This is a genomic window from Paenibacillus sp. J22P90 (assembly GCF_059692195.1).
This window is the reverse complement of the sequence record NZ_JCAUAY010000002.1, coordinates 749,731-807,401: the sequence shown is the minus strand read 5'-3', so window position 1 is coordinate 807,401 and position 57,671 is coordinate 749,731. Positions and strand designations below refer to the sequence as shown.

At 45.7% G+C, this 57,671-nt stretch carries 41 protein-coding genes (2 of these 41 only partly in view); 30 read left to right on the top strand and 11 right to left on the bottom strand.

Going from position 1 to position 57,671, the window contains the following annotated elements:
- On the bottom strand, positions 1-609 hold the start of the coding sequence (locus AC58UX_RS08330; RefSeq protein ID WP_497251343.1) for a Ppx/GppA phosphatase family protein. Its footprint begins 930 nt before the window's first position; the window shows 609 of its 1,539 coding nt (coding positions 1-609); its start codon is at positions 607-609; the stop codon falls past the left edge of the window.
- Between the two features lie 300 nt (positions 610-909).
- Between AC58UX_RS08330 and citZ the strand changes: the two genes are divergently transcribed.
- The 5 genes from citZ to AC58UX_RS08305 all read left to right on the top strand — a co-directional run bounded on the left by citZ (position 910) and on the right by AC58UX_RS08305 (position 6,854).
- Positions 910-2,022 carry a citrate synthase gene (gene citZ, locus AC58UX_RS08325; protein ID WP_497251341.1) on the top strand — a complete coding sequence of 371 codons (1,113 nt, stop codon included), beginning with the start codon at positions 910-912 and terminating at the stop codon, positions 2,020-2,022.
- A 154-nt stretch (positions 2,023-2,176) separates the two neighbouring features.
- Positions 2,177-3,475, top strand: a complete 1,299-nt coding sequence (icd, locus tag AC58UX_RS08320) for an NADP-dependent isocitrate dehydrogenase (protein WP_497251339.1) — start codon at positions 2,177-2,179, stop codon at positions 3,473-3,475.
- A gap of 51 nt (positions 3,476-3,526) precedes the next feature.
- Entirely contained in the window at positions 3,527-4,468 is a 942-nt protein-coding gene (gene mdh / locus AC58UX_RS08315; RefSeq protein ID WP_497251337.1) for a malate dehydrogenase, read from the top strand.
- A gap of 183 nt (positions 4,469-4,651) precedes the next feature.
- A complete protein-coding gene (locus AC58UX_RS08310) occupies positions 4,652-6,223 on the top strand; it encodes a DNA-binding protein (RefSeq protein ID WP_497251335.1) in 1,572 nt (523 codons plus the stop codon).
- A 196-nt stretch (positions 6,224-6,419) separates the two neighbouring features.
- Entirely contained in the window at positions 6,420-6,854 is a 435-nt protein-coding gene (locus AC58UX_RS08305) for a hypothetical protein (RefSeq protein WP_497251333.1), read from the top strand.
- Positions 6,855-6,923: 69 nt separating this feature from the next.
- Here the strand turns inward: AC58UX_RS08305 and yfbR are convergent, their stop codons facing one another.
- Positions 6,924-7,520 (bottom strand): 5'-deoxynucleotidase, encoded by a 597-nt coding sequence (gene yfbR, locus AC58UX_RS08300; protein WP_171637869.1) that lies wholly within the window; start codon positions 7,518-7,520, stop codon positions 6,924-6,926.
- Positions 7,521-7,897: 377 nt separating this feature from the next.
- Positions 7,898-9,034, bottom strand: coding sequence for a polysaccharide deacetylase family protein (locus AC58UX_RS08295; protein ID WP_497251331.1), 1,137 nt, complete (start codon positions 9,032-9,034; stop codon positions 7,898-7,900).
- 117 nt (positions 9,035-9,151) lie between these two features.
- Between AC58UX_RS08295 and AC58UX_RS08290 the strand changes: the two genes are divergently transcribed.
- The 4 genes from AC58UX_RS08290 to AC58UX_RS08275 all read left to right on the top strand — a co-directional run bounded on the left by AC58UX_RS08290 (position 9,152) and on the right by AC58UX_RS08275 (position 14,739).
- Positions 9,152-10,702, top strand: a complete 1,551-nt coding sequence (locus AC58UX_RS08290) for a fumarate hydratase (RefSeq protein ID WP_497251329.1) — start codon at positions 9,152-9,154, stop codon at positions 10,700-10,702.
- A 134-nt stretch (positions 10,703-10,836) separates the two neighbouring features.
- Positions 10,837-12,636, top strand: coding sequence for a two-component system histidine kinase PnpS (gene pnpS / locus AC58UX_RS08285; RefSeq protein ID WP_497251327.1), 1,800 nt, complete (start codon positions 10,837-10,839; stop codon positions 12,634-12,636).
- A 125-nt stretch (positions 12,637-12,761) separates the two neighbouring features.
- A complete protein-coding gene (locus AC58UX_RS08280) occupies positions 12,762-13,478 on the top strand; it encodes a response regulator transcription factor (RefSeq protein WP_056624013.1) in 717 nt (238 codons plus the stop codon).
- A 178-nt stretch (positions 13,479-13,656) separates the two neighbouring features.
- Entirely contained in the window at positions 13,657-14,739 is a 1,083-nt protein-coding gene (locus tag AC58UX_RS08275; protein ID WP_497251325.1) for a Gfo/Idh/MocA family protein, read from the top strand.
- Between the two features lie 63 nt (positions 14,740-14,802).
- On the opposite strand, the gene AC58UX_RS08270 is transcribed toward AC58UX_RS08275, so the two are convergent.
- Positions 14,803-15,693, bottom strand: coding sequence for a helix-turn-helix domain-containing protein (locus AC58UX_RS08270; protein WP_497251323.1), 891 nt, complete (start codon positions 15,691-15,693; stop codon positions 14,803-14,805).
- Between the two features lie 157 nt (positions 15,694-15,850).
- On the opposite strand from AC58UX_RS08270, the gene AC58UX_RS08265 reads away from it, so the two are divergent.
- From AC58UX_RS08265 to AC58UX_RS08240, 6 genes are all read left to right on the top strand, one after another.
- The gene (locus AC58UX_RS08265) at positions 15,851-16,690 is read left to right on the top strand and encodes a phytanoyl-CoA dioxygenase family protein (protein WP_497251321.1); all 840 of its coding nucleotides are present in this window, start codon (positions 15,851-15,853) and stop codon (positions 16,688-16,690) included.
- A gap of 314 nt (positions 16,691-17,004) precedes the next feature.
- Positions 17,005-18,801: a sensor histidine kinase gene (locus AC58UX_RS08260; protein ID WP_497251319.1), complete on the top strand. Its 1,797-nt coding sequence runs from the start codon at positions 17,005-17,007 to the stop codon at positions 18,799-18,801.
- On the top strand, positions 18,798-20,051 hold the full coding sequence (locus tag AC58UX_RS08255) for a response regulator transcription factor (protein ID WP_497251317.1): 1,254 nt from the start codon (positions 18,798-18,800) through the stop codon (positions 20,049-20,051). Before AC58UX_RS08260 ends, AC58UX_RS08255 begins: the two co-directional genes overlap by 4 nt.
- A 110-nt stretch (positions 20,052-20,161) precedes the next feature.
- On the top strand, positions 20,162-21,526 hold the full coding sequence (locus tag AC58UX_RS08250) for an ABC transporter substrate-binding protein (protein ID WP_497251315.1): 1,365 nt from the start codon (positions 20,162-20,164) through the stop codon (positions 21,524-21,526).
- Between the two features lie 113 nt (positions 21,527-21,639).
- Positions 21,640-25,128 (top strand): polysaccharide lyase family 8 super-sandwich domain-containing protein, encoded by a 3,489-nt coding sequence (locus AC58UX_RS08245; RefSeq protein ID WP_497251313.1) that lies wholly within the window; start codon positions 21,640-21,642, stop codon positions 25,126-25,128.
- A gap of 116 nt (positions 25,129-25,244) precedes the next feature.
- Positions 25,245-26,078 carry a phytanoyl-CoA dioxygenase family protein gene (locus tag AC58UX_RS08240; RefSeq protein WP_497251311.1) on the top strand — a complete coding sequence of 278 codons (834 nt, stop codon included), beginning with the start codon at positions 25,245-25,247 and terminating at the stop codon, positions 26,076-26,078.
- Between the two features lie 22 nt (positions 26,079-26,100).
- Here the strand turns inward: AC58UX_RS08240 and AC58UX_RS08235 are convergent, their stop codons facing one another.
- Complete coding sequence (locus tag AC58UX_RS08235) at positions 26,101-27,072, bottom strand: helix-turn-helix domain-containing protein (RefSeq protein ID WP_497251309.1); 972 nt, start codon at positions 27,070-27,072, stop codon at positions 26,101-26,103.
- Between the two features lie 219 nt (positions 27,073-27,291).
- On the opposite strand from AC58UX_RS08235, the gene AC58UX_RS08230 reads away from it, so the two are divergent.
- The 5 genes from AC58UX_RS08230 to AC58UX_RS08210 all read left to right on the top strand — a co-directional run bounded on the left by AC58UX_RS08230 (position 27,292) and on the right by AC58UX_RS08210 (position 34,807).
- Positions 27,292-28,185 (top strand): carbohydrate ABC transporter permease, encoded by an 894-nt coding sequence (locus tag AC58UX_RS08230; RefSeq protein WP_497251307.1) that lies wholly within the window; start codon positions 27,292-27,294, stop codon positions 28,183-28,185.
- Between the two features lie 13 nt (positions 28,186-28,198).
- Entirely contained in the window at positions 28,199-29,041 is an 843-nt protein-coding gene (locus AC58UX_RS08225; RefSeq protein ID WP_497251305.1) for a carbohydrate ABC transporter permease, read from the top strand.
- A gap of 28 nt (positions 29,042-29,069) precedes the next feature.
- The gene (locus AC58UX_RS08220; RefSeq protein ID WP_497251303.1) at positions 29,070-30,512 is read left to right on the top strand and encodes a hypothetical protein; all 1,443 of its coding nucleotides are present in this window, start codon (positions 29,070-29,072) and stop codon (positions 30,510-30,512) included.
- Positions 30,513-30,623: 111 nt separating this feature from the next.
- Positions 30,624-32,453 carry an FAD-dependent oxidoreductase gene (locus tag AC58UX_RS08215; protein ID WP_497251301.1) on the top strand — a complete coding sequence of 610 codons (1,830 nt, stop codon included), beginning with the start codon at positions 30,624-30,626 and terminating at the stop codon, positions 32,451-32,453.
- A gap of 41 nt (positions 32,454-32,494) precedes the next feature.
- Entirely contained in the window at positions 32,495-34,807 is a 2,313-nt protein-coding gene (locus AC58UX_RS08210) for an FAD-dependent oxidoreductase (RefSeq protein ID WP_497251299.1), read from the top strand.
- A gap of 81 nt (positions 34,808-34,888) precedes the next feature.
- Here AC58UX_RS08210 and AC58UX_RS08205 read toward each other — a convergent pair whose 3' ends face one another.
- From AC58UX_RS08205 to AC58UX_RS08190, 4 genes are all read right to left on the bottom strand, one after another.
- Entirely contained in the window at positions 34,889-35,176 is a 288-nt protein-coding gene (locus AC58UX_RS08205; RefSeq protein ID WP_497251297.1) for a DUF6171 family protein, read from the bottom strand.
- Between the two features lie 12 nt (positions 35,177-35,188).
- Complete coding sequence (locus tag AC58UX_RS08200; RefSeq protein ID WP_497251295.1) at positions 35,189-36,667, bottom strand: alpha-N-arabinofuranosidase; 1,479 nt, start codon at positions 36,665-36,667, stop codon at positions 35,189-35,191.
- Positions 36,668-36,703: 36 nt separating this feature from the next.
- Positions 36,704-38,518 (bottom strand): glycoside hydrolase family 43 protein, encoded by a 1,815-nt coding sequence (locus tag AC58UX_RS08195; protein ID WP_497251293.1) that lies wholly within the window; start codon positions 38,516-38,518, stop codon positions 36,704-36,706.
- A gap of 141 nt (positions 38,519-38,659) precedes the next feature.
- Positions 38,660-39,436 (bottom strand): helix-turn-helix domain-containing protein, encoded by a 777-nt coding sequence (locus AC58UX_RS08190; protein ID WP_497251291.1) that lies wholly within the window; start codon positions 39,434-39,436, stop codon positions 38,660-38,662.
- Positions 39,437-39,630: 194 nt separating this feature from the next.
- Between AC58UX_RS08190 and AC58UX_RS08185 the strand changes: the two genes are divergently transcribed.
- The 8 genes from AC58UX_RS08185 (at position 39,631) to lacZ (ending at position 53,358) form a co-directional block, all read left to right on the top strand.
- Positions 39,631-42,015, top strand: a complete 2,385-nt coding sequence (locus AC58UX_RS08185; RefSeq protein WP_497251289.1) for an alpha-L-arabinofuranosidase family protein — start codon at positions 39,631-39,633, stop codon at positions 42,013-42,015.
- A gap of 1 nt (position 42,016) precedes the next feature.
- A complete protein-coding gene (locus AC58UX_RS08180; protein WP_497251287.1) occupies positions 42,017-42,985 on the top strand; it encodes a glycoside hydrolase family 43 protein in 969 nt (322 codons plus the stop codon).
- 167 nt (positions 42,986-43,152) lie between these two features.
- Complete coding sequence (locus tag AC58UX_RS08175) at positions 43,153-44,925, top strand: sensor histidine kinase (RefSeq protein WP_497251285.1); 1,773 nt, start codon at positions 43,153-43,155, stop codon at positions 44,923-44,925.
- Complete coding sequence (locus tag AC58UX_RS08170) at positions 44,915-46,486, top strand: response regulator (RefSeq protein ID WP_497251283.1); 1,572 nt, start codon at positions 44,915-44,917, stop codon at positions 46,484-46,486. The genes AC58UX_RS08175 and AC58UX_RS08170 overlap by 11 nt, the downstream gene beginning before the upstream one ends.
- A 169-nt stretch (positions 46,487-46,655) precedes the next feature.
- Entirely contained in the window at positions 46,656-47,582 is a 927-nt protein-coding gene (locus tag AC58UX_RS08165) for an ABC transporter permease (protein ID WP_497251281.1), read from the top strand.
- A gap of 19 nt (positions 47,583-47,601) precedes the next feature.
- Positions 47,602-48,507: a carbohydrate ABC transporter permease gene (locus tag AC58UX_RS08160; RefSeq protein WP_497251279.1), complete on the top strand. Its 906-nt coding sequence runs from the start codon at positions 47,602-47,604 to the stop codon at positions 48,505-48,507.
- Positions 48,508-48,572: 65 nt separating this feature from the next.
- Positions 48,573-50,126: an ABC transporter substrate-binding protein gene (locus tag AC58UX_RS08155; protein ID WP_497251277.1), complete on the top strand. Its 1,554-nt coding sequence runs from the start codon at positions 48,573-48,575 to the stop codon at positions 50,124-50,126.
- Between the two features lie 109 nt (positions 50,127-50,235).
- On the top strand, positions 50,236-53,358 hold the full coding sequence (lacZ, locus tag AC58UX_RS08150; RefSeq protein ID WP_497251275.1) for a beta-galactosidase, LacZ type: 3,123 nt from the start codon (positions 50,236-50,238) through the stop codon (positions 53,356-53,358).
- Positions 53,359-53,399: 41 nt separating this feature from the next.
- On the opposite strand, the gene AC58UX_RS08145 is transcribed toward lacZ, so the two are convergent.
- The gene (locus AC58UX_RS08145) at positions 53,400-55,706 is read right to left on the bottom strand and encodes an FAD-dependent oxidoreductase (protein WP_497251273.1); all 2,307 of its coding nucleotides are present in this window, start codon (positions 55,704-55,706) and stop codon (positions 53,400-53,402) included.
- Between the two features lie 131 nt (positions 55,707-55,837).
- Here AC58UX_RS08145 and AC58UX_RS08140 point away from each other — a divergent pair, with 131 nt between their 5' ends.
- Positions 55,838-56,827: a LacI family DNA-binding transcriptional regulator gene (locus tag AC58UX_RS08140; protein WP_497251271.1), complete on the top strand. Its 990-nt coding sequence runs from the start codon at positions 55,838-55,840 to the stop codon at positions 56,825-56,827.
- Positions 56,828-56,931: 104 nt separating this feature from the next.
- Here the strand turns inward: AC58UX_RS08140 and AC58UX_RS08135 are convergent, their stop codons facing one another.
- Positions 56,932-57,081, bottom strand: coding sequence for a hypothetical protein (locus tag AC58UX_RS08135; RefSeq protein ID WP_497251269.1), 150 nt, complete (start codon positions 57,079-57,081; stop codon positions 56,932-56,934).
- Positions 57,082-57,165: 84 nt separating this feature from the next.
- Here AC58UX_RS08135 and AC58UX_RS08130 point away from each other — a divergent pair, with 84 nt between their 5' ends.
- Positions 57,166-57,671, top strand: the 5' end (the start) of a protein-coding gene (locus tag AC58UX_RS08130; protein WP_497251267.1) for a GerAB/ArcD/ProY family transporter. 613 nt of this gene lie beyond the right edge of the window; the window shows 506 of its 1,119 coding nt (coding positions 1-506); its start codon is at positions 57,166-57,168; its stop codon lies beyond the right edge, outside the window.

Sequence of the window (57,671 nt, the reverse complement as noted above, 5' to 3'; positions counted from 1 at the left end):
AGGGGAATTTGAAATCCAAGGCTGAGCGGCTAGCGCTTCTTGTACCATTTTTCGAATATTGCTCATTTCTTGCTCGGTTAAGTTAGCGCCCTTCATATATTGGCGAGTCGTATTCACTGCACCGAAAGGAAAAGAGACCGTATGTACCAATTCTCGGTCCTTGACTAAGGAGACCTCGGTACTCCCACCACCGATATCGATGATCATACCATCGCGTATATCCATGGAGTTGATAACGCCGAGATATCCGAATCGAGCTTCCTCATATCCGCTCAAAACCTCAATGCAAAGCCCGGTTTTCTCCTCGAGGACGCGTACGATTTCCAAGGTGTTGGCCGCATTCCTAACAGCTGCTGTGGCAACAGCTCGGACGGTTGTGACAAATTGCGACTGGCATAATAATGCATAGTGGGTTAAGATGGGAACGATGGAATGAATATCGGTGCTATGTAAAATGTTATCGGGCCCCATGCGCTCACTAAGTCTTGCGGAATCTTTATGCTCGCTGACCACGCGATAAGCTCCTTGGGCATTTATCTCATAAATGACAAGTCGAATCGAGTTGGATCCGATATCAATGATGCCGATCCTCGTTGTATGGTTGCTCATAATGTCGCTCCTCTTTAACTCATTTCACGGATTCATTGGTTTCATTGTAACAATCTCCAACTATGTCTACAAATTTTTCCTCACATGCTGAATAATTCGAGGAATTTAACAAAAACTTGTATCGTATGTTTGGAAGCATCGAAAGAAAACAATGGTGTAAAATGGCTGCCAAAAAGAATTTCTATGGTAGTGATAATGAACTTCTATGACCCCGTTTGTTCACTTACCGAGTAAAATACTTTATTATTAAGAGTAGAAACAGCAATAATTTGCTAATAGAGTAGCTAAGGAGAGATTCCCATGTCTGCAACCAAAGGTTTAGAAGGAATTGTAGCCACAACCTCGTCGATCAGCTCCATTGTAGATGGTGTGCTTACGTATCGCGGGATTGATATTGATGACCTCGCAGAAAATGCGACATTTGAAGAAGTTATTTATTTACTTTGGTTCGGAAAATTGCCTACACAAGCTGAGCTTGAGAAATTGCAAAGCGACCTGAACGCATATAGCAAAGTACCTGATGCGGTAATTGACCTTATTCGTGCATTCCCGAAAGATGTTAACTCCATGGCCGCGCTTCGTACAGCGGTTTCCGCACTTGCCCTGTATGATGAAGAGGCGAATGATGCTAGCATGGAATCCAATGTGCGTAAAGCGATCAAGCTGCAAGCACAAATTCCTGGTATTATCGCAGCTTTCGCACGTATTCGTGAAGGCAAAGAGCCAGTTGCTTCCCCTGGATATTCATCCGTAGCTGCTAACTTCTTGTTCCAGCTTACAGGCAAAGAGCCAGACAAAGTAGCTATCGAGGCTTTGGATAAAGCGTTAGTTCTACATGCTGACCACGAGTTGAATGCATCGACATTTGCAGCGCGTGTAACAGTAGCAACATTGACAGATATCTACTCCGGTATCACTTCTGCGATCGGTACGCTTAAAGGACCTCTTCACGGTGGTGCGAACGAAGCGGTTATGGTAATGCTAGAGGAGATCGGTACTGTTGAAAATGTTGTGCCTTACATCAACGGTAAATTAGAGCGCAAAGACAAAATCATGGGCTTTGGTCACCGCGTATACAAAAACGGCGATCCTCGCGCGAAGCACTTGCAAAAAATGTCTTATGAGCTTGGCAAATTGACGGGCAACTTGAAATGGTACGAAATGTCCATTAAAGCAGACGAGTTGGTAACAGGTCTTAAAGGCTTGAAACCAAACGTAGACTTCTACTCGGCATCCGTATACACAACGTTGGAAATTCCTCGCGACTTGTTCACGCCGATCTTCGCGATCAGCCGTACATCCGGTTGGGCCGCTCATATTCTTGAGCAGTACGAGAACAACCGCTTGATCCGTCCTCGCGCAGAGTATACAGGTCCAGTAAACCAAAAATATGTTCCAATTAGCCAACGCTAATTGTTATAGATGTGAACTCAAGGTGCGGGCAGTTGGGTACTGAGCTCCAGAACATCTGGAGGAGTACTGCTACTCCCGTCACTTTTTGTGTGCCTAGCTTTGCACAGCATATAGAAGAAACCATTTTAGACAAATTTGAGGAGGAGCAATTATCATGCCACAATTCGAAGCTTACGAACTTCCAACAGAAGGTCAAAAAATCACGATCGAGAACGGTGTTCTGCAAGTCCCTAACAACCCAATTATCCCTTTCATCGAGGGTGACGGTACAGGTCCTGACATCTGGGCAGCATCCGTACGCGTGCTAGATGCAGCAGTTGAGAAAGCATACAAAGGCGAGAAAAAAATCGCTTGGTACGAAGTATTTGCTGGTGAGAAAGCATTTAACAAATTCAACAACTGGTTGCCAAACGATACGTTAACAGCTATGCGCGAATACATCGTGTCCATCAAAGGACCTCTTACTACACCTATCGGTGGCGGTATCCGTTCCCTAAACGTGGCACTTCGTCAAGAGCTTGATCTTTACGTATGTTCCCGTCCAGTTCGTTACTTCAATGGCGTTCCATCCCCAGTTAAACGTCCTGAGTTGGTTGACATGGTTATTTTCCGTGAAAATACAGAAGATATCTACGCAGGTATCGAGTGGGAAGCTGGTTCCGAAGCTGTTAAGAAAGTAATCTCTTTCTTGCAAAATGAAATGGGCGTTAATAAAATCCGTTTCCCAGAAACTTCAGGTATCGGTGTTAAGCCAGTATCTTCCGAAGGTACAGAGCGTTTGGTTCGCGCTGCGATCGAGTACGCAATCAAACACGGCCGCAAAACGTTGACGTTGGTACACAAAGGTAACATCATGAAGTTCACAGAAGGCGCGTTCAAAAACTGGGGTTATGAGTTGGCTGAGCGTGAATATGCTGATAAAACATTCACATGGGCACAATACGACCGTATCAAAGAAGCAGAAGGCGCTGAAGCAGCGAACAAAGCTCAAAAAGACGCTGAAGCTGCTGGCAAAATCATCGTAAAAGATGCGATTGCTGACATCGCTCTTCAACAAGTATTGACACGTCCAACTGATTTTGACGTAATCGCTACATTGAACCTGAACGGTGACTACCTGTCTGATGCACTAGCTGCACAAGTTGGCGGTATCGGTATCGCTCCAGGAGCTAACATCAACTACTTGACTGGTCACGCGATCTTCGAAGCAACTCACGGTACAGCTCCTAAATATGCTGGTCTTGATGTTGTTAACCCAGGTTCCGTTATCCTTTCCGGCGTAATGTTGCTTGAGCACCTTGGCTGGTTGGAAGCTGCTCAATTGATCTACAAAGGCTTGGAAACATCCATCAACAACAAAACCGTTACTTATGACTTCGCACGTTTGATGGAAGGCGCTACTGAAATCAAGTGCTCCGAGTTCGCAAACGAAATCATCAAAAACATGGCTTAATTTGCTTAAAAGGATTTGTTTGACTACAAAAAAGTAGGAGGTAAATCTCAAATGGCAATTCGTCGTAATAAGATTACCGTTGTTGGCGCGGGTTTCACTGGTGCTACAACTGCTCTGATGTTAGCTCAAAAAGAACTTGGTGACGTCGTTCTTCTCGACATTCCGCAATTGGAGAACCCTACAAAGGGTAAGGCGCTTGACATGCTTGAAGCAGGTCCTGTTCAAGGCTTTGATGCACAAATCACAGGTACATCCAACTACGCTGATGCAGTTGGCTCCGACATCGTAATTATCACTGCTGGTATCGCTCGTAAGCCGGGTATGAGCCGCGATGATCTCGTGAATACGAATGCAGGTATCGTGAAATCCGTTTGTGAGAATGTGAAGGAAGTTGCACCTGATTCCATTGTTATCATCTTAAGTAATCCCGTCGATGCCATGACGTACGTCGCTTATCAAGCGCTCGGTTTTCCCAAAAACCGCGTAATCGGTCAATCCGGTGTCCTTGATACAGCGCGTTACCTGACATTTATCTCCCAAGAGTTGAACGTATCCGTTGAGGATGTAAAAGGTGTTGTGATCGGCGGACACGGCGATGACATGGTTCCACTCGTACGCTACACCTACGCTGGCGGAGTGCCAATCGAGAAGCTGATTTCAGCTGATCGCATTGAAGCTATCGTACAACGTACGCGTACTGGCGGCGGTGAAATCGTCAACTTGCTTGGTAACGGTAGTGCATACTACGCACCCGCAGCTTCTCTTGTGCAAATGACGGAAGCCATCCTTAAAGATAAAAAACGAATCATCCCAACCATCGCACTTCTTGAAGGCGAGTATGGCTACGATAATTTGTTCATGGGTGTACTTACAGTACTCGGCGCTAACGGTATCGAGAAAATCATGGATATCGAACTGACCGATGCTGAAAAAGCAGCTTTGGACAAAACAGCGGAGTCCGTACGCAATGTCATTAAAGTTGTAGCTGGTTAAGAGATATGAAAAGAAGGACCAATCTCCTAGTTTTAGGGGGTTGTTTTTTTTTGTATGGATGCACAAAAAGTTGTTGATTTTGTAAATTAATTTCCAAACGCTATCCCATGAACATGGCCTATGATACGATATGTATAGCCACAAATTGGCTAAATATTCCATGGGATGGTGGGAGAATTGATATTGAAAAGAAGTTGGTTTGGCAAGAAAAGCTTGCGAAGATTATGTGTGACCGCGGCGATATCCAGCACTTTGTTAAGCGTCGTACCGCAAGCATGGGCGGAAGGTCCGAGTGACCCAGCACCATCGCTTACTCCTGCATCCCCGAATGGAAAAAAGGTGTTGTTTGATAATACCCATGGTCAAACGGCAGGAGCCGCTGACTGGGTAATTGATGGGGCTTTCTCTGATTTTGCGAACGCGCTTAAGAATACCGGTTATTATGTGAAAGAGTTACGCAAAAGTACAGCAATTACGTTGTCGGACTTATCTGCTTATGATGTATTCGTTATTGGGGAAGCGAATATCCCTTATAAAACGTCAGAACAAAGCGCTATGCTGCAATATGTGCAAGCTGGCGGGAGTATTTTTTTCATTGGAGATCATTACAATGCCGATCGGAATAAGAACCGTTGGGATTCATCTGAGGTATTCAATGGGTATCGTCGAGGGGCGTGGACAAATCCGGCATTGGGGATGAGCACGGCAGAAGCATCATCGGCGGCGATGTCAGGCGTAGCGAGCTCAGATTGGCTTTCCACAAACTTTGGCGTACGTTTCAGATACAATGCGCTGGGTGATATTACAGCTAACAACATTGTGACGGGAGCGCAAGGCTTTGGGATTACGAGCGGCGTATCCACGGTGGCCATGCATGCGGGTTCGACATTAGCAATTACAAATCCGAATAAAGCGAAAGGTATTGTGTATTTGCCAGCGACAACGACGAAATGGTCGAGTGCGGTGGATCAAGGGGTATACAATGGAGGCGGCGTTGCGGAAGGACCGTACGTGGCTGTGGCGAAAGTAAGCGCAGGTAAAGCGGGCTTCATTGGCGATTCCTCGCCAGTGGAGGATGCGACACCGAAATATTTAAAGGAAGAGACCGGTGGTGCGAAAACTACATATGCTGGTTTCCAAGAGCAGAATGACGCAACGTTACTAGTCAATATGGTCAATTGGCTAGCTACGAAAGAGAGCTATACAAGCTTGACGCAGGTGTCAGGTTTAACCCTAGACACAGCGACCACTCTCTACACGTGGGAACAGCCAGCGAATACGACAGAGCCGCAAACGGAGCCATGGGCGGTACCAGCGACTGGTTACAAGTGGTATGACCCGACTACATTTAAACCAGGATCGTATGGGGCTCCGTCTTCTACCAACACGACAGATCCTTTTGCCTTCGTTCATCAAGCTCAGTTGCCAAATCAATATGTGTTCCAAGTCAAAGTGATTATGAATGGGTTAGCTGCAAATTCGACAACGACTGGCTATAATTTGGGCATCTATAATAGTTCGGGTACGCAAGTCGCCAAGGTACAGAACAGTGATAGCACATGGCCTTCTGCGTACGGGTACAGTGCGAACTTCTCAATGACGGCTAATGCGAGTGGTCATGCGGAAAAAATAGTGAATGTACAAATCAATCCAACAGCATCAGGCGCTGCCAGCATGCGGATTAGGCAAAATACAACAAACAAGTTCACGGAAGCTGTGACGATTGCAAATGTTGCTGTAGTGCCTCTGCCATAGGATATTAAATGCAACCCCAGCCCAAGCTTGGTTTCAAAAACTTGGGGGACTGGGGTTGTTTTCTGCTTATTTGGTCACATTTTTATGGAGATATGGTGAAATTGATACTAAGTTGGCATCGCTTTCTTGTTACGTTCCATCTGAATCTGTATACTAAAAGAGAACGATTCTAAATAAAATTGCGGAGGTCGACTCAATGTATCAAGTTATGATTTTTTTACATGTCATTAGCGCGTTAATGCTTGGCTCTTATGTTGTTTTCCCTTTCATTGTGGGACGAGCTGCAAGCCTATCCGGCGCAGGACAAGAAAGCTTCATGGGATTGTTATCGACGATTAATCGTGTTGGTCAATTTTCTTTGATTGTAACGTTCCTTTCTGGTGGAGCTATGGTAAGCCAAATTGACCCTATGCCTTCTGCTTTGTGGATGGCGCTGGCTGTAATCTTGCTAGTCATTGTTGGAGCAGTTACAGGCATGATCGGTGGTCGCATCAAAAAATTAAAAGCGAACAGCGCTGCAGGAAAAAGTACGGCTGCTGATGCTGCGAAAATTAAAACTTTTAGCTGGATCGCTTCCATTGCGGTTATCCTTGCTATTTTGATTATGACAAATCCTCAAATCTTGGCTTAATAGATAGTAAGTAAAAAGAACCTCTTATCTCGCATGAATCATGCGGTGTAAGGGGTTCTTTTGTTGGAGCTAGCTCGGGTCGGCGATGTCCAAGGTGATCTCATCTAACGTTTTCTCGAAGGAAGCACTCATATGCTCAAGGAAATAATCAACTTCCGGCATGTTCATCTTCTTCAAGCTATCTAGGACTTGCTGTTTGGCGACGACGAACTCGCGATTGCCCGTAGAGAGCTCAGTTAGACATTTGATATAAGCTTCGATCAGATCAGCTGCCTTGACCCAGCGATAAAGCTCAGGGTCAGGATCTTGGATGAGACCACGGTAGATGCTGCTAAGTGCTGGTGGAATTGTGCCAATCAGCCGTTCAACCGCAACATCCTCAATTTCACGGAAATTGCGCAGAATTTGCTCATTATTGTGTTTAACTGGCTGAGGAATGTCACCTGTCAGCACCTCGGAAGCATCGTGAAACAAAGCGATGGATACGACCCGGTCGGTGGGCACATTCCCGCCGTAGACCTCATTGGAGATGGTGCAGAGCATATGCGCAATCGAAGCTACGTAGAAGGAGTGCTCGGCTACGTTTTCGCGGCGCATGTTCCACATCAGGCTCCAGCGGTCGATATATTTGAGACGATATAAGTAGGCAAAAAAGTGATGATTCATTATATGTTCCTCCTGAAAACGGAGCGCATGCATTCCGTAATTTATTGTCCCCTAACAGGTATATCACTTCGGTTATTTGAAGTCAATAAACATGAGGGAAGATATAGACAAGCTTGTTGGAATCTGTTTTAGTTCGGTATTGCCGAACTAAATCGAGGATATCAGTTGGAAAAGAGCGATTAGTTCGATTCTGCCGAATTATTTGCTCACTTTTCGAAGGTGGAGGTTGTTAAGGCCGATTTAGTTCGGCAAATTAGGACTATTGATGAAAAGATGGCACGGGCAGTGGGATTAGTTTGGTAAATTCCAACTAATGGCGGAGTAAGAGTGGTGTAGGTAGCAAAAAAAGGCAACACGAATGACCGTGTTGCCTTTTTTTATTTCACGCTCGGCGCCACCCGCACCGCCACCTTACCGGTGGCTGGGGTGTAGACGAGCGGCTGCCCGATCAGCGCTTGCAGATCATCAAGCGCGATCGTGACCTGCCCGTGCTCTCGCAGCACGGGCTGCCGCAGCCGGACGCGCGCGTCGCCGCGCGTCGCGGTCTTGGCATTCACCTGCAGGGTGAATGCCGCTTGCCCGAGGCGGAGGCGAAGCTCTCCGCCTTCCACTACAGCGCTGCCGCCGAGCTGCGCGGTGGCAGCGGCCGCGTCCACGCGCAGCGGTGCGCTGCCCGGCTGCGCCACAACCCGGCGCTGGATCGAGCGCTGCAGCAGCTCCGGCGTGATGCCGGGGCTGCCCGCGTTGATCCGCGGGATTAACATGTGATCGGCGCTGCGCGTCGCCATCTCGGGTGAGATCGTGAATGCGTAGCGGATGCCCGCCTTCTTCACCTGCTCCGTCGCCACTGGCGACGTGATGCCGAACGGGTACGCCATCGCGTCTAGCGGCTTGTCCGTTAGCGGAGCAAGCTTGCCGACGCAGGCTTGCGTGTCCTGGAACACACGCTGCTGATAAGCAGCGTCGGTGTCGCCTTCGACCTTGCCCACAAGCGCTGCTTCCCCGCTTGGCAGCTTGTGGTGAAGGTCGTCTGTGTGGCAGCCAATATCGATGAAATTCGTCGCATGCGTCATTTCACTGACCTGTTCATTAGACATCGACGGAATGTAAGAAGCCAAGGGGGTCGTTAAGTCCTTCGTGATGACGAAGTTGACAGCGGGTATGCGTAAGCTTTTAAGGATTGGATAAGCACCAGTAAAAAAGCTTTGATACCCATCATCAAAGGTAACCAGCACCGCGTTCGTGGGAACCGTTGCGCCTGCCATGAACATTTTAAACTCATCTAATGATATAAAATGATAGCCTTTGCTGAGCAGCGTTGTAAGCTGATTTTGAAATAATGTACTTGTAATCGTGCTAGAGCTCGTATCCGTATCGTGAATGTGATGATACATTAGGACGGCAACTTGATCTTGATAATAAATGGTCTCGGAAGGTTTTGCCTGCAGAGGTGTCAGTAAAAGCGTAAGCCCTAGTAGACTAACGAGAACCGAGATTGCGATTCTTTTGTACATGTCAGCGAATCTCCTTGTTTTGCTCACAAGAACCGTCGAACTGTTCCTATGAGGTATGGTATAATGGTTTATATTCTTTAAGATTATGCGGGTAATTGAGAGGAGATAGACAGCGTTATGCAACATTTTTATCAAAGCGTATATGATTTAATCGTTGAAACATCCACGAATCTTCCTGGTGATGTTCGCCGAGCGGTTCAAGCCGCCCAAGTTAGAGAGGACAATGGCACGCGTTCCGCGTTGTCGCTATCCCGAATTGCCGATAACATTCACATGGCAGAAACGAACGTATCCCCGATTTGTCAGGATACAGGAATGCCAACGTTTATTATACACTGTCCTGTTGGGGCAAACCAAATCATAATGAAGAAACATATCCTAGAAGCGGTTGCGAACGCGACTAAGGCTAGCAAGCTTCGTACGAATTCTGTTGATTCCCTAACAGGTGCGAATAGCGGGGATAACCTCGGACCAGGAACACCTGTGATTCATTTCGAGCAATGGGAACGTGAAGATGTTGAAGTGAAGCTCATTCTTAAAGGCGGCGGCTGCGAGAACAAAAACATTCAATACAGCTTGCCAGCAGAGCTTGAAGGTGTAGGCAAGGCAGGTCGTGACCTCGACGGTATTCGCAAATGCGTGATGCATGCGGTGTATCAAGCGCAAGGTCAAGGCTGTAGCGCAGGCTTTATCGGGGTTGGAATCGGTGGAGATCGGACAAGCGGTTATGAGCTTGCTAAGCATCAATTGTTCCGCCATGTCGACGATGTGAATCCGCATCCCGATCTTCGCAAAGTCGAAGAGTACGTGATGGAGCACGCGAATACACTGGGAATTGGTACAATGGGCTTTGGCGGTCAAGTGACATTGCTTGGTTGTAAAGTTGGCGTTATGAACCGTTTGCCAGCTAGTTTCTTCGTTTCTGTAGCGTACAACTGTTGGGCGTTTCGCCGTCAAGGCGTGATTCTCAATGCGGAGACAGGCGAAATCAACGGCTGGTCTTACCCAAGAGGTGGAGAGGTTTCCTTCCAAGAGGCTTTTGAAGCAAGTGCGGAAGAAGCTAAAAACACACCGCAAGAAGAACGTCGCGAGATCGTACTAACGACTCCGATTTCGGAAGAGCAAATTCGCAGCTTGAAGGTCGGTGACGTAGTCGTTATTAATGGAACGATGCACACGGGACGCGATGCGCTGCACAAATATTTGATGGATCATGATGCGCCAATCGATCTGAACGGAGCTGCAATTTATCACTGTGGGCCGGTTATGGCCAAAGATGATGCTGGCGAGTGGCATGTGAAGGCGGCTGGACCGACAACGAGTATTCGTGAGGAGCCTTACCAAGGCGATATTATTAAAAAGTTCGGTATCCGCGCAGTCATCGGTAAAGGCGGCATGGGTTCGAAAACGCTAGCTGCACTGAAAGAGCACGGCGGTGTGTACTTGAATGCGATCGGTGGAGCGGCACAATATTACGCCCAATGTTTCAAAAAGGTTGAAGGCGTCGACTATCTGGAATTTGGTATTCCCGAAGCGATGTGGCATCTGGAAACTGAAGGTTTCGCTGCGATTGTAACGATGGATTCACACGGCAACAGTTTGCATGCAGACGTTGAAAAGAACTCACTAGAAAAACTAGCAGCGCTGAAAGAGCCTGTGTTTAAATAAGTTTCATGTCGTGGGACACCTTTACAAAAAAAATACTGGATTAGCTTTAGGAAAAAGGGTTACTATTTAGAGTAGCCCTTTTTCTTTTTTTTGGTTGAAATCGGCACACAACTCTGTTGGAGGTTAACGCATCCATGACCAAATTTCGTGCAAAGCTAACCCTAATTTTAATCTTATTAATTGGATGCTCCATGTTGGTTGCCGGTATTTTCATGGCGAAGGTGCTGGAGAGCTCACATGTGAAGTCTTTGCAAGAAAATATGGAAAGAGAACTGCATGTGATTGTCTCAAGCGGTGAATGGGATTATAAAGGGACGACGGATGCTGAGCTGTACAAGTATTATTCCGCACAGACTCATCGTTTGAAAGATGTAACAGGCGAGCGATTGACCTATGTACGCGCTGACGGCAAAGTGCTCGGTGACTCTGATCAACTGCCTGAGCAAATGGACAATCACTTAACGAGGCCAGAAATTGCCGCAGCAGCGAAAGAAGGGGTCGGCTATACGACACGTTATAGCGATACATTAAAAGAGACCATGCTGTATGCCGCCATTCCGGTTAAAAATGAAGCTAAAGCGACCATCGGTTTCTTACGGATTTCGATGAGTTTAGCACAGATCGATCAGTCCATACGTAGTTTATGGTATTTCCTCTTCTCAGGACTTTTAATTCTATTCATTATTGCTGGGATCGTTAGTTATCGCATCGCCAAAGGGATTACACGCCCTATCGAGCGGATGACTAAGGTGGCGCAGCAAATTACGAATTTGAATTATGAGTCTCGTGTGCCTGCTTATCGAAATGATGAGGTTGGGCAGCTTGGGCAGGCAATTAATCGCATGTCAGAAAGCTTGCAGGGACAGATGGCGCGTATTCAAGAGAACGAACGCAGACTGCAAGGTGTTATGGAAAACATGATGAGCGGCATCATGATGATTGACCGCGATGAGCGGATTATGCTGCTCAACCCTTCGGCAGAGGCGATTTTGGGCTTTTCGTCCCAAGAGCTATTAGGGAAGAAATATAATGAAGCGAAGCAGCAGTACGATTTTACAAAGCTGATTCAAGAATGTATTGAGCTGCAGGAGCCGATCTCTGACGAGATGATGTTCTACTATCCTGCGGAGCGTATCTTGGATATCCATTTGAGTCCGATCGCCCATGAGGATGAAGAATGGTCTGGCGTGCTTATTGTATTGCACGATATTACGGCCGTACGCCGATTAGAGCGCATGCGCAGCGAGTTCGTCGCCAATGTTTCTCATGAGCTAAAGACGCCGATTGCGGCGGTGAAAGGTTTTGCGGAGACGCTGCTGGCAGGCGCGTTAAATGATAAGGAAACGGCGGTATCGTTTCTGCAGATCATTTTTGATGAGAGTGAGCGGTTAAATCGGTTGATTGGGGATATTCTGGAGCTTTCGAAGATTGAATCGAAGCGGATTCCGATGAATTTTTCACCTGTTTATTTGCCGGAGTTTCTGGAGAGATCCTTTACTGTCTTGCGAAAAGAAGCAGAGAAGAAGCATATTGAGCTCAGCATGCTGGTTGAAGACGATATGTATATCGAAGCGGATGAGGATCGATTGCGGCAAATCATTATTAATCTGCTGTCTAATGGTATCGCGTATACGCAGGAGGGCGGCAAGGTCAGATTGCGCGTTGAGCCGCTGGAGACGAATGCCGATGGAGATTATGAACGATTGCGAATCATCGTGTCGGATACGGGGATGGGGATACCGAAGAAGGATTTACCGCGGATTTTTGAACGGTTTTATCGTGTAGATAAAGCACGTTCTAGAAGCTCAGGTGGAACAGGACTCGGATTATCGATCGTCAAGCATCTTGTGGAGCTGCATAAAGGAACGATTCGCGTTGAAAGTGAAGTTGGGGTAGGGACCAAATTTATTATCGAGCTACCTGTGATTCATTAAAAATGGGTTCGAACTTTGTGCGGATTTACATCAAGATGATATAGATTTTACAATGCCTTTACATTTGTATGATACACTCAAGATGTTGTGCATTGTTAATAAACTGTAAATGCAGGGGGGTTCCCATGGCGCAAAAGATACTCGTTATTGAAGATGAGCCGACACTAGCACGGTTACTATCTTATAATCTGTCGCAGGAAGCCTATGATACAAAGGTGATTGATCATGGCGGAGATGGCTTGCAGGAGGCGCTGCAGCAGTCTTATGATTTAATTATTTTGGATATTATGCTCCCAGGGTTGAGCGGATTTGAGGTTTTGGCTAAGCTTAGGCAAAAGGGAAATCGTACGCCTGTCATTATTCTTACGGCGCGCAATGCCGAGGATGAGGTGGTACAGGGCTTGAAGCATGGCGCTGATGATTATATCACGAAGCCGTTTGGGGTGGCCGAGCTGCTGGCGCGAGTAGCTGCTGTGTTGAGGCGCACACAATCGGACGAAGCGGCGGCGGATATCGCCAAATCGAATGAGAAAGTCATTCAGGCAGGTGAGCTTCGCATTTATCCAGAGAAATATGAGGTCGTCTTGAATGGCGAGTCGATTCCCCTTCGACCGAAAGAGTTTGAAGTTTTGCTGTATCTCGTACAGCGTCCAGGTGTGGTAGTCACGCGAGATGATCTGATGAATATCGTTTGGGGCTTCGACTATATCGGGGGTCAGCGTACCGTGGATGTTCATGTGAGCTCTTTGCGCAAAAAGCTGGAGATGAATCAGCAGTCCGTTCAGATTGATTCGATTCGCGGCGTTGGGTACAAGCTGGTCGCGACAATGATAAAAAAGTAAAGTAGCATGGGTGCTAGGTGGCAGCCATGCTTTTTTTTGTGGTTAGGGCTCTTTTACAACACAATTGGATACAATCTTCGCTAAATCGGGAATTTTTTTAACCGTAGTATTGGGTATAATTAGTCTATACATAAACTGCCTTTAGATATTTGCAGGATCATTATAGAGGAGGAACATCATGTCAAAGATTTATCGTATCGCAATTATTGGGTGTGGGGGGATTGCCAATGGCAAACACATGCCTAGCTTGAGTAAGTTGGACAACGTAGAAATGGTAGCGTTCTGTGATATCGTTTCGGAGAAAGCGCATGATGCGGCTGCGAAGTTTGGTAAGGGTGAGACTCGTGTTTACGAAGATTACCGAGAAGTATTGAAAGATGATTCCATCGATATCGTACACGTATGTACGCCGAATGATTCCCATGCGGAAATTACGATTGCTGCGTTGGAAGCTGGTAAGCATGTCATGTCAGAGAAGCCTATGGCGAAAACAGCAGCAGACGCTAGACGAATGGTGGAAGCAGCGAAACGCACTGGTAAAAAGCTAACTGTTGGTTACAACAACCGCTTCCGCGGCGATAGCCAGCATTTGCACAAGGTTTGCTCGGAAGGCGATCTAGGTGAAATTTATTTTGCTAAAGCACATGCGATTCGTCGCCGCGCTGTTCCGACTTGGGGCGTATTCCTCGATGAAGAAAAACAAGGCGGAGGCCCGTTGATCGATATCGGTACGCATGCCTTGGATTTGACGATGTGGATGATGAACAACTATGAGCCGGCTGTTGTTTTGGGAACTTCGTATCATAAGCTATCCCAACGCGAGAACGCGGCGAATGCTTGGGGGCCTTGGGATCCGGCTAAGTTCACGGTTGAGGATTCCGCTTTTGGCATGATCACGATGAAAAATGGCGCGACCATTATTCTCGAATCCAGCTGGGCGTTGAATACGCTTGAAGTGGATGAAGCGAAATGTTCACTTTCCGGAACAGAAGGCGGTGCTGATATGAAAGGCGGTCTTCGCATCAATGGTGAGAAGCACAGCCGTTTGTTCACCACGGAAGTGGAACTGAATGCGGGCGGCGTAGCCTTTTATGATGGAAAGGCAGAAGTTGCTTCCGATCTAGAGATGAGATTATGGATTCAAGCGATTGAGAACGACACGGACCCAGTGGTTACACCTGAGCAAGCGTGTGTCGTTTCTGAGATTTTAGAAGCTATTTATGAGTCAGCGAGAACAGGTAAGGCTGTTTATTTTGACTAAGCAATGATAAATTCTATTTCCTGGGAAATAGTTAACGACATGAAAAATCCCTTCTTCCGATAGTTATCGGTGGGAGGGATTTTTTGTTGCTTTGCGATGTTCGCCGGGCGATACGCCTGTGCGTTGTTTAAATATTTTAGAAAAATGATGAAGATCGGCAAATCCGCAATAGTCGGATATGGACTCGTGGCTAAGCTCTGTATTCGTAAGCAATTCCTTCGCATGATGGATGCGCATTTGCAATAAGTATTGGTGGGGGGAAGTCCCGTAACGTTGTTTGAATAGATAGCTGAACCTAGAAACAGATAGATTGGCACGTTCGGCCATGTTTTCGACGGAAATGGGATCACTTAAATGATTCGAAAAATAAGAGGTGATCCAATTCAAGCTTGGAGCTAAGACAGGGACATCGCGCTGATAGGGTTCGATAATTAATAGGATCAATTCGATCATGAGCTGCTGAATTTTTAGTTGTGTAAGCGGATCGTGAGCATTGACATTGGCAAGCTCTATGGTTTGTAACAGTTTTTCTTTTAAAAGAGCAGGGTTGAGTGGATGAATGGTAACGGGAACTTGTATACGGAACAGATCCTGCATGGTTGGCTGCATCAGATGACTATAGGCGGAGAGGTCAATTTGACCAGGTCGCGTGGGGAAGCTATCCTCCCGTGCAGCATTGTATGCGATATCAAAATGTAAATAAGGCGTAACTGTGTTCGTCAATCCTTCTAAGGAAAGCAGGCTCCCCGGTTGGACGAGGCAGAATTGGCCTGGGGTGAACATATATTTCTGATGATCGATCCAAAAACAGCATGTCCCTTCTTGGATGTATACGAATAAATAGTCCAACAGTCTGCGTTCTGGATAGTTCCATGGCTTGCGAACTGCATAATCACACTCCCTGATATAAGGGACGATCGGTGGGGCAAGGGACATTAAAGAGTCTAATAGCATGGAAGATCCTCTCTTTCCGTTATGCTCTTATTGTAGTGTATCGTGCCGCCTGAATGCCAGTTGTTTTTGACAAATTCATAACCAGGATTGACAAAGATTATCGGGCATACGAGTCGTATAATGAAGCTATAAATAGACAAGTCGAGGTGCATAGCGCATGAGTAATCAAGAAGCGAATCGTATCCATGAATTACCTGCAATCGATGCCAATTATGAGTTATCACAAGAGCAAACAGAGCGTTACCAGAGGGACGGCCATATCGTTCTTCGAGAGGTCGCAAGTGACGCTGAGATTAATGCTTATGAGCCAATTATTTCGAACTGGGTGAAATCTTTAAATAACCAAGATAAACCGCTAGATCAGCGTGATACGTATGGAAAAGCGTTTATTCAAATTTCAAATCTGTGGGAGCACAGTGAAGAAATTGGCCGTTTTGTGTTTGCGAAGCGTTTTGCTAAAATTGCTGCTGACTTAATGGGTGTTGACGGTGTACGCATGTATCATGATCAAGCTTTGTATAAGGAGCCGCATGGCGGTCATACCCCGTGGCATCAAGATCAAATTTATTGGCCGCTGGATACGGATAAAACGATTACGATGTGGATGCCGCTTGTCCCGATCTCTGAGGCAGTAGGTTCGATGACATTTGCGTCCGGGTCTCAACACACGGGTTACATCAATAAGATGGTCATTTCCGATGAATCACATCGTACGTTGGCAGGATATATCGAGGGGAAAGGCTTTGAGACGAAGTCACACGGCGCGATGGCCGCAGGGGATGCGACGTTCCATGCCGGATGGACGCTGCATAGCGCACCTGGCAATCCGACTGACACGATGCGCAAAGTCATGACGGTCATCTATTATGCGGATGGTTTACGTATTGCTGAACCAGATAGTAAAGCGCGTGAGAGTGATTTGAAAAGGTGGTTTCCTGGCTTACAGCCTGGGGATCTCGCCGCTTCTGAGTTAAATCCGTTATTGTATAGCCGTTAATAAAAAAGATCGCTTTCCCACTGTATAGAGTGAGGAAGGCGATCTTTTTTATTAAGTGAACCGTAAGTGGCTACCACTTACCAATCGCGAAAAGTTGATAATGAGGCTGTTCTAGCACCCGCCATTTTTGAATCACAAGGGGATTTGGAAACCTCTTAGAATTACACGGTAAGAGTTAAGAATCTCCCTTAAATGATGATATTCAAACCTTTTTCGACAGCTTATGATGAAGAGGTAAGAATGTTTGTTGTCGTGAAGGAAGGCATTCATGTAAACTCATATTATAGGCATTTTTAAGCGGACGGAGGAGCAGCATGAAAGGTATTAAATACATCATCCACTCCATTAGAGGAAAGCTGATTTTTACGTTTATTATTCTAATCGTTGTGCCCATTTTACTTATATTTCTCTCCTATACGTATTCTTCCAAGAGCTTATTGGAGAAAGAAGTGTATGCGACCAATCAGGAGCTGGTTGAAAGCAAGGCGAAAGGGATTGACGATTTGGTTGGTAAAATGGTCAAAGCAACAGCCTTTGTAGAGTCAGATGTGAATCAAAACAATATCTCCAAGCTATCCAACTGGAAAAATGACTATCAGGCTTATTCGACCATTAAACGCGTACAGACGTCACTGGCGACCATTCGCGATTTACTCCTCGATAGCAGGGCATTCCTCATCTATCTAGATAATAATGAGTTGGCGATCTCTACGTTGTATGATTTTAACATGGATAAAAATTATGCAAATCTCATTAAGGAGCCTTGGTATATCGCTGCAAATAAGCAGATGGGGTATCCCATATGGTCCTTGTTCTACAAGCTTAACCCACAATTTGGATATGCGGACGCAGGGACTTCGAGCAGCTTTTTAACGATATCCAGAACTGTACGAGATGCTATAGGCTTGAAAAGTACAGGAGTTATCAGTGTAGGTGTACCGTGGGATGTTTTCTTCGGAAAACGTGAACCATCTTCTCAAAGCTTGCCGGATATGATGATGAGAGACCATGAAGGGCGATTCATAGACACGAAAGGTAATGTGTTTACAGATTTTACAGATGATCAATTGTCAGAATTAGATCGAGCCAAAGACCAGGTCATGCGCTTTAATCATGAAGGAAACACCTATTTGGTCAATGAAGCCAAAGTTGCACTTTTGAATGTGAGTTTGCTGACTTTTATCCCAAATGATCAATTTACAGGTCAATTAAACAAGTCGAAAACGAAATCGATTCTTAGTATTTTGTTATTTTTTGCTGCTGCCATTCTGTTATTTATCTATTTCCTGCTTCGATTTACGAAGCCGATCTACTCTCTCCTGCATTCGATGGGGTTAGTAGGATCAGGGGATTTTAAGACGGTTGTTCAGGTACAAGGGCGAGACGAAATATCGCTTTTAGGTAATAGCTTTAATCGCATGACTGTCAAGCTTCAAGAGCTTATGTCCCATGTCGTGGAAGAACAACAGAAGAAAGAGGAAGCCCATTTTCAAGCGTTACAGGCACAAATTAACCCTCATTTTCTATTCAACACACTTAACTCTATTAAGCTGATGGCAATGTTGTCCAATACGAACCGAAATGTAAGTGACATGATAACAGCTCTAGGTAAACTATTAGAGTTCTCGATGAAGCAGCAGCATCACTATGTCACTTTGCGACAAGAATTAGAGTATTTGGAGCTCTATATGTATTTGCAGAAAATTAGATATCATGACAATATTAGTATTGCCATGGTTGTCCCTGAGGACCTCATGGATAGCTATGTCTTGAAATTTAGTCTGCAACCTCTTGTAGAGAATAGTCTTATTCACGGCGGGAGATTGCCTCTGCATATTCGAATAAGTGCACATTGGCAGCAGGATCGACTTGGCTATACCATCTCTATACAAGATAACGGTAAAGGTGTAGCTCCAGAGGAATTAATACGCATTCAAGAGGGGTTGACCCCAACACATGCCAAATATAGCGGAATTGGAATCGGCAATGTAGACCAACGAATCAAGCTGTATTTTGGCGCTTCATATGGCATTACCTTACATCAACTTGAAGAATGCGGGTTAGAAGCTCGTATTCAACTGCCATACATTCAGGAGGAGCCGACGCTATGATACGGATATTAATTGTGGATGATGAGATTTTAGTTCGATTATCTTTGAAAACGCTGATCCCATGGCAGGAACATGGATTTGAAGTTATAGGCGAAGCAGAGAATGGCGTGGAAGCTCTCGCAATGCTAGAGCGGTCTCCTTGCGATATTATACTTATGGATATTCGTATGCCAGAGATGGATGGAATCGCATTAATGTCGACCGTAACGAGACAGTGGCCACATATACGTTGTATGATTTTATCTAATTATAATGATTTCGATTATGTACAAAAAGCTTTGCAATTAGGAGCTGTTGATTACATGCTCAAGCTAGCTTGGGTGCCAGAGGAGCTGCTTCAGAAATGTAAGCGAATTGGTGAAGAAATTGAAAATTCCCGCATCCAGCAATCGGAAAAAGATCAACTTGTATCGAAGGTGGTACAGTTAAAGAGTGGCGCTAAGCGGGGACAACTGCAGGATTTATTTATGAAGCATAGTTCGAAGTTGGAAACGGATGTTTTACTGAATGAATTGGATCTGCAATGTGGCACGCCACCCTATCGTGTTGTCTGCATTTCGATCGATGAGTATCGGCGAGTCAATGAGGGGAATAGGTTCAAAAGTGAGCAATTGCTGAGCTATACCGTGGGCAACATTCTGGAGGAAATCATGAAAAAGAATGGTGGAGGAGAGCTTGTAGAGACACTAAATGGCAAGTTTGCCTTGCTGTTAACAAGCTTCTCCGAGACGACATTGGAGGAAATGCGTGCTGCTTCGGCTACGTATGCTCGTGTATCGCTTAGTTTTGGCATTTCTGGGCACTGTACGATTTATGAGTTACATCGTGCTTATGAAGCAGCTGAGGAGAGTTTGGAACGCAAGTTTCATGATCCTGATAAGATTATGTTTTATTCCGATAAACGGAATGATGCCGCTACGCGCTATCGACCAGAAATTCAAGAAGTTATAGATATCATTCATAAGGAATTCACTAACTCCATCAAGGTATCTGAATTGGCTAAGCGAATTGGTTTTGTTGAAAATTACTTAAGTGTTCTCTTTAAAAAAGAAACAGGTGATAAAATTGTCGATTATATAACCAAGGTGAGGATGAAGAAGGCACGTGAGCTTTTAGCTGATCCCACTTACAAGATATACGAAATTAGTGAATTGGTCGGGTATGGAGATTCGAACCATTTCAGTAAATATTTCAAAAAAACTGAAGGGGTCTTTCCGCTGGAATATCGTAAGATGATATTGGGTAAATAAAATACGAATCTGAGAAAAACACTTTAAGTCTATAGAATCTCCCATTCGAAGTTGTCACGCCATTTGGTATAACTGAAATGTGGTCAAAATAAGTTGAGGGGGATTACTAAATGAAAAGGCTTTCAGTAATTGGTTTGTCAGTCGCGATGCTATCATCGTTAGCTTTGAGCGCCTGTGGTAAAACAGAAACGAGTAGCGGAGGTACAACTACTCCGGCAGCTACGTCTGCAGCAGCAACAGCTACACCGGCAGCACCAGCAAAGACAGTGAAGTTAAAGTTCTGGGGTGGCGTTCCAGAAGAAAGTGGTCCCAAAGCTGTCGTGGATAAATGGAATGCAGCTAACAAAGATATTCAAGTTGAATATGTTAGATTCGTGAATGATGAGCCTGGTAATACGAAGCTTGAGACAGCCCTACTTTCGACGAATGACGCCCCTGATCTATTCGTTACTTACAGCGATGCTTACTTGGATAGACGCATCACATCAGGTATGGCGGAGCCGCTAGATGATCTGATTAAGAAGGTCAATTTCGATGTTGATGGCGTAATTGGCGCCAATAATCTGGTTAAGAAGGACAATAAAACGTATTATCTACCAGGAGCGAAGAGTTTGCAGGTAATGTTCTTCAATAAGGCGATGTTAGATGCCGCTGGCGAGAAAATCCCGACAGATTGGACTTGGGATGATTACGTGGCTCTTGGAAAGAAACTGACGAAACCAGGGCAAATAGGTGCTTACTTGAATCCAGCGTGGGAGCCCATTGCGTATGACGTGCTTATGTCGGCGCAGCCTAACAACGCCTACTTCGCAGCAGATGGCAGCTCCAACTTGAATAATCCAGCCTTAAAGAAAGGCTTAGAGGTACAAAAGCAGTTATTAGACGCAAAAGCTATGGTACCATATGCGGAGGGCATAGCCAATAAGCTTCAACCGCAGGATGAGTTGCTAAAAGGTAGAACGGCTATGGTGTATTCGGGAACGTATTTATTTAGATATATTAAGGATGATAAAGCATATCCAGATCGTAAATTCACTGTAGCTTTCGCACCTGTACCGCAAATGGAAAAAGGTAAAAATGTGAATGGCGGCGGATTTAGTGACTACATTTCCATTAATGCGAAAAGTGCAAATAAGGAAGCGGCGATGAAGTTCTTAGATTGGTACTTGAAAGATGGCAACTTGGAAATGGTTGCTGGTGGACGGATTCCGAGTAACCTGAAGTCCGACATTAATAAAGTTGCGGATATTATCATTGCGGATAAAGGTCAGTACTTTGATAAAGATTCGTTCATGAGTGTGCTGAAAGGTAGCTATACGTATAAGTTGACTACCAAAACGACAGCAATAGCTGAGCAAAGAAAAGCATTGATGGAAGAAGCAGAGAAATACTTTATGAACGTTCAACCGATTGATAAAACGGTAGAGACAATTAAGAAAAAGGCAGATGACGCAATTAAAGCAGCAACCAAATAAGTAATCAGCAAGTTTGACACCGAGATAGACCACACCCTTTTGCCTAAGGAGGTGGTCTATTTTTTTATGTAAATTTGATAGCGCATGCATCTTAAATTTGAGGAGGGAACATAATGTTAAAAAAATCTATTAAAAAGATTACTTGTTTGACCCTGGCAATGGTTATGGTCAGCTTCGCCGTTCTCTTGTTTTTCCCTGAAACGAAAATTAGTGCCGCTGATGAGTTCGATACGTTAAGGGAAAGATATAAGACTATGCTTACCGGCGGAACGAGCTATAATCTTTCAGACCCGGATATAGCTGCACGAATCACATCGATTACCGAGCAGGCACAGGAACATTGGGACAGCATGCACAAACAATCAAACAGAATACGCCTTTGGGACAGTGCCCCTTTTGGCAACGATTCTGAAAGTGTTTCTAGAACCTATGGCTACCTGAGGGACATGGCACGGGCCTATGTCACGTACGGTTCAAGCTTGCAGGGGAACGCCCTGCTCAAGGGAGATATCATCAGTGCCTTGGATTGGATGAATGCCAATCAATTCTTCGTCGGCTGTAACATGTACCAGAATTGGTGGCCATGGCAAATAGGCGCTCCATTAGCCTTAAATGAGATCGTGACATTACTGTACGAGGATTTGACTGCGACGCAAATCTCCAACTATATGGCAGCTATCTCCTACACCCAGCCAAGTGTAGCTATGACCGGTGCTAACCGGCTGTGGGAGAGCCAAGTGATCGCGATTTCGGGGATTAACAGTAAGGATTCTGCCAGAGTTGCTGCAGGCCGAGATGGGATTAGCGACTTACTACCAAATGTTACAGTTGGAGACGGCTTTTATGCGGATGGTTCCTTTGTACAGCATAATTACTATGCATACAATGGAGGTTATGGCGTAGCGCTTCTTGAAGGAATCTCTGATCTCTTATATATTTTGCACGGCTCAACTTGGGAGGTAACGGATCCTAATAAAAATAATGTCTATCAGTGGATATATAAAGCCTACGAGCCTTTCATTTATAAGGGGAACTTGATGGATATGATCCGAGGGAGGGAAATGTCAAGGAATAAAGAGCAGGATTATAATGCTGCCGTCGATGTGATGGCATCCATATTACGGCTCTCTGACGTTGCTCCATCTGGTGATGCACTTGCACTTAAGAAGATGGTTAAATATTGGCTGCAACTCGACACGGATAAAACTTTTCTTAATGAGGTTTCGATCGACATGATACTTGCTGCCAATAATATCCTGAATGATAACGCAATTACACCCCGGGGGGAATTGGTGACATACCGGCAATTTACTGCCATGGACCGTGCTGTCCATCTCAGACCTGGCTTCGGTTATGGAATCAGCATGTTCTCCAGCCGGATTAGTAATTATGAGTCCATCAATGCGGAAAACAACAAAGGCTGGCATACAGGGGATGGTATGACCTACTTGTATAATAACGATTTGAGCCAGTTCAACGACAATTTTTGGCCGACTGTAGACAACTACAGGTTGCCTGGCACTACCGTGCTTAAAAATACGACCCAAGTAGCAAACAGCCGCACCGACAAAAACTGGGTGGGGGGAACGGACATCCTCGGACAGTACGGTGTTACCGGTATGGAGTTGCATCCTGTTGGCAAGAATTTGACGGCTAAAAAATCTTGGTTCATGTTCGATGACGAAATTGTCGTCCTAGGTGCGGGAATTACCAGCACGGATGGCATCGAAACCGAATCGATTGTCGAAAACAGAAAATTGAACAGCACCGGCAACAACGCGTTGACTGTCAATGGCACAGTTAAAACAACCGCACTCGGTTGGTCGGAAACGATGACTGGTGCCAATTATATGCATTTGGCAGGCAATGTTGCAGGTTCGGATATTGGCTATTATTTCGCTGGAGGAGCAACAGTCCAAGGACTACGCGAAGCACGGACGGGAGATTGGAGGCAGTTGAATGCCTCTTCATCCTATGGAGATTCGACACCAATTACCCGAAATTATTTAACACTTTGGTTGAACCATGGGGCAAACCCGTCAAATCAGTCCTATTCGTATGTACTGCTTCCGAATAAGACAAGTGCGCAGGTTAGCAGTTATGCTGCAGCACCAAGCATCAGCATTTTGGCAAATTCCCCCTCGGTGCAGGCGGTAAAGGAAACTAGTTTGAATATAACGGGAATTAACTTCTGGAATGATGCACCCGCAACGGCAGGCCTTGTCAGCGCAGACAAAAAGGCCTCTGTTATGATGAGGGAAACGGCTAATGATCTCGAGGTTTCTGTTTCCGACCCGACGCAGACGAATGTCGGCACTATTTATATCGACGTTGACAAAAGCGCGACGAACCTGATCTCGAAAGACAATGAAGTAACTGTCATTCAATACTACCCGACCATTAAATTTAAAGTTGATGTAAAAAAATCGGGTGGCAAAGCCTTCAAAGTAAAATTCAGTCTGAGCGGAACGCAGGCACCGAATCCAGGACAGATCTCGATTCCGAATCCTTACGAGGCGGAAACGTTGCCTATCAATATCCAAACGGATACGGCCACGACCTACAATGATGCCAATGTCAGCGGCGGGAAGAAGCTGGGCTTCAACAATAATGCGGTGGGCGACTATGTTGAGTTCAGTGTGGATGTGACGCAACCAGGCACATACGATGTGAACGCTAGAGTATTGAAAGCCAGCAACAACGGCATTTACCAGCTATCAATCAATGGGTCGAATGCGGGGGATGCACAGGATTTATACTGGAATACCTCCAGCGCATACAAGGACATTAAACTTGGGTCGTACACCTTTGGTGCACCAGGAAGTTATCTATTCCGGTTAACGACAACAGGTAAGAACGTGAGCGCTACGGGCTACAAATTAATGTTGGATTATCTCAGTCTCACTTCAGCAACACCAGTCGGTGATATACAGGCACCGACGGCGCCGACAAACTTGACGGCCACGGCTATTTCTGGCAGCCAGATCAATCTGAGCTGGACGGCATCGACGGACAATGTGGGAGTGACCGGTTACAAGATTTACCGCAACGGGGTAGAAGTGAGCACATCAACGACAACCTCATTCAATGATGCTGGACTGACGGCCTCGACAACATACACGTATACTGTGAAAGCACATGACGCTGCTGGCAATTTGTCAACGGTTAGCAATTCGGCTGGCGCCACGACCGTTGGGACGAATAAATATGAGGCGGAAGTCCTGACAGTCAATACAGGTGTGGTAAAAAGCAATGTAGATGCAAGTGGAGGACAGTACTGGATGTTCAATGCTTATAGTGTAAATGAGTTTATCGAGTATGCCTTACCTGTGGCTCAAGCCGGAACATATCATGTAACAATCAGAGTCATGAGGTTTAGTGATAACGGTACTTATCAATTACAAATCAACAGCAACAATCAAAGCTCACCTGTCGATATGTATCGCCCATCGGGCAAGTATGTCGATCTAGATCTGGGAAATGTGACACTAAGCAGCTCCGGAACCCAGTTGTTTAGATTTACAGTAACGGGTAAGAATGCAAGTTCATTCGGTTATAAAATGCCTCTTGATTTCATTCAACTCGATCCAGTTGCTAGTTAAGTTACAAGATGCAAGTTTACTTAAAAATAATGCTGTTATTTCGAAATAAAATGAAGGTTTTGACAGGCGAATTCGCTATAAAATGAGACTATCTAATTGAAGGAGGCATTCATCATATGGTAGAACAAACGCAGGACTTCCAGGCATTGGTTCAACAGTTTCAAACAGATGGATATGTAATTTTACGCAATGTGCTTACTGCAGAGAAGGTAGAACTTCTCAATACAGCGGTGGATCGGCTGATATCAGAGGAAGAGGAGAGCTTAAGCTACAATTGGTATCATTCGGTAGCCAGAGACAAGGAGTTTCTCTCTCTGGTCGATGAGCCTACTGTGACGAAGTTGATGGCCAACATACTGGGCTACAATATACAGTTGCATATTTCCCATCTGACCGTGCGCAAGCCGAATCCGAATGATCAGAAAACGGAATCAACAAGCTTCATCGATTGGCATCAAGATGGACCCAATCCGCACTTCCCATCCATCGCAGGTTTGACTTCCTTGTTCTACGTGAAAGCATGCTATATTTTAAGTGACATGAGTGGGCCGAATCGAGGAAACACCAAAATCATCCCAGGCAGTCACAATAATCCGGGATATAGACCTATACAGGCAAATGTGAATGTTCCCTTGGAAGGTGAAATTCAGGTTTGCGGCAAACCTGGTGATGTATTTATCTTCGGACAAAACTTGTGGCATGCGGGTGCCCCGAACCGTTCAGCGTATACGCGTCGCCAACTGTTTATCGGATACAGCCCACTTTGGATGCGGCCTATCGACTATCATAAGGCTTCGGATGAACTGTTGGAAGGAGCTAGCCCGATACAACGCCAGTTATTAGGCGATATCAGTAGTAATTGCTTCAAATATTATCAGCCTGAGCCATCCATGGTTCCACTGAAGCAGTTGTTGTTGGTCGAGGACAACGGTAAGAGCGTGTATGTATAAAATAGCATAGACCATAGGCCCATCAGTTAACTGATGGGCTTTTTACCTGAATATGATCACTAGTCCGCCCTCTATATTGTTTCGGGCTCATGCCGGTATGCTGCCGGAACACTCTGGAGAAATAATTGGAGTCATTGAAGCCGCACTGATGTGCGATATGCGTAATCGAATAGGTAGTTATATCCAATAAGTTTTTCGATTTTTGAATTCTTAATTGATTGATATGCTCGGTGATCGTCGATCCGACCGTTTCCTTGAATAGATGGCTTAGGTAGGTTTCACTGCAGAAGCTAATACTTGCCAATGCGTTTAATGTTATAGGATAAGTAAAATGTTCTTTAATATATTGCAGGGTCCGATTCACGATAAAGCTCCGTTGATGAGCTTCAGCGCGTTGATCTATGCTTTGTCCATGATGAGTGTTCAGCAGGAAGTTGTCATAATACAGGATCAAGTATTGGGCTAGCATCCCAATATGCGCATGCAGCTCTCCGAGGTTAAGATCGAGGGGGCGGGTGGTTGCATGGAAACGTTGCTTTAATTCGTTGGCATTCAAGCCGTACTTTGCTGCTTGCGTCTCCAGACGTTGTGCGGTGGCCTCGAAATCTGTGCTGAATTGTCCTACGCACAGGAAGGCGATCAACCGTCCCTTCCAACGGATAGGGAATCGCAGTTCTTCAATACCCATGTAACAGGAGCCGTATATTGGTGCGGCTGATCTCGTACACATTCGGCATAATACTTTTTTGTTGCGTGAGCATGCTTGGGAGGTAGCTTCAAACCTCTTTAGGTAATTGCAGAAGGCATTATTGTGATAAAGATAAGGTGAGAATACCATAGATAGCGCGCTGTCCATTTCACTAAGCCCGGCGATGTCATGCAAGTTCAAACCGACGGAATGATGCTCGCAGATGAATTGGAAATAAGCCTTGAGCCGTTCTGCCGATGACATGTCTACTCGAGCCAGCCGATGATTCAGCTCTTCAAACTGCATGTAAGTCCCCTCCTGTCTTGATGTATAATCATCTACAATAGAACAACGAAGCTGCTGTGTCTAGTTATTTTAGAGGGACTTGAAACCTTAGACATCCACTCATGCTCAAGGTTTTTTCTTTGATTAAATCATAGGATATCACGGTTTATGCTTACTTTATCCCATTCTGCTGGGGCAGGAGTTATTTTATACTAAATACTAAGAAGGGAGCTGCGAACAATGAGATTGAAAGAAAAAACAAGAGAAAATGTAGCTGGTTATTTATTCATACTTCCAAATCTTCTGGGATTCTGTGCGTTTATTTTACTCCCATTGGTATTTAGCTTGATATTGATATTCACAGATTGGAATTATTTAAAGGGATTGCAAGGACTTACCTATACCGGATTAGATAACGTAATTAAATTATTTCATGATGAGAAGGTGTTGAAGGCATTAACGAATAATGTTCTTTTCTCTGCAGTTACCGTTCCTGCAGCGATGTTCGGTGGTTTGCTGCTAGCAACCGTCCTGAACAAATATGTCTTCTTGAAAGAGACACTGCGTACATTAGTTTTTCTTCCCTACATGAGCAGTTTGATTGCGATCGCTGTGGTGTGGAGAGTGATGTACAACTCATCAGAAGGTCCTATCAACAGCATCTTAAGGTCGTTAGGTGTAAGTAATCCTCCTGGATGGTTGGCAAGTCCCAATTGGTCACTTATTAGCATTATTATCATGACCGTATGGTTCTACGTTGGGTATGCGATGGTGCTTTACTTGGCAGGACTTCAAGGTATCTCGAAGGATTACTATGAGGCATCAGAAATTGACGGCGCGAACGCACCGAAGCGCTTCTGGCATATTACATTGCCACTGCTTAAACCCACCAGCTTCATGATTGCTATAACACTTGTGATTGCTTCCTTTCAAGTATTTGCGTCCGTTCAAGTTATGAGCAATGGCGGACCGCTCGACTCTACTTTAGTGTTAGCACTTTATATTTATCGACAAGCCTTCGAGCTTAAACAGATGAGCTATGCATCAACGGTATCGTGGTTACTGTTTATTGTCATCTTTATGGTTACGATCGTTCAATGGAAAGGTCAGAAGAAGTGGCAGGATTATTACTAGGGAGGTGACAAGAGTGGGTGTGCAAGTATTAAATAAGCGAGTGTTTCTAAAAAGTATATTAACGATTGTATTTGCGGCCATTGCCATATGCATGATACTTCCATTTATTTGGATGCTATCAGGATCCTTTAAGAATAGTGCAGACCTATTTGAATATCCGATTCGTTGGATTCCGAAGGCGTGGAACCTCAATAATTATAAAAAAGTATGGTCAGGATCGGTTCCGTTCTCGGTCTTTTATATAAACTCGATCAAGATTACTTTTCTTCAGGTTTTGGGATCTATTGTAACAAGCGCGTTGGCAGGCTTCGCTTTTGCCAAATTGAAATTTAAATTTAAAGAAGGTATCTTCTTAATTTATCTAAGTACGATGATTATTCCACATCAGGTGCTGTTCGTTCCACGATTCATTCTGTTCGATCAAATGAATTTAGTGAATACACATGCGGCTATCATTTTGCCAGGGATGTTTACCGTATTGGGAACCTTTCTCATGCGTCAATTTTTCATGACATTGCCAAACGAACTGCTAGAGGCTAGTAAGGTAGATGGGGCAGGGTATTGGCGAATGTTCTGGCAACTCTCATTGCCCTTAACAAAACCGGCTTTAGTAACATTGTTAATTTTAACATTCACTTGGCATTGGAACGAGTACGAGAACCCGCTAATTCTACTTAGAAGCAAAGACTTATTTACCATTCCTATCGGTTTAACGAGTTTCTCAGATGAGCATGGAACGGATTACCCGCTTATCATGGCCGCTTCCGTATCAGCACTTGCTCCCTTGATTGCTATTGTAGCCATTTGTCAACGATGGTTTGTTGAGGGAATTGCGAATACGGGGTTAAAAGGCTAATCGTAATTACAGCGAGGAAAGGACTAATATGAACGTAAATATATTGAAGATCGTGCAATCCCATATAAATGTTCTAATCGAGAATGGCAAAGATACATATGGCGATGTACATACCCCTATGTTTATGGCTACACTAGATCCCATTACTAAGCAATACCCAGTGGATGACACGCGTTCGGATGATTTTATGCAAAGAGCTTATCGACTCATCCATGCACCGAAAGGCTGCTCGGCGTATTGGGATCATTCTACGTTGAACACGATGGTTCACCTTGCCAATCTGACAGGTGAGCCTCGTTATCTTGAAGAGGCTGATCAGTACCTTGATTATTTCATGAAGCACTGTGTGTCAGAGCAAGGTCTTTTCTTATGGGGAAATCACCATTTCTATGATGCTTTTCGAGATCGCAACGTATGGTTTTACTACGGACCTCCTTTGATGGATTTCGATTCATCTCAGCAACCTACCTTTCATGAAATGAGGCCGTATGTACCAGATTGGGAACATATGTACCGTTTGAATCCAACAGCTGTGGAAAAACATATTAGGATGTGTGAAAAACATCATGTGTACGATCCGTTAACTGGTGGTTTCGATCGTCATTCCTCACAGGAGAAGGATTATGCGTTTATTGAAGCGGGGGGCATTCTGGTACAGTCATTAGGTTTTTTATTCAGCAAAACGAAAGACACGGAGTTGTTGGAGAAAGCGCTTAAGATCGCTCTGTTTAGTTATAGTCATCGAAATCCAACCACGAATCTGATCGTAAATTGCCCGACCCAACAGCGTTGGGACAGCAAAGTAACAACTACTGAGGTCGGCATTTGGGCTAGAACGTTGCTCCGTACAGTCGAATACATCCAAGCTGCAACAAATGAAGGTGATGTGCGGGCCAATGCAATAGCATTGGAATTAAAAACGATGGCGTTAGCCGCTTTGCAGGCATATTTAATATATGCCTATGATTCAGAGCGGGAGAGTTACTATGGCAGAGTGTTTCTGGATGGAACACCTGATCTCGGGCAGCAAGAAACGGTATATATGCCGGATTTATACAGTAATGTGTGGGCTTTTTTGTTCCCAAGCCATGATTATCCTATGGCTATGGCCATGACAATATTGGAAAATTTAAATCAAGGCGAGTTGTTTGCAGATAGCGCTAAGAGATGGGCAGATGTGACAGTTCGGGACTGTATGTCCATTCCATCCGGGCAGGTTAGATATGCCGAGCACTATGGGCGGAATATTGTATTTCTAGCTGAATATGCTCGTATTAGTGGGAGACCCGAGTATCGAACCGCAGCAGAAACGCTCGCGGAGGAAGCGGTAAAAGCCCTCTATCAACACGATATGTTTGTTGGGCATACTGATGCCAAGTGGTACGATGCTGTCGATGGAGTCGGTTTTTTGCTGGCAAGTCTACTGTATTTACACAGTGGCAACAAGGATGTTATTCGTTCTTTATTCTAGTTCGGAAAGTAAACTATTTTTATTTTTGCTTAATATGCAAGTTTAGAAGGGATGAAGAGGCTAGTGGCTTCATCCCTTTATTTCATTAAAAAGTAGGGGAGATCATCAATCATGAGTGGAGAAAATAAGAGGGATCTCATACATGCAGATATATTAGTAGCTGGCGGCGGAATATCTGGCGTAGTAGCTGCCATTGCCGCTGCTCGGAATGGTGCAAAAGTTATTCTATGTCAGGATCGCTCCGTTCTAGGCGGTAATGCCTCATCGGAGATACGAATGCACATCGTTGGGGCGGCGCATTCCAAGCGGGGGACGGCCTTAGAGACGGAGGCCAGAGAAGGCGGCATTCTGGAAGAAATTCTGCTGGAATGTGCTGTTCGCAATCCACAACGAAGTGCTTCGATGCTAGATCTCCTTTTATATGAAAAATGCCGTGCAGAAACGAATCTGACCCTGATGCTGAATACAGCGATTATCGGCGTACAAATGGAAGGCAATCGAATTATTTCTGCTTTAGCTTCAAGAGAAAGTACAGAACATGGCTTCGAAATTTTCGCTGATATCTTCATAGACTGTACCGGAGACGGACGTCTCGGGAAAGAGGCAGGCGCGTTATTTACGACAGGCAGGGAGTCTTCCCTGCAATATGGGGAATCATTTGCAGGGAAGGAATCTGATAGCTATCGTCTTGGTTCTTCCCTTCTATTTACGGCACGAAATATGGGCAAACCGATGAAGTTTATAGCGCCTACATGGGCTAAACACTACTCAGAGGAAGACCTCAAATACCGCAACCATGCCTCTTGGGAGTACGGGTATTGGTGGGTGGAGTTTGGTGGGTTAATGGATACAATTTCCGATAACGAATTGATCCGCGACGAGCTTCTAGCGATCATGATGGGCGTCTGGGATCATATTAAAAATAGTGGACACCACCCAGAATCTGAGAACTGGGCACTGGATTGGTTCGGCTTCGTGCCCGGCAAGCGGGAATCGCGCCGATTTATCGGCAAGCATATGCTGACGCAAGGAGATTTGGAGAATGCCGTCCATTTCGAGGATGTCATCGCCTATGGCGGATGGCCGATGGACACACATCCACCGCAGGGGATAGAGGCCAAAGAGATCGATCCATGCCATCAACCGCATACGAATCATGTGTATGGCATTCCGCTTAGAGCCATGATTAGTGCCAATGTGGCGAATCTCATGTTTGTAGGGCGTAATATTTCCGCTACGCATATTGCCTTTTCAAGCACACGGGTCATGGCGACATGTGGTGTGATGGGGCAAGGGGCTGGCACATTTGCGGCAATGGCAATAAAGGAAGGTCTTCCGCTGGATTTGGCGTATCACAACCAAGAATTGATTCGTAAAACCCAAAATCAGCTTATTCAACAAGATGCATTCCTTCCTGGTATTTCGGCGAGTGACAATTTGGCAAGTCAAGCGGTTGTTCGAGCTTCATCCGAGCAATCAGAGGGGCAAGCTTCAAATATTATTGATGGATACACACGTGCGATGCATGGAACTAATGGCGTTAGGCTGGACTTGGTCCTTCCGGGTACACACAGGTGGATGTCGGAGCCTGAAGACCAGAACCCTTGGATTGAGCTGGAATGGGAAACCCCTGTATCCATGAATGAAATAACAATTGTGCTAGACACAGGCATGCACCGGAGACTGACATTGACACATGAGGACAGTTTACAGAAGAAGTTCGAGTGGGGACCCCAACCGGAAACATTGAAGGATTTCCGTGTAATTGCTTATTTTGCGAGTCCACTCGGCGGCAGTCGTCAAGTAATGAACATTCATGATAACTACCAAAGGCAGGTTACAAGCCATGTTCAATTGGAACAAGTTAGTAAGCTCCGTCTGGAGGTCTTAAGCACGAATGGGTTGGATCATGCCAGAATTTTTGAAATCAGATGTCAGTGAAGGCAACGACTAAGTAATCTCAAGCGAAGGAGCACTTATCGATGAAACAATTAAATGAGCATTATGACGTAGTCGTTTGCGGTGGCGGCCTAGCCGGATTCTGTGCAGGAGTCGCTGCAGCAAGACATGGCGCCAAAGCCTGCATTGTACAAGACAGGCCTGTTTTCGGAGGAAATAGTTCATCCGAAATTCGAGTAACTCCCCACGGGGCGGCAGCATTCCATGCCTATGCGAGGGAAACGGGCATTCTCTCTGAACTTCTGATTGAAGAACGGGCGCGCAATCATGAGGAAATTTTGGAAAATGGTTGGACGAACAGTGTATGGGACATGGTCATGTATGATATGGCAATGAGTACGCCTAATCTTACATTTTACTTAAACACTTCGATCCAGCATGTGGTTATGGATACAAACAAGAATATTCAGTCGGTCATCGGACGAATTGCGAATGGCGAAACGGAGCTAACGATCTTCGGAAGTATGTTTATCGATTGTACAGGTGACGGTATCGTGGCTGATTTGGCGGGTTGCGAATGGCGAATGGGAACTGAAAGCCGTGAGGAGTTTAACGAGCCCCATGCTCCACTCAAAGCTAGCCAAGACACGATGGGCAATTCCATCCATTTTAAGGCTAAGGATATGGGGCGTCATGTACCGTTTAAAGCCCCTGACTGGGCGGTCAAATATGAAGATGCGAGTTTCTTCTATAAGCAGGGCAGAACTCCGTATGATGTCCGGGGCGGGTATTGGTGGTTAGAAATCGGAATTCCATGGCATACCATTTACGATACGGAAAATATCCGACATGAATTGACCCGACATACCCTTGGCGTATGGGATTGGATTAAGAACAAAGATCCAGAGACGATGGAGCTTGCAGCCAATTATGCCATTGATTGGATCGGGCAAGTGCCAGGTAAGCGCGAAAGCCGCCGGATTATCGGGGATTATTTTATGACCGAGCATGATATTTTGACCAAAAAGGTTTTTGAAGATGAGATTGCGTTCGGAGGCTGGTTCATCGATTTACACACGCCTGGCGGATTGTTGGCTCCTACCAGCGAACCGAATTCAGCAGCAGGTTATCAGGGGGATTACGATATTAAAAGCTACTGTGGACCATACGGTGTACCGCTTGGCATCTGCATAGCGAAAGACGTGAACAATCTGATGATGGCTGGACGTAACGTGAGTGTCACTCATGCTGCGTTGGGAACCGTTCGTGTTATGGGCACGACGGCACTAATGGGGCAGGCTGTAGGAACAGCAGCTGGCCTTGCAGTCAGAAAGAACGTCCCGATCAGAACGATTTCCAATCAGCATATACGTGAACTGAAGCAAGCGCTGATTAAGGATGGATGTTTTCTTCCGAATAACAGGAATGAAGATGAGTATGATCTCGCACGTTCGGCACGGTTGTCTGCCAGCAGTGAAGCCGTCGTCCATGGCGTCGGACCGGAGAGTCGAGATGCAGAAACTCCTTTACTGAAACGTTGGTGGGATACAGCACCGAAGAAGCTGGAGTTACATGTAACGAAAAAGCCCGAGGTCCAGCTGTTGACGAAACTCGGACAATGGATCGCGATGGGGACTTCGGAGCTGCGCAAGGTCGCTGTATGCTTGACCAACACTTCGGATCAGGTTCAAATTGTTAGCAGCTCTCTTGTTCCGGTAAACGATATTTGGGATTACCGAGTTAATACGGGTACAGTTCTAGCGTCTACGGAATTATCGGTTGCTCCTGGCGAAGCGCAATGGATCGAATGGGAGGTACAGTTGACCGATCTGATTCCAAACTCCTATGTTCGTCTCGATCTATCTAGCAATGAGCATGTGATCTGGCATCGTGCCGGTGGAATTGAGCCCGGCCAAACTTCCGCATGGGATATGGGCAACGGACAAATGCGCGGTGTGAAATATGCACTTAGCTACCGGGTAGAGCCCGCGCAGCCTAGCTACGGTGCGGTGAATGCCATTAGTGGTGTGACACGGCCTCACCAGTCCACGAATTTGTGGAAGTCCGACCCACAGCAGCCGCTGTCCCAATGGCTTCAGTTGGAGTGGGAAGAGGCTGTGACCATTCGTGAAGTGCACCTCGCATTCCCAGGACAGTTGTTGACGGAATACCATTATTACCCGCCATTTTATAAAGATCCGCAGTGTCCAAAGGTTTACAGCATCCAAGCATGGATAGAAGATCGCTGGGAGGACCTTGTGAGTGTGAAGGACAATTATCAGCGGCAGATGAAGCATAGATTGTCCGAAGCCGTGCAAACCGCTAGATTGAGAATCGTTGTTCATGCAACGAACGGCGACCCATCTGCCGCTATCTACGAGGTTCGTTGTTATTAGAGAGTTGCTTTTGGATGTGGAAATGTTATGCAGGTGCATGGTTCTATCCGTGTGCGGCCCGCTTGCTAGATTATGATTTAATCACCACTTACTCCCATGTGGAGAAGGGCAACGAGCGCTGGCAAGCTTCGCCTTCACGCCCATCAAACAGCCGCAATAGCGACAGGTTGTGCCCCATTGATAGTCGCTGCAGGTTGAGCAAATACCGATACGGCGCTCGTATTCGTCTACTGTTGTTACCTTGAGGTTGCGAACGCGAAGCGTTTCGCCGAAAAGCTTGGCGATTTCTTCGGGAGACACGTGAACGGAGGCCGTACAGCCTTTACAATCGGATCCAACTTCTGATCTAGTTTCAGCTGAGTTATCCATCATGTTAAGCTCCTACGTCAGACAAAGTGTGACCACGGAGCGAGCAGGAAGGGTAACCAAGAGCACTTCATTTTCGATACAGTAGTCGGTAAAAGGTTGTGACTGTACAGCATTCGGTTCCTCGAAAGTGTTGTGTGCCTGCATGGTATCGGATGTGATTACGGAACCAGAGATCGTGCCACGCACAGCACCCTTCAGTTCACATTGCACGACTAATGCTTCTTCATGATGCAAATTACAAAGGGAAACATGCAATTGGTTGTCCGCATTGAGAGAAGCGGATGCGCTTAGTTGGCTGATTTGTTTGCCGTCCATCTCGTAGGTAGGGCTGTCTGCTTCCACAGCAATGTGGCTAGCATCTTGATGCACCTTGTACATATCAAAAACATGATAAGTAGGTGTAAGCAGCATGTCAGCCCCTTCCGTTAAGATTACGGCTTGTAAAACGTTAACGACCTGAGCAATATTGGCCATACGCACACGATCACTATGCTGATGGAATAGGTTTAAGTTAATGCCAGCAATGACGGCGTCGCGGATCGTATTTTGCTGATAAAGGAAACCAGGATTCGTGCCAGGCTCCACATTGTACCAAGTGCCCCATTCATCGACGATGAGGGCGACTCTTTTGTCAGGATCATAGGTATCCATAATGGCAGAATGACGAGTGATGAGTTCATCCATGAATAAAGTTTGTTCCAGAGTGTTAAACCAATCTTGCTCATTGAAATCGGTTGCTGATCCTTTATCTTTCCAGACCCCCGTAGGGAGGGTATAGTAGTGAAGGCTGATGCCATCCATGAATTTGGTCGCTTCGCGCATTAACACTTCGGTCCAATTGTAATCAGCACTGTTGGCGCCACAGGCGATTTTGAAAATTTTATTATCTCCGTAATTTCGTACATAACAAGCATATCTGCGATACAAATCCGCATAGTATTCAGGCCGCATATTCCCGCCACAGCCCCAATTCTCGTTCCCTACGCCAAAATATTTGAGCTTCCATGGCTGTTCGCGGCCATTCGCTTGACGCCAGTTCGCCATTGGTGACTCACCGTCGAAGGTCATATATTCGACCCACTCGGACATTTCGGCGACGGTGCCGCTTCCAACATTGCCGCTGATGTATGGCTCTGCGCCAATTAATTCGCATAAACGCAAAAACTCATGCGTCCCGAAATGGTTATTCTCCAGCACACCGCCCCAGTGTGTATTGATCATGCGTTTGCGCTTTTCAGCCGGACCGACACCATCTTTCCAGTGATACTCGTCCGCAAAGCAGCCGCCTGGCCAACGAAGGACAGGGATTTGCAGCTTTTTCAGCGCGTCGAGTACATCGTTTCGCATACCTTCTGTGTTAGGGATCGGAGAGTCGAGTCCAACCCAGATGCCTTCATAAATACATCTTCCCAGGTGCTCAGAGAAATGACCGTAAATGTTACGATTAATCGTGTGTTGAGGTGAATCCGAATGAATAGTTAGCTTAGCCATGAAAGAGGATCGACTCCTTAATGATTCATATTAGCTCTACAGCTGCACCGGCTGCATAAGACCGTCTTCGCCGAATGTGAGCGGGTCAATGCAGACTTCGCGGTGAAAGCCTTTGCCTTGTGTGAAACGGGTCAGCGGTGTGACAAAACGATGGTAGGCAATCCAGTATTGATCCGAGCCAGGCTCTTGGAGAATCGAATGATGGGCGGTGCCGAGCATATCTTTTTCTTTATTTTTGGCTAGAACCGGGTAACGATAAGTGACAGGACCGTACAGGTGCTCCGCAGTTCCATAATTCACGTGATAGTTTTCGCTGCCCGTATCATCACAGGACCACGTGAAGTGATACAAACCTCCGCGCTTTAGGACAGTCACGGCTTCTCGGAAGTCGTGCAGACCGGCCACACTTCTCATCGTGTCCTCCGCAACGCTGACCATATCATCACCGAGCCGAACGATGGTAGGATTTCCGTTTCCGAATAACAAGTAAGCGGTGCCGTCGTCCTCTATATAAATGGAAGGGTCTATGGTGAGCGACATGGGAATCCCCAGACTTTTCATTTGTTCCATCGAGATAAGAGACTCGGGCTGTGCGCGAAACGGCCCAACTGGCGTCTCGGCAACCGCAACACCAATGGAGTGGCTTCCACCTTCTGTTTTTCCGCAGAAGTAATAATAATAGTTGCCGTTCTTGAAGGCGATGGCAGGTGCCCAAGCGGAACCAACGCTCCATGGGACTTCCTCCGTAGCAAGATCCAAAATCACACCTTCATCCTGCCAAATCTTCAGGTCAGCTGAGGAAAATACACGAAATTGCGTGCCTGACCAACGATCGAAGCCATCTGTTGTAGGATACAGGTAATATCGGTCGCCGAACTTCACAAGATCCGGGTCCGCGAATTGTCCGGGCAGTACTTGATGACCGTCTCCGAATGCCGCTAGAAGACGGCTGCTCTCATCAAAAGTAATCGGGATGACGCCGCCATGACGTTTCTTGGATTTACCGAGATCGAACTCCTCGTCCTGCAGAACCCGGAATTCACCGCTATCCAAATCAGATGTCAGAAGGGGCAGATAACCTTTGCCCTCCGCAAAGCGATCCACAATGAGGCACCATTCTTCCCGGTCGTTAAATTTAAATATTTGAGGCCCCTCCACGCCAAGCATTGCTTCTAAAGCTGGCGCATGCAGGCCTGTAAAAGAATCTTTATCTAATGAGGTACCTTTCTCAACTCGAATATTCTTCGTCGTTTCATCCTTGGAATATCGGTAGTAGCAACCGTTATGGGCAATGATTGTAGTATCAATGATGTGGTTTTCACGTTCGATGTACTTTTCGCTCTCGGTGAAACTGCGGAAATCCTTGGTGCGCGCACTGAAGATTTTTTGTTTCCTTTCTCCCTCATGCTGTTCTTGTGTCGCTGAGGCCCAGAATACAAGAAAGTCGCCGGAAGCTTCGTCATAAATGGCCTCAGGTGCCCAGACGCAGCCAGCTCCAGGCACACCTAATGTAACAGACCAAGGGGATGACCATTGAACCAAGTCGGCAGATTCCCAAACAATAATGTCACGGCTTCCCGCATTTACCGCTGTATCCCAACCTTTACGGCTCGCAATACGAAGATCCGTGGCGATCAGATAAAATTTGTTCTCCTTGGGTGACCGTACGATAAAGGGATCTCGCACGCCTTTTTCCCCTAACTCGGAACATAGTACTGGCTGACCCGCGTTTAGATCCTTCCAGTGCAAACCGTTATCGCTATAGGAGAAATAAACTTGTTCACCGTTCGGCTGTTCTCCGATAAAATGAACCAAAAGATAGCCTGAATATAGATTGTTATGTACTGACAATTGAAAGCACTCCTTATTGAAGACTTATAGGTAAAGTATAGGTGACATCCATGAGTGGATCAATAAACTATCGTGGTAGTTAACTGACTTATCGTCTAAAAAAAGAAGGTAGACTCGAGAGTCTACCTTCTGAGAAACCTTTCATTTGCGTTTATATTGACTGGGGGTAACACCAACAAATTTCTTGAATTGTCGCATAAAATGGGTATCGTTCTCGTACCCGCACATTCTCGAAATTAGAGTGATGGATGTGTTGCTATTCGTAAGAAGGTATTTGGCATATTCCAACCTAGCGTTAATGAGATCCATGATGATGGAGCAACCGAACAATTCTTTATAAATATGTTGGAAATAAGATTTGCTTAAATTTACGCTGGCAGCGAGCTTGTCTACGGTATAAAGAGAATTAGGTGAGCTGTATAATTGGTTTCGCAGCTTGGTGAATGGAAGCAGGTACTGGCTCTTATTTTCATGGACGGCAGTCTGGTTTCGTAAATTGACGAGCTTCATAAAAAGTGATTGAAGATCGCAGTCTATGATCCTTTCTTTCAAAGGGGGATTCTGTCTAACCTGATTACTCATGTCCATAATACATTTGGAGATCAGCATCGTATCATCCGCATATACGGGCGTGTCTAATGGGAAATCGATCTCTGTCAGGAAAGACGCCAACTCGTTACCCGAACAATGGAACCAGTCATTAATAAATGGTTTTTCCAAATGTCTGTAGAGATGTGGAGTATGAGGTTTCAGTAAAATATAGGTGTTTTTCTGAACGGTATGTAATTTACCATCAATAACAAGCTCTGAGCTGCTCTTAAACAACACAAATGCATAATCCCCGGATCCGCTCGGCCTATCAATAAGGATTCCTTTATCATGAATAAAATTATAACCACATGCAACTAGTTGTATCATCATTTATCACCACAAGATCATTGATCAGCTTATTTTAGAATTATTTCTTAAAATGTAAGTGTGTTTAAGCATTTCATAAATAATTATAGCACAATAAATCAGTTTTTTGCGGTAATAGTTTATTGTACTAAAAAATAGGGAGGGCTATAGTAGTAATCAGAATAGGATTCATTTTGAAAGGATGATTACTAGTTATGTCAGAAGTCCAAGGTACATTACGAGTTCACACCCAGAGGAAGGGCTCGCTTATAGGAGACTTGTTCGGTATTTTCTTTGAGGATCTGAATCATGCTGCTGACGGAGGGCTTTACGCCGAGCTAGTTCAAAATAGATCGTTCGAATTTGACCCCATTGATCGGAAAGATTATCATGCACTGACAGCTTGGGAGAAGGTGGAGCGGGGTGGCGGTAGCGCTGAACTGAAGGTAGAAGATACCCATCCTCTTCATCCGAGAAACAAGCATTATGCTTGCATAGAGGTTTTGTCCGAGGGGGCAGGAGTTGGCCTCATGAACCTAGGTTTCAATAGCGGGATTTCGGTTAAGCAAGGGGAAAGCTACCTGTTTTCGATGTATGCGAGGAGAGATATCGCTTCCGATGTACCTGTTGCCATCTCGATTGAAGATGCAGACGGCGCGATTTATGCAGAAACGGACATTGCTGTGAATGCTACTGAATGGAGCAAATACGAGGTGAGGTTGACGATGCAGGCTACCGCTCACAACGGTCGGTTGGTCATTCTCACGAAAGGCAAGGGTAAGCTCTACCTTGATATGGTTTCTCTATTCCCGGAGAAGACTTTCAAGCATCGTTCCAACGGGCTTCGTGCGGATATCGCTACGTTGTTGGCGGATATGAAGCCCAAGTTCATGCGGTTTCCTGGCGGATGCTTGGTGCATGACGGCTCCTTGAATCCGGAGGATAGAAACTCCATGTACCGCTGGAAGAATACAATTGGCGATATCGTTCAAAGGCCAGCAAGAAGGAACAACTGGCAATACAATCAAACCTTGGGTTTGGGGTATTATGAATATTTTCAGTTTTGCGAAGATATTGGAGCAAAGCCGATTCCCGTGCTGCCAGGAGGGTATGACCCGCACCATCATCGGATTGTTCCGATTGAGGAACTAGGTCCGTGGATTGACGATGCACTTGATGTCATTGAGTTTGCGACTGGTGATGTTTCGTCAGTATGGGGTGCTATTCGAGCAGAGTTAGGCCATCCGGAACCCTTTGGTCTGGAGTACATCGCGATAGGCAACGAAGAGGTGGGGGAGCCCTTCTTTGAACGATATGCTTATTTCCACCGTGCAATTAAAGAAAAGTACCCCGAGATGAAGATTATTAATTCCAGTGGGCCGTTTGCCGCTGGCGGTGAATATGATCGTGGATGGGCATCAGCAAGAGAACATGGCTCCGACCTCGTAGACGAGCATTACTATCAGTCTCCTGAATGGTTCTTAGCCAACTACCATCGTTATGATCATTTTAAAGCGGATGATCCCAAGGTTTTTCTCGGGGAATATGCTTCGATTGGCAACACCTACTACAACGCGTTGGTGGAAGCGGCTTTTATGACAGGCCTGGAGAAGAATGCGCATGCGGTAGGTTTGGCCTGTTATGCTCCGATGCTTTGCAACGTTGACTATGTGAACTGGACGCCGAATATGATCTGGTTCAACAATCATGAAGTGTTCGCAACGCCCAATTATTATGTACAGAAGTTATTTATGCTCCATCAAGGGGATCAATTGCTTGAGACAGAGGCAATCGGTTTTCCATTACCTGAAGGGATAGCAGATGAATCAATTCAGGGAAATATCACCTTTAAAGCCAATCGCTCTTCCATTCTTTTTACAGACATTATGCTGCTTAACAACGAGACGGGTGAAAAGAAAGTACTCCATGATCTAGACAAAGAGATCACAGATCCAGCAATCCATGCGGAGTTACCTTCAGAGTTGGACTTGGGGCTCACGCCGTGGAGCAACTTTACCTTAACTTGCAAAGCAACTCGAACCAGCGGAGACAGAGGGTTTATCATTGATTTTGGTAAAATAGACGATCAGAACCACTTATCCTGGGAAATCGGAGGGTGGCAGAATCAAGATTCTTTAATCGGTGCAAAAGTGGCGGGCAGGAACTCCGTTTTAACCCAAAGCATGTTTGCGGTGGAGTCGAACAAGGAATATAGTCTAACTTTGGAAGTCGTGGGCAGGAAGATTCGAGCTTTTATCGATGGTGATCTGATGAATGAAACCGAGGATAAGTTGCCGTTAATCGAACCATTCTATTATTCGTCTACAGTTGAGTTAGCAACGGGAGATATTATTTTGAAGGTAGTGAATGTAAGAGAGCAGAGCATGAAGGTAGAAGTAGTATTAGATGATTTTCCTGCTCATTCAGTCGCTGGGGAGATATTTGAACTGGCCGGCTACTTACCTTCCGATGTGAATAGCTTTGAGGAGCCATTGAAGGTCTCGCCGAAGCAGACAACTTTTGATAACTGGGGCAGCGGATTTCAATATGAGTTTCCCAAGCAATCGATTACGGTATTCCGATTTAGGAGGGGACGTTGAAATGAGAATAGACAAAAGCAACCAACCAGAACAAAGTAGTTATCCTAGTCCGTTTATTCTAAATCGTGCAGATCCGTATATATGGAAGCACACGGATGGCTACTATTATTTTACAGGGTCTGTTCCTGAATATGACAGGATCGTATTGAGAAGAGCCAAGAGGCTCATTGATCTCCCTACTGCAGAGGAGACTGTCATCTGGCATAAGCATGAGACTGGCGAAATGGGCGATCATATCTGGGCACCGGAGCTTCATTTCATTGATGGAGCCTGGTATATGTACTTCGCGGCTGGAGCGGCGGAAGATAAATGGGCCATTCGGCAGTATGTGCTAGAATGCAAAGAGGCGAACCCCTTAACGGGTGTTTGGCTGGAAAAAGGGAAAATTGCCATGAATTTTGAAAGCTTTACACTGGACGCGACAACCTTTGAGCACCAGGGCAAAAGATATTTGGTTTGGGCGCAGTATGAAGAGAAGAATTCAAACTTATATATAGCGGAAATGAGCAATCCATGGACAATTTCTGGGCAGCAAGTCATGCTGTCATCCCCTACCTATGAGTGGGAAAGGCAATTATACAATGTGAATGAAGGGCCTTCTGTGCTTAAAAGGAATGGCAGAATCTTTCTGTATTATTCCGCCAGCGCAACGGATGAGCGATATTGTATGGGCTTGCTTACGGCTAAGGACACAAGCAATTTGCTAGATCCACATTCTTGGGAAAAGTGTGCAGAGCCTGTTTTTGTCAGTAATGAAGCAGCAAGCGAGTATGGGCCGGGACACAATAGCTTTACGGTTTCGGAAGATGGATTGGATGACATTCTCTTCTATCATTCACGACCGTACAAAGGGCTGCAAGGCAGTGCACTTTCAGATCCGAATCGGCATACGCGCGTTCAGAAGATATTCTGGCATGAGGATGGGACGCCTGATTTGAGGGTGCCGGGTTATGCGCAGACGGCAAATTAAATATGATTTGAATGTGACCGGAGACATGTGACATGTCTTCGGTTCTTTTATTGTTTGGATAAAAATCGTTGATGTTATACCCTTTTTCGTTGTTTTCCTGTATATTCTAGACGCGCACGTATACGCTAAACTGAACATGTAACGTTCTGCGAAAGGATAGGCTTACTATGGCACGAGTATTCTTCAGAAGCAAATATATGCCCTTTACGTATAAAATGATGATTCCATATCTATTGCTCGTGCTGATCACAGACATCGCGATCGGTTACGCCTCTTATACGATGCTAGTCAAGTCCCGTACGGAAGTCACACAGACAGGGATTCGTGCGGCACTGGAGCAGACGCGCAATAACGCTGATTATCGTATGGCGGAAATACAGCGAATTTCTGACCAGTTGTTTGGCAGCTTGCCGTTTCAACGCTCTCTAACTAAGCATGGCGATCGACTTAGCATGTACTTAACTGTCATTGATGAAGTTGTTCCCATGCTCCAAGCGCCGCTTGAACTGTTCGGAAGCCCAATCTGGCTGACTCTCTACCCAGTTAATCCGGATTTCGGTGAATCAAGCGGCTCTTCTGACACAAGCCCGATTTCGAAAAGTGATTATTTTATCCTACCTTTTTTCTCTCTGCAGAGTAGTCTATGGTTTCAAAAGCTGCAGGCGGAAGGAGCAGATAATCTCTGGTTGCAGGTTGATACGGATCAGGAGCTTGACAACGTATCCCTGTTCCGCAAGCTGGTTTTATTTACGGACAATAAAACGGTCATTGGCTATATCAAAATTACGGTGAATCTCGACAGCTTGCTTGGAAATATCGCCAAATATCCAGATCAGGGGCTTGGCATACGTTTTTATGACAATCGGACAGACCGTGCTCTGTTCGAGCGACTACCAGGTAACCTTGGCGCTAAGTATTTGAATCTGCGTGAAGATATTGCTGGAACTCCGTTCGCAATTGAAGTTCGCGTGCCGCAGGATTACTTGAACAAAGACGCGAAACGGTTGCAGGTAACGATCGGACTGATCTGTACGGCAAGTTTTGTCGTGATGGGTCTAATTGGATTTATTGTAGCAACGCTGTCCGGGCGAAGAATGAAACAAATTGTTTCATTCATTAGATCTTTACAGGATGGAAAACTAGAACGACGGCTAGCGGTGAGCGGGAATGACGAGTTCGTACTAATCGCTCGTTCATTTAATAGCATGGCAAGCAGTATTCAACAATTAATTCAAGATGTGTACCGTGAAGGGGTTCAAAAAAAGCAGGCGGAATTGGAGGCACTGCAAGCTCAAATTAATCCTCACTTTCTATACAATACCTTATCGACAATCAGCAGTTTAAGTAATTTGGGCAAGACACGCGAGGTGACGGAAATGGTAAAGCTGCTCTCTCGCTTCTATCGATTGACGCTAAACGAAGGGCAGGTTCTCATTCCGCTTAAGAATGAATTGGATCAAGTTGGGGCTTATCTCGATATCCAAAAGGTCAAGTATGCCGATGCGTTTCAAGTATTTATCGAAATGGACCCGGAAGTCAAAGAAGTGCAGATCATCAAATTACTGCTGCAGCCATTTGTTGAAAATGTGTTCAAGCATGCCTGGTTTGGGGAAACTATCGCCATTCGTATAACGGCGAAGCGGGTAGGGGAGCAGCTAGAGCTAAAGGTCATCGATAACGGCATCGGCATGCGCCCAGATACCGTCGACAAGGCGCTTCGCGGCGGACCTCAATCGAACGCTTACGGACTGAAGAATGTTAATGAGAGAATTAAACTCCGCTACGGCGCTGAATACGGTGTGAAGATTGCTAGTATTTTCGGAGGTGGGACGACCGTGCAAATTCTGTTGCCGTTTCGTATGGACACGTTTCCAGATCTGGACGAGACGAAATATTCCCGCAATCTCACAGGAAAGGGAGGCGATATTCGTGAACATTAACATCTTGCTTGTAGATGACGAAGCGATTGACCTGGAGTGGCTGCGGGTAAGAGTAGAGGCAACGCAATGTCAAGGACTGCGAGTTGCGGGTACTGCGAAGAGCGGTTTTGCCGCACTTGCTTTTATGGAGCAGGAAAGAATTGACATCATTCTATCCGATATCCGCATGCCGATTATGTCGGGGTTTGAATTCGCGCGTAAAGCGAAAGCAATCAACCCAGAGGTCCGGATTGCTTTTATAAGCGGACATGAAGATTTCAGCTATGCGAAGGAAGCCATACAACTAGAAGCATATGACTATTTGTTGAAACCTGTTGATGACGACGAATTGGCCAAGATGATAGCAGGCCTTTGCGCCAAGGTCGAGGAGGATCGTCGCAACCGCTCCTCTCTATCTGATGCACTGCCGTATGTACAGCGGGAAGTGCTGCTTCGCTGGTTCCATGAAGTGTCTCCAGAGACATCCGAAGAGCGGGTGGCCGAGTTTGTAGCGCCTTTCCTTGAGGAAGGTACCTCTGTGGCTTTGATTGAGGCTGATGATTTTGAGAGGCATTCGAAAGAAATGACGGTTGATGAGCGGCGATCTTTATGGACAAGCATAGAGCAGCACCTGATTGCTATTGTTCAGAAAAAAGAACTAGGTAGCTTCATGAACGGCTTCGCGAATCGTTTTGTTTTATTAGCGACAAGTGGCGTCGGAGCAAGCAATGAGCTAGAAGAGCTGATTCATGCTTTCGGTGAGGCTTTTCCGTTCACAATCACCATTGGTCTTGGCGCTCGAGCTTACAGCCAGGAAGAACTTCATAATTCGTATCGTCAAGCAGAGATGGCGCTAAGCATTAAGTGGGTGCTGGGCAAAAACAGAGTGATCCGCGATGTGACGTCCCAACAACCCGTTAAGACGGGAACCGCTGATATTGAACGTATCTTTGAGGAAGTACTACAGGCAATCCTCGACTACGATCTGGTGAAGATTGATGATGGGTTAACGGCCATTTTCCGCCCTGACTATGCGCCGCATCGTAAAAGTGAAGCCTATGATCTGATTATACGATTGACGTCGAAATTACATGGCGATTTGCAAAAAATAAACGAGAATTTGTACGAGCTCCTTAATTGGGAATCCCATCAGCCGGATGCTTTATTCGAATTCGAAACGATGAATGATATTGTATCTTGGCTGCGCAGAAGGTTTTTTGAGTTATCTGAACTGCTGTTTATGAAGAGGCGGAAGCAGGACCGTAAATTAATTTCAGATATTATGAGCTATGTGGAAGAGCTGCTGGAGAATAAAGTGACACTGAAGGATGTTGCCGCGAGATTCGACTTTACGCCTAACTATCTAGGACATTTGTTTAAAGCGGAGACCGGGATAGGATTCAGCGAGTATATGAATAACGTTCGCATGAAGCGTGCTTGTGAGCTGCTTGACGATCCTCGGATGAAAGTGTACGAAATCGCATACAGAATTGGTTATAAAAATGTCATTTATTTTAATCGCTCTTTTAAGCAGGCGACTGGGATGACACCAGGGGAATACCGTAAAAAGAACAAAATATAACACAGTAGAGGAATGATTCTCTACTTTTTTTTGTTTATTTGGAGTGGCTTAAAATAGGAATGAAAAATATAAATATATTCGTAGATTTAGTATTAATTTTAGTTGTTCCGCTGAATTATATCGAATTATCTAGCCCTCTATAATAAGAAACAGAGAGAGGAGAAGAGATATGATAAAGAGACAACAAAGACTCTGGCATGAACTAGTAAAGAATAGAACTTTGCTGCTTATGATAATGCCAACTGTGCTTCTATGCTTACTATTTTCATATATCCCGATGGCTGGGATCGTAATTGCTTTTAAGAAGTACAACTACACTGGCGGTATTTTTGGAAGTCCGTGGGCAGGGCTTGATAATTTTAAATTTTTCTTCCAATCCGGCAACGCTTGGCTGGTGACGCGGAATACGGCTTTGTATAACCTAGGCTTTATTATTATCGGCAACGTATTGCAAATCTCAGCGGCGATTCTGCTGTTTGAAGTGGGCGGCAAATGGTTCCGCAAAATCATCCAATCGGCGATGTTCCTGCCGTATTTCATCTCTTGGGTGGTCGTCGGCTCTATTGCTTACAGTTTCTTTAGCTACGACATCGGCACCATCAACAACTTATTGACATCGCTTGGCATGGAGAAGGTCGACATTTACAATACGCCAGGGTATTGGCCTTACATCTTGTTATTCTTCAACATCTGGAAGTCTCTTGGCTATGGCACAGTGATGTACCTTGCTGCCATTACGAGCATCGACACTGAAATGTACGAAGCGGCCGAAATTGACGGAGCGAACGTGTTCCAGCGCATTTTTAATGTGACCATTCCGAATTTAATCCCGACGCTCACGATTCTCGTGCTGCTATCTGTTGGCCACATCTTCCGCGGCGACTTCGGTATGTTCTACAATTTGGTTGGCAACAACGGCATGTTGTTCTCGTCGACAGACGTTATTGATACTTTTGTCTTCCGATTACTGATGACAACGAACGAGATCGGCATGTCAGCCGCAGCAGGCGTCTATCAATCGGTACTAGGCTTCGTGACGATTCTGTTGGTCAACTATGCGGTTCGCAAATACGATAAGGATCGCGCTTTATTTTAAATGGGAGGGGACAATTCATATGCACGCGACAGCCGTTAAACGCGGCCTACAGAAGGATAGGTTCTTTCTCTCCATCATCGGATACATCACGCTTATTAGCATGGCTCTGATCAGCATCATACCATTCTGGATCGTTCTAGCCTCGTCGTTCAACGATGAGAACGCAATCCGTTTAGACGGATATAGTATGTTTCCTAAAGTATTTTCGACCGAAGCTTATCGCTTAATATTCGAATTTCCCGATGCGATTCTCAGGGCTTACGGCGTAACCATCACGGTCACAGTCGTCAGCACAGTGCTCGGCTTGTTCCTGACGGCAATGACCGCTTACGTGCTATGCCGCAAAGATTTCAAGTGGCGCAACCATTTCGCCTTTTACTTCTTTTTTACCACGTTGTTTAGTGGAGGTCTTGTGCCGTGGTATTTATTAATCGTCAACTATTTGGACCTGAAGGATAATTTGATCGTACTTATTCTTCCAACGCTGGTGAATGTATTTAATATTCTTGTTATGAGGGCGTTCATGAGTGGTATTCCTGATGCGATCTCAGAATCAGCCAAAATCGATGGCGCCGGTGATTTTCGAATCTTCCTTAATCTAATTCTTCCGCTTTCCAAGCCAGCGCTGGCGACGATCGGTCTGTTCATCGCGCTCAGTCATTGGAACGATTGGTATATGGCCTTGTTGTTTGTTTCCGACGAAAAGCTGATGCCGCTGCAATATTACTTGTATAAGTTGCTCGGCAACCTAGAGGGTATGCGTGATGCTATGGCAGGATCTGGGTCGGGTGTGACGGTCACGATTCCCGGGGAAAGTTTGAAAATGGCCATGACCGTCGTCGCCACGGGTCCGATCATCCTTGCCTATCCGTTCATCCAAAAGTATTTCGTGAAAGGATTAACAATTGGCGCTGTGAAGGGGTAATCTCAGGGAAACCTGGTTATCAATATAAATACTAGAACTGGAATCGAAAGGGGCTAGCAATAAGAATGAAAACAAAAAAATCAATGGTGATCGTGCTAACCAGTCTTTTGGCAGCATCCATGATGCTTAGCGCATGCGGCAATAGTGAAAAAACCAACAATGCAGCCAACAATGCCCAAAGCACAGCTTCGACAAATCCGAAAGATGGGGCTATTGATACGTCCAAAGTCGTTACCTTGAAGATGATCATGCTCGGACCGAAACCAGCCGATTACGATCAGGTATTCGGAGAAATCAACAAAGTCTTGAAACAAAAAGTAAACGCTACCCTTGAAACGGAGTTCTTAGATTGGTCCGACTGGAAGCAGAAATATCCGCTCAAATTTGCAGCTAATGAAGACTTCGACCTTGTCTTTACGGCCAACTGGGCTAACTACGCCGACCAAGCCAATAAAGGCGGCTTCCTTGAACTGACGGACACGCTTCTTTCCAAGTATGCTCCACAAACCTGGAAAGCCATGGATAAAGTAAAGTGGGATCAAGCGCGAGTTAAAAACAAGCTTTACATGATCCCGTACAATATCCCGAACGAATATAAGGAGAAGCTCGTTATTTACCGCGAAGACTTACGCGAGAAGTATAACTTGCCGCCTATTACGGACGCGGCTTCATTCGCGAAATTTACGGATGCAATTGTGAAAAACGAAAAAGGCGTTACGCCGTTTGGCCCTACGCTTATGAATATGAATGCATTGGACACGCCGTTATTGGTGCAGAAGAACAATTGGAAGCAGATTGATGGAACACCATTCGCATTCAAAATTGGAGATGCATCGGGCAAAGTGTTTAACATCTACGACACGCCGGAATTCAAAGATCTGCTCCCTTACTACAAAAATCTCGCGGACAACGGGGCATGGATGAGAGATGTGCTGACCTACAAAGGAAGCCAATCAGAAGACTTTAAATCAGGTAAAATTGCGTCCTATTCCCATACGTTATCTTCAGGTGCTTCATCTGTATCTGCAATCAAAAGTGTACACCCTGATTGGAAAATCGGCATTGCGGATATCGCTCCAGACAGCAATAAAACAACGGCAATTTCGACCCAAAACGGTATGGCCATCCATGCTTCGTCCAAATCTCCGGAGCGCTCGCTAATGGTGCTCGACTTGTTGCAAAATGACAAGCAGCTTCACGATTTGATGATGTACGGTATCGAAGGCACACACTATACGGCTGTCGGTAACGACCAATTCACGAAAAAGGACAAATTTGCAAGCTTCAACACCTTCACGAACTGGAGTTTCCAATCTCCGCTGAATCGCCAAGAGACGACTTATCCGCAAGCGGCGAAAGACATCGAGAATAAATGGAAAAACCAAGTTACGCATTTCAAACTAGAAACCTTCGTATTTGATAACACGAAAGTTGTGAATGAAGTCTCGAATGTTAGCAATGTGATGACTCGCTACGGGCTGCCGCTCGAATACGGTCTCGTGAAAGAAACGGACAAAGGATTGGCTGACTTACAGGCACAACTTAAGGCAGCAGGCGTGGAGAAAGTCCAAGCTGAACTTCAAAATCAAATTAACACGTTCCTAGCTGAAAATAAATAAGACAAATCGTAACCCGAAAGTAGGAACCTTAATTGGAGGTGGCTATCTTTCGGGTTGCTTTTTGCTGCGATACTTCCTGCTATTTAAATGACGAAAGAGGTTATTGATGATGAAACAAAAGTTAAAGTATACCCCGCCGGCAAACGGCTATCCGGAATGGAATAATAACCCTGAAATCTTTGAACTGAATCGAATGAAAGCACACGCAACCCTGATGCCTTTCGATTCTGTGGAAGAAGCGCTGCAGAATAATCGTTCAGCTTCCCGCAGTTATCTATCACTTAACGGCACATGGAATTTTGCTTTCGCCGAGTCGCCGTCCAAGCGCATTAGAAATTTCTATGAGGACAGTTTTGAACATTCCGGATGGCATGACATTCAGGTGCCTGGACATTGGCAGCTTCAGGGTTACGATTACCCTCAATATTCGAATGTTCGCTACCCGTGGGAGGCGTCAGAGCCCGAGCTGATTCCCCCGTTCGCGCCTACCTTGTACAATCCTGTTGGCTCATATATCCGTACGTTTACGGTGCCTGAACATTGGAAGGGTCACCCCGTTTTTATTAGCTTCCAAGGCGTGGAGTCCGCTTTCTACGTGTGGGTCAATGGTGAGCTCGTGGGCTACAGTGAGGATACGTTTACACCAGCTGAATTCGACTTAACGCCATATTTGAGAGCAGGGGAGAATACGCTTGCGGTCGAGGTATATCGCTGGTGCGATGCGAGCTGGCTGGAGGATCAGGATTTCTGGCGGCTGAGCGGTATTTTCCGCGATGTCTACTTGTACACGGTGCCTAAAGCGCATGTGTACGATTTCTTCGTAACAACGGAGCTTGATGAAGCATACAAAGATGCTGAGATTAAAGTGAAAGCGACGCTGATGAACTATTGGGAAGACAATTTGGGCTTAGTTACGCTTGAGGCACAATTATATGATGCAGGACAGAACGCTGTATTTGCGCAGCCGATGAAGTTAACTACAACGATTGGCGGTCATAATGGGGAAGCTCAAGTAGTGGTTTCGGCCTTTGTTGCCAATCCGCTGAAATGGAGCGCGGAGCAGCCGAACCTGTATATGCTCGTTATCAGCTTGAAAGATAAGAATGGGGAATTGCTTGAAACAATCAGCACGCAGATAGGCTTCCGTAAATTCGAGATTAAAGATGGACTCATGCTGATTAATGGGCAGCGAATCGTATTCAAAGGCGTCAACCGACATGAGTTTGGCGCCAATGCTGGCCGCGTGATGAATCTGGAAGATATGATGACAGACATTAAACTCATGAAAGCGTACAATATGAACGCGGTGCGTACTTCGCACTATCCGAACAATCCGCTCTGGTATGAGCTATGTAACGAATATGGCTTATACGTGATTGACGAAACCAATCTGGAGACACACGGCACTTGGAGTGGCGGTCAGACGGAGCTGCTTCCAATGACGGTACCTGGCAGTAATCCTTCATGGACGGCAAACGTCATTGACCGTGCCAACTCTATGATGCAGCGGGATAAGAATCATCCTTCCATCCTGATGTGGTCGCTTGGCAATGAGGCGTTCGGCGGAGATAATTTCATAAAAATGGCTGATTTTTTGCGCGAGGCAGATCCGACACGTCTTGTTCACTATGAAGGTGTTGTGAATTGGAAGCAATCGGCCGATGCAACTGATGTTGAAAGCTACATGTATACGAGACCGGATGGCTTGATTCAATATGCGAAAAAGGCAGGGCCGAAAAAGCCGTATATGCTATGTGAGTACAGCCATGCAATGGGGAATTCCCTTGGCGGCTTGCATCTATATACCGAGTTGTTTGATCGCTATCCGGTGCTGCAGGGTGGATTTATTTGGGATTGGGTAGACCAAGGTCTCTTGAAAACGGAAGCGGATGGAAAGAGATATATGGCTTATGGCGGGGACTTCGGCGAACCGGTGCACGCGGGTAATTTTTGTGGTAACGGTCTTTTACTTGCCGATCGTTCAATTACGCCGAAGTTGATTGAAGCCAAGAAATGTTATGAAAATATAGCCATTACGGAAGTGGATGGGGGACAGGGTATCTATAGCTTAATAAATAAAAACCTGTTTACCAATTTGGATGCCTATTTGCTGCAGTGGACGATTGCTGTAGATGGCACTATATGTGCTGAAGGCAATCTGACTGTAAGTGTCCCGCCTCTTGAAAGCAAGGAGGTTAAGCTTATGCTGCCGAAGCTTGAACAAAGCGGAGAGGCAGTGCTAACTATCAGCTTTGTGACGAAGAAAGCTGAGAAGTGGGCGGAAGCAGGTCATGAAGTGGCGTTTGAGCAATTCGTGCTTCCTGCTGTGAAGCCAGATCTAGCTGTTGTTGAGCCTGTGATGGGCTACAGTCCAGTTCATGTTACCGTGCAATCGGGCGCGTTGACTGTAAACGGCGAGGGCTTCACTGCTAGATTTGACACGGGGAACGGCAGCCTGTTTTCCTATCAAGTTGACGGTATTGAACTTCTCAAGGGTGAGCTTGTGCCGAACTTCTGGCGCGCCTATACAGATAACGACCGTGGCAATAAACAACATGAGCGTTGCGCAACATGGCGAAGTGCAGGCGTAGAACGTATTCTCCAATCGTTGCGTTGGGAGCCACTGACCGATCGTGTTATCGTACATGCCGCTTATGTGCTGCCTACAACTTCGGAATCGGCTTACTGGGTGACATATACCGTTCTAGGCAACGGAGCGATCCAAGTACAGCAGAAGCTTACCCCAGGAAAAAACCTGCATGAAATTCCTGAAATTGGTGTCATGTTTAGTATGGACGGCTCATTTACAGACCTGGAGTGGTACGGTAAAGGGCCGCATGAATCGTACTGGGATCGCCAGTTAAGCGCAAAACTCGGACTGCACCAAGTTAAAGTTGCGGATCAGTTCGTGCCTTACCTAAGACCGCAGGAGTGTGGCAACAAGATGGATGTCCGCCGTGCTGTGATCTCGAATCAAAGCGATGTTGCGCTGCACATTACAGGCGAACCTAGCTTTGAACTAAACGCGCTGCCATATACGCCATTTGAGCTTGAGGCAAATGATCATGTTTACAAATTGCCGGCAAGAGACAAAACCGTTGTACGTATCAATTATCGTCAAATGGGTGTTGGCGGCGATGATAGTTGGGGGTCGAAGCCGCATCCACAATATCTGCTGCAGGCTGATAAGTGCTATTTATTCAGCTTTACGCTGCAGGGGAAGGTGAAATAATAAAACGGGAGCAGGTTGATCTGCTCCCGATTTTTTATGTTTTATGCATACACACGAATCTCATAAACCGCCGCAGATGGATCCCCGTTCGTCGCTGTCACCGTCAAACGAATGCGATCACTCTGAATGGCTTGATCCAAAGTATGTTTAACTAAACGTTGGTAATTCCCCTCAACATGAACGATTGTAACCCATTGTTCTTGCACATACGCTTCGATCGTATAGTTCTTAGGACATTGCGGATCACGATAGAAGGGTTCATACCGATGGTATTCTTGAAGCAAATGCCCAGGGAATGTGGCATGAATCTCACGAATCATTTGCGGTTTCGCCCATTGTAACTGCACAGATTGTGGCAGTGGCTGCACCGGATCAGACATCCACAAGTTGGTGTATTGGTGTGGACGTGTTACGCCATTGCCGACATTGCTTGCACCATAGCATTGTTGAGCTGGTGTAATGCGGTAGCTGAGCGTGCCTCCATCATTCAGATAGCGACGCATTTTTCCGCTCCCCATGTCGTATGCAGAAATGTGACCTGGCAGGATACGGTTAGCCGAATGCCATTCGACAGATGGATTTGCACCCAGTTGTAGTTGAATGAAACGGCTGTTAACAGAAGGATCTTGCCAATTCAGCGGCCATTCCACCCACACATGTTGGCCAACCGGAACTGTTAAAGTCGTTTCTGCATAAACGACACCCGTGTCTGTTCGATAATCCCAAATGTGATCTACTGGAATTAGTTTGGCTGCTACCTGTTGGGGACGATCCGTATTGTTGCTCAAACAGACAGAAATGGTTTCGATACGGCCTTCCTCGATTGCAATCCATTGCCCGCGTTTAAAGGTAAGCGGCTCAGCCTGTTGTTTTCTAGCTTCTTGAGCAACTCTGGAACGGAAGCCGAATGTGAAATCATGGCTTTCGGGTCCTACACCATGAATAGATGCTGTACTGCTGGAACTAAACGTGGCTTGTTTAGTAAGATCATGAACATCCTCATTCTTGTAGTTTGGAAGGAAACAACCATCGCGAAGCAGTGTTTGCTGCAAATTCACGATATGTTCGCCAGACATGTCAGATAGATTCAATTGGTTTCGCAACGCGTAAGCAGCGCCAGTACCTGCTGCCTGCCCCATCAGGGCTGTCGTTGACATGACACGGACGGTTCCGAGCGCAGCGTGGGTAACGCTGACGTTGCGTCCTGCCATCATTAAGTTGCTAATATCTTTACTGACCATGATTCGGAATGGAATACCGTAAGGACCGCAGTAGCTTTTCTGCGCATACTCACTAGTTTCGTTATAACCTTCAGCGCTAGCCGGCTCTGCTGTTGGAGCCAGAAGACCTCCAGGTGTGTGAAGATCGACGAACCAGCCGCCATAAGCGATTTCGTCCTCGAATACTGTACGGTTTTGGATATCATGCTCGGTCATGAAGTAACGGCCCATAATGCGGCGGCTCTCTCGTTTACCTGGCACTTGACCAATCCAATCAAGCGCAAGATTCGCGGTTTGTTCCTTCAGAAGCGGATCGTGATTTTTCATCCAATCCCAAATGCCTAGCGTGTGTCTAGTCAGCTCGTGACGAATGTTTTCATTGTCGTAAACGGTGTTATAGGGAACCCCGATCTCAATCCACCAGAAACCTGATTCTGTATCATAAAAAGTGCGGCCTTGCTTATAGAAATAATCAGCATCTTCGTGATGGATAGCCCAGTCAGGCGCTTTGAAAGGTACAGGGCGTCCCATATCCTTGGCACGGAAATGGATAGAATTCCCCATGGTATCGGAATTTGCAACAAGCGGAGCATGAGGTTCGTTGAACTCGTCTCGGCCTTCGGAGCCCCAACGCCATTCGCAGCCGGCCATGTCAGCAAGGATTCCGTCGCCTGTACAGTCGATGAAGATATTTCCCTCGATTTCAAGTTCCGTTTCTGCATTTGCTATAACAGCCTTAATGGAGGTGAGCTTACCATCTGTCACTTGTGCGCTGTTTACGGAGGTGTTCAAATGGAAACTCAGATTTGGCGTTTTTACAGCCATGTCGTACATCACCATATCCCAAACGCTATTCGTCCAACCGTTTTCACGGATTTTCTCATGATTGACAGCACGTTCTTCAATAAGCAGCTCAGATATAATACCTGTTTCTCTTCCATAGGCATGAAAAGCAGCAGCGCCGTGCGGAGTTACTCGAATTTCAGATGAACTGTTGCCTCCAAAAACCGGTCTATCTTGAATAAGACAAGTCTTTGCACCATTTCTTGCGGATGCCACAGCGGCACAAAAACCGGCGAGTCCTCCACCGCAAACGACAACATCAAAAGCTTGTTGAATAGATTTCATTATAATAGCCTCCTATAAATTTACTCGAGTAAATTCCGTTTCATGAGCACATTGTAGCATCCTATTTATTGCTTGCCAAGTGTTTTTTAAGTATAATTTACACGAGTAAAAGAAATCGGGGGGATCCTTGAATGGCTAGTCGACAAGAAGTAGCTGAACGTGCAGGTGTCTCCGTTGCCGTCGTATCTTACGTGCTGAATGGCAAGACCAACGTAAAGTTGGAAACACGTGAAAGAGTTCTGGCTGCAATGAAAGAGTTGGGCTATGAACCTAACTTATTGGCTAGAAGTTTAAAAACGAAGAAGACAGGACAATTGGCTGTCTTGGTTAACTATCTGGGGAATCCGTTCGAGGCTGGATTGTTATTACACATTGAATCCGCCGCGAGAGAAGAAGGGTTTCTGGTGTTTTTCCAGAGCTATACGTCTGATACCGAAGAGCAACTAATTGCATCACTACGTGGGCGAGTGGATGGTATTATTTTGCTCGGTCAGCAGCTGATGACGGAGACTTACGACCGTATTCTGGATTGGGAAGTCCCTGTATTATGTGTGACAAAAAGTCCGGATGCCCAAGAAAAGAATATTCCATATATTGATGTAGACTGGTCTGTTCTTTACAGGCAGGTTATTCAACACTTGAAGGGCAACGGGCATGCCAAGATTGGTTACATGACAGATGCCGAATCCTCCTGCTACCATGTGAATAGACTTCAAGTCTTTCAGGAGGCTATGCTGGCAGAGGGGTTGGAGCTGCAACAAGAAGTTCTGCTCAGCGGAAGAGGACGATTAGAAGATGCGTCTGAGTCCTTTCATAGGTATGTGGACAAGCAAGCTGCAGGGCTCCCTTTCAGCGCAATCATCTGCTCCAATGATTTGATGGCAGCAGGGGTTCTAGATGTTTGCAAGAAAAAGGGGATTCGGGTTCCTGAGCAATTAGCCATCCTCGGTTCAGAGGATATTTTGATGACTACGCATACCGAACCTAAATTAACGGTCATTCATTACCCACGGGAAGAGGTCGGGAGAATGGCGATGGGCATGATGAAGGCATTAATGGACAAGCAACCGGTGGATTCGCGTACAATTGCTGGACACCTAGTGATTCGGGGCTCGAGTTAGCGCTTGGCCGAGGGTATTATGCCATAGGACAGTGAACCACAGTGCAGGCACTGTGGTTCACTGTCCTATATTACTGTGGAGAGAGATGAAGCTTGAAGTCCATATTAAAAAACAGTGAAAAATTTAGCTAGCTTTAACGCATCCAGCTCCGCGTGTATGGCTCCGTACTGTTGTCCGACTTCAATCCACGATTGTAAGGCTTGGATCGAAACGGTATAGTAGCCATTCAAAATACGTGCTACATCTTTTTCCACAATCATCGCCTTCGCCGAATTGGATAATTTTCTCTTTTGAGGAAATACTACACCACATTAAAAGCGAAGGTGTGAAGCCTATTCATGAGTTTTAAAAAAATTTCGATTATACAGGCATTTACACTACTTATTATTACAACCGCGGTGACGAATCAAACAATTATCATCCCACTCGTTCTCGGGGTTACTAAGCGTGACGCTTGGATTAGCGTGTTGCTGTCAGCCGCTCCTGGTTTAATCTTAATTGTGGTAATGAAGTTCATTATAAATACGACTTCGAACGAATCGATCGTCGTATGGGTCCGAACCCATTTTGGCTCCTTCGCTGGATGGTTAATCGTGCTGCCATTCCTGCTGTATTTGTTAGGTACCGGTCTCGTTACCTTGAAAGACACAACCAATTGGGTCGATGCAACCTTCCTGCCCGAAACGCCGCGTTTTGTCATTGCCGCTTCACTGACGCTGCTATGTTTCCTTGCAGCGCGTGCTGGCTTTTGGTCAATTACCGTGTGTGCAGGTATTCTGCTTCCGTTTTTTATTATGCTTGAAATTTTTTTACTGTTTGCAAATTTACAATATAAAAACTATTT

What these genes read in the sequence shown, in the direction of transcription:
- citZ (WP_497251341.1), top strand. Translation starts at nt 910, where the DNA reads ATGTCTGCAACCAAAGGTTTAGAAGGAATTGTAGCCACAACCTCGTCG.
- icd (WP_497251339.1), top strand. Translation starts at nt 2,177, where the DNA reads ATGCCACAATTCGAAGCTTACGAACTTCCAACAGAAGGTCAAAAAATC.
- mdh (WP_497251337.1), top strand. Translation starts at nt 3,527, where the DNA reads ATGGCAATTCGTCGTAATAAGATTACCGTTGTTGGCGCGGGTTTCACT.
- AC58UX_RS08305 (WP_497251333.1), top strand. Translation starts at nt 6,420, where the DNA reads ATGTATCAAGTTATGATTTTTTTACATGTCATTAGCGCGTTAATGCTT.
- yfbR (WP_171637869.1), bottom strand. Translation starts at nt 7,520, where the DNA reads ATGAATCATCACTTTTTTGCCTACTTATATCGTCTCAAATATATCGAC.
- AC58UX_RS08295 (WP_497251331.1), bottom strand. Translation starts at nt 9,034, where the DNA reads ATGTACAAAAGAATCGCAATCTCGGTTCTCGTTAGTCTACTAGGGCTT.
- AC58UX_RS08290 (WP_497251329.1), top strand. Translation starts at nt 9,152, where the DNA reads ATGCAACATTTTTATCAAAGCGTATATGATTTAATCGTTGAAACATCC.
- pnpS (WP_497251327.1), top strand. Translation starts at nt 10,837, where the DNA reads ATGACCAAATTTCGTGCAAAGCTAACCCTAATTTTAATCTTATTAATT.
- AC58UX_RS08280 (WP_056624013.1), top strand. Translation starts at nt 12,762, where the DNA reads ATGGCGCAAAAGATACTCGTTATTGAAGATGAGCCGACACTAGCACGG.
- AC58UX_RS08275 (WP_497251325.1), top strand. Translation starts at nt 13,657, where the DNA reads ATGTCAAAGATTTATCGTATCGCAATTATTGGGTGTGGGGGGATTGCC.
- AC58UX_RS08270 (WP_497251323.1), bottom strand. Translation starts at nt 15,693, where the DNA reads ATGCTATTAGACTCTTTAATGTCCCTTGCCCCACCGATCGTCCCTTAT.
- AC58UX_RS08265 (WP_497251321.1), top strand. Translation starts at nt 15,851, where the DNA reads ATGAGTAATCAAGAAGCGAATCGTATCCATGAATTACCTGCAATCGAT.
- AC58UX_RS08260 (WP_497251319.1), top strand. Translation starts at nt 17,005, where the DNA reads ATGAAAGGTATTAAATACATCATCCACTCCATTAGAGGAAAGCTGATT.
- AC58UX_RS08255 (WP_497251317.1), top strand. Translation starts at nt 18,798, where the DNA reads ATGATACGGATATTAATTGTGGATGATGAGATTTTAGTTCGATTATCT.
- AC58UX_RS08250 (WP_497251315.1), top strand. Translation starts at nt 20,162, where the DNA reads ATGAAAAGGCTTTCAGTAATTGGTTTGTCAGTCGCGATGCTATCATCG.
- AC58UX_RS08245 (WP_497251313.1), top strand. Translation starts at nt 21,640, where the DNA reads ATGTTAAAAAAATCTATTAAAAAGATTACTTGTTTGACCCTGGCAATG.
- AC58UX_RS08240 (WP_497251311.1), top strand. Translation starts at nt 25,245, where the DNA reads ATGGTAGAACAAACGCAGGACTTCCAGGCATTGGTTCAACAGTTTCAA.
- AC58UX_RS08235 (WP_497251309.1), bottom strand. Translation starts at nt 27,072, where the DNA reads ATGCAGTTTGAAGAGCTGAATCATCGGCTGGCTCGAGTAGACATGTCA.
- AC58UX_RS08230 (WP_497251307.1), top strand. Translation starts at nt 27,292, where the DNA reads ATGAGATTGAAAGAAAAAACAAGAGAAAATGTAGCTGGTTATTTATTC.
- AC58UX_RS08220 (WP_497251303.1), top strand. Translation starts at nt 29,070, where the DNA reads ATGAACGTAAATATATTGAAGATCGTGCAATCCCATATAAATGTTCTA.
- AC58UX_RS08215 (WP_497251301.1), top strand. Translation starts at nt 30,624, where the DNA reads ATGAGTGGAGAAAATAAGAGGGATCTCATACATGCAGATATATTAGTA.
- AC58UX_RS08210 (WP_497251299.1), top strand. Translation starts at nt 32,495, where the DNA reads ATGAAACAATTAAATGAGCATTATGACGTAGTCGTTTGCGGTGGCGGC.
- AC58UX_RS08205 (WP_497251297.1), bottom strand. Translation starts at nt 35,176, where the DNA reads ATGGATAACTCAGCTGAAACTAGATCAGAAGTTGGATCCGATTGTAAA.
- AC58UX_RS08200 (WP_497251295.1), bottom strand. Translation starts at nt 36,667, where the DNA reads ATGGCTAAGCTAACTATTCATTCGGATTCACCTCAACACACGATTAAT.
- AC58UX_RS08190 (WP_497251291.1), bottom strand. Translation starts at nt 39,436, where the DNA reads ATGATACAACTAGTTGCATGTGGTTATAATTTTATTCATGATAAAGGA.
- AC58UX_RS08185 (WP_497251289.1), top strand. Translation starts at nt 39,631, where the DNA reads ATGTCAGAAGTCCAAGGTACATTACGAGTTCACACCCAGAGGAAGGGC.
- AC58UX_RS08180 (WP_497251287.1), top strand. Translation starts at nt 42,017, where the DNA reads ATGAGAATAGACAAAAGCAACCAACCAGAACAAAGTAGTTATCCTAGT.
- AC58UX_RS08175 (WP_497251285.1), top strand. Translation starts at nt 43,153, where the DNA reads ATGGCACGAGTATTCTTCAGAAGCAAATATATGCCCTTTACGTATAAA.
- AC58UX_RS08165 (WP_497251281.1), top strand. Translation starts at nt 46,656, where the DNA reads ATGATAAAGAGACAACAAAGACTCTGGCATGAACTAGTAAAGAATAGA.
- AC58UX_RS08160 (WP_497251279.1), top strand. Translation starts at nt 47,602, where the DNA reads ATGCACGCGACAGCCGTTAAACGCGGCCTACAGAAGGATAGGTTCTTT.
- AC58UX_RS08155 (WP_497251277.1), top strand. Translation starts at nt 48,573, where the DNA reads ATGAAAACAAAAAAATCAATGGTGATCGTGCTAACCAGTCTTTTGGCA.
- lacZ (WP_497251275.1), top strand. Translation starts at nt 50,236, where the DNA reads ATGAAACAAAAGTTAAAGTATACCCCGCCGGCAAACGGCTATCCGGAA.
- AC58UX_RS08145 (WP_497251273.1), bottom strand. Translation starts at nt 55,706, where the DNA reads ATGAAATCTATTCAACAAGCTTTTGATGTTGTCGTTTGCGGTGGAGGA.
- AC58UX_RS08140 (WP_497251271.1), top strand. Translation starts at nt 55,838, where the DNA reads ATGGCTAGTCGACAAGAAGTAGCTGAACGTGCAGGTGTCTCCGTTGCC.